This window comes from Streptomyces sp. NPDC087215, from assembly GCF_044744885.1.
Classification (GTDB): domain Bacteria; phylum Actinomycetota; class Actinomycetes; order Streptomycetales; family Streptomycetaceae; genus Streptomyces.
Genome location: NZ_JBIUZD010000006.1, coordinates 1 through 57671, shown reverse-complemented (window position 1 = coordinate 57671; position 57671 = coordinate 1). Strand labels below are relative to the sequence as shown.

The following is a 57671-nucleotide window of genomic DNA, read 5'->3' as shown; positions in this document are numbered from 1 at the left end:
TCAACGGCCTGCGGCTCACCCACTGGTTCTCCGTACCCTCGCTGATCTCCTTCGCCGAGCGGCTGCGGACCCTCGCGCCGGGAAGTATGCCCACCCTCAGGTGGAGCGTCTTCGGCGGCGAGGCCCTCACGCTCGCCGCCGCCCGCGCCTGGCGGACGGCGGCCCCGCACAGCGCGATCGAAGTGCTCTACGGGCCGACCGAACTCACCGTCTCCTGCACCGGCCACCGCCTCCCGGACGACCCCGCCGACTGGCCCGTCACGCCCAACGGCACCGTGCCGATCGGAGACGTCCACCCCGGCACCGACCATCTCGTCCTGGACGAGGACGGACTGCCGTCCGACACCGGCGAACTGCTGGTGCGCGGCCCCCAGCGCTTCCCCGGCTACCTCGACCCGGCACAGGACGGGGGCCGCTTCCACCCGCCCCTGGCGGACGGCGGGGACGGCGTCACCGACGAGCACTGGTACCGCACCGGGGACCGCGTCGGCCACCAGGACGGTCTCCTCGTGCACCTCGGCCGCACCGACCACCAGGTGAAGGTGCGCGGCCACCGCATCGAACTCGGCGAGGTGGCGGCCGTCCTGCGCGATCTCACCGGAGTGCGCGAGGCGTACGTCCTCGCCGTGCCGGACGCCCACGGTTCGCCGGAACTCCACGCGGCCGTCAGCGGCAGCGGCTGCGACCCCCAGAAGCTGTCCGCACAGCTCACCGATCGCCTCCCGTTGTACATGCGTCCACGACGTATATCCGTCTTCGACAGTTTGCCGCTGAACGCGAACGGAAAGATCGATCACGGAGCGCTGCTGGCGGAACTGTCCCGCTCGGCCTGACCGACCTCGTGCGGTCCGGCCGAACGGAGACGGATCTCCGTACGGACGCGGTCCACCCATCACCACACTCTCGACGAGGCAGTGCCCATGTTCGATGTCATCGTGGTCGGAGCCCGCGTCGCGGGCTCCGCGACAGCCCTGATGCTGGCCCGCGCGGGCCACCGGGTCCTGGTTCTCGACCGCGCGTCCTTCCCCTCCGACACCCTCTCCACCCATCTCATCCACCAGCCCGGGATCGCCGCCCTCGCCCGCTGGGGCCTCCTGGACGACCTGCGGCGCACCGGATGCCCTCCGCTGGAGCACGTGGCCTACGAGGTCGCCGGAATCCGCCTCGAAGGCTGCGGCCGGGGCGTGGACGGCCAGCGCGCCGCCTACGCGCCCCGCCGCCACATCCTCGACCACCTGATGCTGGAGGCCGCCGCACGGGCCGGGGCCGAAGTCCGCCAGGGCTGCCGCGTGACGGGACTCGCCCACGACCACACGGGCCGCGTCGTCGGTGTGGAGGGCATCCACGGCGGAACCCCCTTCCGCGCCCGCGCCCGCCTGGTCGTCGGCGCGGACGGGATGCGCTCGACCGTCGCCGGTCTCGTCGGCGCCCCCCTCACCGTCCACCACCCGCGCCTCACCTGCGCCTACTACTCCTACTGGCAGGGCCTCCCGGCCGGTCTCGAACTCCACGAGGCCCCCGGCCGCTGGGTCGCGGCCGTCGCCACCCACGACGCCACCCTCGTCCTCACCTACTTCCCGCAGTCCCGCTTCGAGGAGGTCAGGGCCGACGCGGAGCGCCACCACCTCCGCCAGGTCCGGGACACCGCACCCGATCTGTACGAACGCCTCGGCGCAGCCACCCGCGTCGAGCGGCTGCGCGGCACCGGCGACCAGCAGAACTACTTCCGGCGGGCGGCCGGACCGGGCTGGGCCCTGGTCGGCGACGCCGGACACCACAAGGACTCCATCACCGCCCGGGGCATCAGCGACGCCTTCTTCCAGGCGGAACTGCTCGCCCGGCACGTCACCACACGACTCGACGGAGACCCGGCCGCCCTCGACCGGGCCCTCGTCGCCTACGGGGAGGACCGGGACGCCGCCCTGCTGCCCGGCTACGAGGCGACCCTGGCCGTCGGACGCCTCGACGAACAGCATCCCCAGCGGCTGGCCCTGCTCCGCGCGATCAGACAGGACCCCGAACTCACCTCGATCTACTTCGACATGGTCGCGGGGGCCGCCACCATGACCGATCTCTACACCCCGAAACTCCTCACCCTGCTGTGACCGAATTCGACGGAACCGGTCATCAACTCACGTACCACCCGAACCTGTTGACGGGGTCCCAAGGCGGTCTCCGGGGCCGCCCCCCAAGGCGGACTCCTGATACGGTGCCGCTTGATCACCGGCATGGCGGCCCCACCACCAGGCGCCACGCCACAGGCCGGTCCGGGCCGCTGAACATCAACTTCACCGTCGTCAGCTCGCCACGAGGAATCATTTCAGATGTCAGGCACCAGCGACCCGAAGCCGCGCCACCGGCTCGCCCCGCGCAGGTCTCTCCGTACGCAGCTGATCACGCCGATCGTCGCCCCCGTCATCGCCCTCACCGGCCTGTGGGGCTACACCGCCGTCGACCTGACCGGTGAGCAGACCCAGCTCCGCAACGACGCGGAGAGAATCGGCACCACGGGCGGCCGGGCCCTGAACGTGGTGTCCCACCTCCAGAGCGAGCGCCGCCTCACCGCCCTGTGGCAGAGCACCCGGTCGGACGCGGCACGCGCCGCCCTGGACGGGGCCCGTACCAGGACGGACGCGGCCGTCGCGGAGTTCCGGGCCACCATGCCCTCCGTGGACGCCGCCCTCAGCGGCACCGCCCACACCTTCGAGGCGTCCCTGGACACCCTGGCCACCCGACGCCAGGCCGTCGACACCCGTACCGTCTCCCCCGACGAGGCCTTCGGCGACCTCACCGGTGTCATCGAGAGCGGCACCAACCTGATCTCCTCCGCCGTACGCAGCGAGGACGGGCCGCTCGCACGCGGCGGCAGCTCCACCGCGGCCCTGGTGAGGCTCGTCGAGATGCTGTCGCGAGAGGACGCCCTGCTGACCGCCGCCGTCCCCAAGGGCGGCCTCCCGACGGCTACCCACCACCGCTTCGTCCAGTACCTGAGCGTCCAGCGCGACCTGCGCGCCTCGCTCTCCGCCGAGGACCTGCCCGAAGGGGCCCGGGGCCGGTACGCCGCGCTCTCCGCCACCCCCCAGGCCTCCTCGGTCACCGCCGTCGAGGACGCCGTCGTCGTGGCCCCCGACACCCGGCTGCCCGCCGCCACGAAGGCCTGGAACGCCGACGCCGAAGTCCTCCTCACCGGCCTCCGGGAGCTCGCCGCGGGCTCCCTCGACGAACTGTCCGACACCGCCTCCGACCGGGCCACCGGCCTGCTCGTCGGACTGATCGCCGGGACCGTCCTCACCGGGGCGCTCCTCGCCGCGGGCGCCGTACTGGGACTGCGCACCCGCCGCTCGACCCTCAAGGGGCTCGCCGAACTCCAGAGCCGTACCGAAGAGATGGCCCGCCAGTGGCCGGAGGCGGTCGCCCGCTCGGAGAAGGGCGAGCCCTTCGTCCCCTTCCCGCCCTCGCACCACCTCAGGACCGCAGGGGAACTCGAACTCCTCGGCGCCGCCGTCGAACGTCTCCGGCTCACGGCCGCCGACACGGTGCTCAGCCAGTCCCGGGGCCACGCGGGTGTCGAGAAGGTCCTCGGCCAGCTCACCCGGCGCACGCAGACCCTGATCCACCGTCTCATCGCCCTCCTGGACGACCTGGAGCGCAAGCACGGCGACTCCGACCTCCTCAAGGACATCTTCAAGGTCGACCACCTCGCCACCCGGGTACGACGGCACGCCGAGAACCTGGTCATCCTCGGCGACACCCCGCCCAGCCGCCGTATGACCGAACCCGTGACCATCACGGACGTCATGCGCAGCGCCGTGGCCGAGACCGAGCACTACACCCGCGTCAAGGTGGAGAACCTCCCCCCGACCAAGCGCCTCGCCCTCGCCGGACGGGCCGTCGCCGACGTGACGCACCTGCTCGCCGAACTCGTCGAGAACGCCACCAACTTCTCCCCGCCGTACACCCAGGTCGTCGTCAGCGCGGTGCCGGTCGCCGAGGGCGTCGTCCTGCACGTCGAGGACCACGGCCTCGGCATCCCCGCCGAACAGCTCGTCCGGTCCAACCAGCTCCTCGCCCACCCGCAGAAGCCCGACATGGCGGCCCTCGGCGCCGACCCCAGGCTCGGACACTTCGTGGTCGCCAGGCTCGCCCAGCGCCACCAGATCCGGGTCGAACTGCGCCCCTCCGTCTACGGCGGCACCCTCGCCATCGTGTTCGTGCCGGCCCGGATGCTGGAGGAACTCGGCTCGCCCGTCATGGACCAGCTCCGGGCCGCCGCCGCCCAGGCGTCCGCGGGAACCCTCGCCGCCGACCCGACCCCGCAGCACCAGGTCACACCTTCCTACGAGTCCGTGACCTCCGAACTCTCCGACCCGGCACCCCACACCCGCCCTTCCGGCCACGGGTCGGACGCGCTGCCCGGCGCGGGGGGAGCACCCGGGAGCCACGCCGACCACGGGGCCGTCATCAGCGGCCAGGTCGTGGGCGGCCCCGGTGTCGGCGACCAGGTCGCCGGTGGCCGAACCGCCGGTGGCCAGGGTCTCGGTGGCCAGGGCGGTGAGGGCGTCCCCGCCCCCGAGCAGTGGGACACCCACAGCCGCGTCCCCGACCTCAGCGGCTTCCCCACCTACGGCGGCGCCGGACTCGTCTCACCGGAACCCGGGGCGCCCGCACCCCTCGACGGACAACCGCACCGGGCGGCGGCGGTCCACGAACCCCCGCACGCCGCCCCCGCGCCCCCGCGCGCTCCCGAACCACCCCGCGCGGCCCCCGCGACCACCCCCGCCCCCGCGCCCCGGCGCGCACCCGGAGCCCCGCACGCCCCGGCGCCCGCCGCGCCCGGCGGCGGCCAGGCGAAGGGTCCCGGCGAAACCCCCAGGCTGCGGCAGCCGGAGATGCTGCCGCAGCGCACCAGGGGGTCCAGCCTCGCCGTACAGCTCCGGCGGGAGAACGAGGAGGCGAGCAGCGGGATCGACGGCGTCGGCGGAGGGTCGCGGTCTCCCGAAGCCTCCGCCCGGATAGTCGCCGCGATCCGGCGGGGTATGGACCAGGCCACCGGAACCCATGCAGTGCCGGACACAGACGGTCGGCAATCAGAATGACCAGACGGGGGATCCGACGAACCGTGAAGGAACACAATGACTGACGTGCCCATCAGCAGGCAGCTGGACTGGGTCCTGGACGACCTCGTGGGACGCATTCCCGAGATCCGTTGCGCCATCGTGCTCTCAGGGGACGGCCTCCTGATCGGCAAGTCGCAGGGCCTGGTCCGTGACGACGCGGAACGCCTCTCGGCCGTCGCGTCCGGGATGCACAGCCTGGCCCGGGGCACCGCGCAGTACTTCAGGGGCGGGGCGGTCCAGCAGACCGTCATCCAGATGGAGCACGCCTTCCTGTTCATCACCGCGGCGGGGCAGGGGGCGCGCCTCGCGGCGCTCGCCTCCCAGGACGTGGATGCGGGGATGATGGCCTTCGAGATGGGGACGTTGGTGAAGCAGGTTGGAACGTACCTCAGTGCCGCACCGAGGATTAGCGACGGCCTCGCAGCACACCGCCAGGATGCCTGAGCCACAAGGGTTCGACGGACCGGCCACCGGACGCCATCTCCGGCCCTACACCATCACCGGTGGCCGGACCCGCCACAATCACTATCACTTCACGCTGATCACTCTGGTGGTGACGCGCTCACCCGACGTGGGCCTCACGCACGAGAGCCCGGAGGCCGCGCAGATCCTCGATCTGTGCCGCCACCGGGCCGTGGCGATCGCCGAGATCGCCGCTCATCTCGACCTGCCCGTGAGCGTCGTCAAGGTCCTCTGCGGCGATCTCCTCGTCGATGAGAAGATCATCGTGCAGGCACCTCCCTCACAGTCCGACAAACCGAGCGTGGACCTCATCGAAAGGGTCATCGATGGCATCCGCCAGCTCTGAACCGGTCACTCTCCCCACGGCGGTGAAGATCCTCGTCGCGGGGGGCTTCGGCGTCGGCAAGACCACCATGGTGGGCTCGGTCAGCGAGATCCCTCCGCTGGAGACGGAGGAACGGCTCACCCAGGTCGGGCAGAGCATCGACAGCCTCGCCGGTGTCGAGGGCAAGACCTCCACCACGGTCGCCATGGACTTCGGCCGCATCACCATCAGCCCCGAGCTCGTCCTGTACCTGTTCGGCACGCCGGGACAGGAACGTTTCTGGTTCATGTGGGACGAGATCGCCCACGGCACCCTGGGAGCGCTGGTGCTGGCCGACACCCGTCGGCTGGAGGCCTCCTTCGGTTCCATCGACTTCTTCGAGGAGCGGGGGATCCCCTTCGCCATCGGCGTCAACTGCTTCAACGGGGAACGCGCCTGGACCACGGTGCAGGTCCGCGACGCCCTCGATCTGGACCCCGCCGTCCCGATCGTGCTCTGCGACGTCCGCACCCGTGAGTCCAGCAAGGAACTCCTCCTCGCCGTCCTGGAGGCCGCCCACCGCAAGGTCTCCCGCCAGTTCGCCTGAGCCGACCGGACGGGAGGCCCCGGGCCACGGCTCCGGCGCGAGCCGCAGGGCGGCATCCGTCATGGCACACGGCGCGTCAGGCCTCCGCCGACGCCGTGGTGTCACAGGGATCCACGGTGACGACGAGGACCCCGGGCTCGGTCCCCTCCGGCGCCGAGGCGCGAACGACGAAGGACTCCCATTCCTCGGGCCGCCACGGACGCGGGGCGCGGAGGAAACGGCGAGGGCGACCCCGGAGAGGTCGGCCCGACGCGGATCCACTCCGCTGTCTCCCTTCCACCAGGACACGGTGTGCCCCGTCCCGCGGGCGCTGCGCAACCGTGCCCACGGGACGGTGAGTTGTGGCATGTCGCAGGTCAGATGGCAGGTGGTGGGGGAGCGTCGTGACTTCTCCGGTCCTTCCGGCAGATCAGGTGCGGGCCTCCGGTGCGTCCGGGGTGCCGGGCGGTGTCGATGCGGGCGCGTCCGGGGCTCCGGGCTGTGGTGGTACGGGGGCGAGGCGGAACTGGCGGGCCTGGAGTTCGTAGGCGTCGCGGAACGCGCCGGTTCCGGTGCCGGGGTCCATGAGCGCGGTGAAGGTGCCGCTCTCGACGACACGCCCCTCGTCGAGAACGTAGATCATGTCCGCGTGACGGGCGCTGGCGAGCCGGTGGGTGATGAGGACGGTCGTCTGTCCCTTGTCGGCCAGCCGGTGGATCTGGTCGAAGACCCGCTGCTCGGCGGCGGCGTCGAGCGCGCTGGTCGGCTCGTCGACGATCAGCAGATCACCGTGGCGGAACCGGGCACGGGCCAGCCCCAGCTTCTGCCACTGGCCGCCCGAGATCTCCTGCCCCCGCTTGTACCCCCGGGCCAGCAGGGAGTCCAGACCGTACGGCAGGCGGGCGATGACCTCGTCGGCGCCCGCGTACTCCGCCGCGTCCCGGACCCTCGGTTCGTCCCAGGGCCGCTCGCTGCGCCCGATGCCGATGTTGACCCGGGCGGTGAACGGCCACCGGTAGAAGTCCTGGGCGACCATCGCGACCCGCGCGAAGACCTGGGCCCGGTCCGCCTCGGTGGTGCTCACCCCGCCCCACAGGACCCGTCCCGAGCTCGGGAGCCGCACTCCGCTCAACAGGCTGACCAGGGTCGTCTTTCCGGAGCCGTTCTTCCCGACCAGGGCGACGGTCCTGCCGTGGGGGATGACCAGGTCCACGTTCCGCAGGGACGGCTCGTCCTTGCCCGGGTAGGTGTAGGTGACGTTCTCGAACCGGATCTCGTCCACCTTCCCGGGCAGGTCCGTCCCGCCCTCGGGGACGGCCCGGTCCACGGCCTCCTCGCACAGCCGCTCCAGATCGGCGAGGAACAGGGCCTCCCCCTGGACCTCGGTGATCCGCAGCACGAGATCGGTGATGCTCGACGAACTCGTACGGATCGCCAGCACCGCCGTACCTGCGATGGCGAGGTCCATCCGGCCGAACCACAGCAGGGCCCCGAGGACCCCGTACGTCGTGAGGGTCGCGAGGCCTCGCGCCGAGTCCGCGACGAGGTTCACCCGCGCCCCGGTCCAGGCCAGCCGGGTCTGCTCGACCTCGCTGGTCTCGGCCATCAGCCGGAAGTGCTTGAGCAGCAGGGGGGCCACCCCGTGGACACGGACCTCGGCGGCGGCCTTCTGGTCGATCAGGAGCTGGCTGAGCAGCTTGGACGCCCGTACGTGCTGCACGAACCGGTGCCAGCTCGTGTACTGGTGCCGGGTCATGGTCAGTGAACCCCAGGCGCTCGGCAGCGCCATGAGCATCAGGAGCGGCAGCAGCGCCGGGTGGAGCACGGTCAGCACACCGGCGGCGGCGATCAGCGAGATCATCGAGGTCACCACGGCCGTGCAGTGGCCGACCATCCGCCGGGCGGCGTCGGCGCCCCACTGCGCGGTGTCCATCAGGCGGTGGAACGCGTCGTCCTCGATCGCCTCCAGCTCCACCCGCGCCACCAGACCGAGATAGCGCTCGGTGGCGACCCGCTGGGCCTTCGGCTCCAGGACGCCCGTCGCGGCGGCGGAGGCCGAGCGGCAGACCGAGCCGATCACCGACAGGACCCCGACCAGGGCGACGGCGGGCAGCGCGGCGCGCAGCCTGCCGGGGATGTCGCCGGGGGCGAGCAGGGCGATCAGGAGGGAGTTGACCGCGACCAGGGACACGGCCTGGGTGAGGCCGCGCGCGATCTCACTGCCCGCGACCAGGGCGAAGGCGCGACCGTCGGCGTCCCGCGCCAGACGCACGGCGAGGCGGACCTGCCGGGGCAGTGAACGGCCCATCTCCCACAGCCCCAGGCCCGCCCAGGCACCGGAGTGCGCGGCGAACCCCTGGTCGTAGGTGAGCTTGCCGCCGAAGAGCAGCCGCTCGGACTCCGAGGCGTCCGCCTCGGCGGTGGGTGCGGTGCCCGGTGCGGTCGTCATGCGCCCCACCTCGTATCCGGACGTGCTGTGCGGGCCGAGGCGGAGGCGGGGCGCGGAAGGCGGGTGGTGGTGGGAGGCGCGGGAGGAAGGACGTTCCGGTACAGGGGCAGGGGACGCACGGGGAGCTCCGGGAGGTGTGAGTGGGGGTGTCGCCCGGCTCAACGAAAGACACCACCCGGTCGAACACACGTTTTTCGGCCTGTCGTGAGACCCGCAGCCGAGCGAAAGCGCGTTCGTGCCGGATACATCGACCCTTGCCCGGTCAGGGCGGTGCCAGGGGTGGTCCGTGGCCGAAACGCCGACGGACGGTCTCAGGGGGCGGCTTCCCGCGCCCGCCCCGGGCCTCTCCGCCGGGCAGGCTCGCGGCCTCTTCCCGCGCTCGCCTCGCGGGGCCGCCCCCGGATTCCCTCAGCCTCCGGTGAAGGACGCCGCCAGCGCCGCCGCGGCCGTCGCCGGGTCGCGGACCGGGACCCCGTCCATCCCCGGCACCGACGCGAGACGCGTGCTCGTCAGACAACTGTTCTCCGGCCGGGAGGCATAACGGCCCGACGCCCGCGGCACCGGCCGCACCAGCTCCTCCGGGGCCCCCAGCGCGCGGGCGATCTCCCGGGCCCACCCGGCGCGGGAGATCCGCTCGGGCCCCCCGAGGTGCAGCAGCTCCGGCACCCCGCCGCCGGGACGGAGCAGCAGCGCGGTCACCTCGGCCACGTCCTCCACCAGGACCGGTGTCGTCCACTGGTCGTCCGGCGCGTCCACCGGCTCCCCCCGGACCAGCCGGTGGGCACAGGACGCGAAGAAGTTCAGCCACTTCCCGCCGCCGGCCGGCTCGTGCCCGTACACCAGGCTCACCCGCAGCACCGTCGCCGGGGACACCGCCCGCGCGAGGAGCAGCTCCTCCGCCCGCAGCTTCGCCGTCCCGTACGCGTTGGCCGGGGCCGTCGGGCTCGTCTCGGTGTTCCGCGCCGAGCCGCCGTCGAACACATTGTCCGTGGAGATCATCACCAGCCTTTCCAGGCCCGGCAGTTCCGCGAACGAGGCCGTCGCCGCCGTGTGCGCCCCGGCCGCCTCAGCCGGGTGCGCCTCGCACCAGGTGACGTCCGAAGGGCCGTGGACCAGCACCACCGCGCGCGGCCGGACCTCCGCCACCACCCCGGCGCAGGCCACCGGGTCCGTGGCGTCCAGGGACGTCCAGCGTGCCCCGTACGCCTCGGGCGGCCGACCGGGCCGACCGCGCGAGGCGAGCGTCACCGCCCGGCCCCCGGCGGCCAGCCGCCGGGCGATCCCCGAACCGACGAAACCGCTCCCGACCACCAGGACGGGCCCACGGCCCGTCTCCTCCGCGCTCATCCGGCCGCCTCCCGCTCCGCCGCCGCACCGACGCGCCGGTCCATCAGGAGCCCCGCGCCGATCAGACCGTGGTCGTCGTCGTCCTCGCCGAGCACCACCATCGCCCCGGCCTGCCCGTCCGTCAGACCGAAGCAGCCCCGCCGGACCAGCTCCGCCACCAGCAGCTCGCGGTACCGCTCGCCGACGGCCAGGGCGAAACCGCCCACCAGGACGTACCGGCGGATCCCGATCGACGTGAACACCCCGTCGATCGCCGCCGCCAACGGCACCAGCGTGCCCCGCAGCACCTCCGTAGCGAAGGGGTCCCCGGCCCGGACGGCCGCCGCCACCGCCGGATTGTCCACCTCCGCAGGACCGGCGGCGGCCCGAGCGAGCGCCGAGCCCGCGTACCCGTCCGGATCGGCGAGGGCGGCCCGCCGCACGGCCGCCAGCACGCCCCGCCCCGACGCGAGCGCCCCGAGGTGCCCCCGGCCGCCGCAGTCGCACTCCGGCGCGTCCGGCGAACGGTCATAGGTCCAGTGCCCCAGCTCCCCGCCGTGCCCCTCGTCGTCGAGGAGCACCTCACCGCCCCGGAACACCTTGTTGCCGATGCCCGAACTCACCGTCAGCAGACAGAACGCCTCCGGGGAGTCCGCCCCGTACCGCCAGGCCGCCGCCGTCAGGTCGTTGACCACGAGGACCGGCACCGGCAGCCGGGCCTCCAGGAGTTCCCGGAGCGGCAGCGGACCGCCGCCCCCGCCCCACACCGTCGGCGCGCCCCGCACCGTCCCGTCCCGGCCCACCGGCCCGGCGAAGGCGACGCACAGACCGTCCGAGCCCCGGACACCGGCCCGCCGCTCCGCCTCGCGCGCGATCTGCTCCACCACCCGCTCCTGGAGCACCGGGACCGGCGCGCCGGGGAAGCGGGCCATGCCGTCCACGGGTGTCCGCCGCACGTCCGGCAGCAGCCCGCCCGCCCCGGCGTCGAAGGTACCGACGCGCAGCGTCGTCCCGCCGACGTCCATCACCGTGATCCGCCGCCCGGACGGCACCGCGACCCCCCGCGGGGAAGGAGCGGCCGTGCCCCCTCCGGACGGTCCGGACCCCGCCTCAGCCACCGGTGACGTCGTCATCGGGCACCTCCTCCTCGAACACCAGCAGCGTCAGGTCCGCCGCCGAGTCGTTGCTCAGCCCGTGCTCGCCGTACGGCTCGTTGACCACCACGTCCCCGGCCGACACCCGGAACTCGACCCCGTCCCGGAACATCACCCCGCTCCCGCTCAGCACCACGTACGTCTCACGGTCCCGGCCGTGCCGGTGCCGCCCGACGGACGTCCCCGGCGGCAGCACCGCCAGATCGATGAAGGCCGCCCCGGTGCTCCCCCCGCCCCGGGCCAGGATGCGGTGCGCCAGGATCGTGCCCCGCCCGCCGTGGTCGTGCGGCTTCCGCTCGTACAGCTCCGCGAGGTTCACCACCGGTCGCGCCCGCCCGCTCACGCCCGTACCTCCCCGGCCTCGAACCGGGCCGCGCGCGCGGCGAGTTCGCCGAGCGCCCACCGCAGCACCCCGGACGGCACGTCGGCCAGCTCGTCCACGAACACCGCCTTGCCCACTGCCGTCGGCACCACCAGGTGCAGTCGGCGGCCACGGCGCTCCCACGACTCCTCAAGAGCCCGGGTCATCAGCTCCGGCGTGCAGGTCTCCGCGTCGAAGACGGGCAGCCCGATCCGGGCGAGGAGCCCGATGATCCGGTCGCAGGACACCGAGTCGAGCAGTCCGAGCCGCAGCGCCAGACAGGCCGACAGGGCCATGTCCACCGCGACCGCCTCACCGTGTTCGAGCCGGTGGTCACCTGCCGTCTCCACGACGGGGCTGAACGTGTGCCCGAAGTCCACCAGCCGGGCCAGGTCCTTCTCCCGAAGGTTCGGGCAGAGCTCCTCCATCATCAGCCGCATGGACGTCCGCAGCACATACGTCTCCACCTCGGGAGGCGTCGGCGTCCCGGCGCCCCGGAAGGCGTCCGGATACCGCTCCAGGGCCGCGAACAGCTCCTCGTCCAGGATCACCGCCATCTTCACGACCTCCGCGAGACCGCAGCGGACCTCCCGCACCGGCAGCGTGGACAGGAACGCGGGATCGCTCAGCGAGGCGTGCGCCGGATGGTAGGCGCCGAACATGTTCTTCGTGCGCAGGGCGTTGACCCCCGTCTTCACCCCCACGCCCACGTCCACCTGCCCGACCAGCGAGGTGTTGATCCGCACGTGCCGGACACCCCGCGCGTACATCGACGCGGCGAAGCCGACCACGTCCGAGACGATCCCGCCGCCCAGGGCGAGCATCACCCCGTGCCGGTCCAGACCGTCGGCCTTGGCGAGCGCGCAGACCCGCTCCGCCGCGGCCAGCGTCTTGTTCCGCTCCCCGGTGGGCACCGTGTGCAGCGTCCAGGTCCCCGGGGCGAGGCGCGCCGCCAGATAGCGGCGCAGCGCCTCCCCGTACAGACCGCCGACGGTCGGCCCGGTGAAGGCCACCACCCGTCGGCCGCCGATCGCGCGTGCCAGCGCGGGGTTGTCCGGGGAGAGCACCCCGGAGATCAGCTCCGCCCGGTAGCCGGTGCCGTCCGGCGCGAGCAGGCTGAAACCGTCGGCGTCCTCCCGGACGCCCGGCAGGCGTTCGTCGTCAGCAAGAACCCGGCTGGGCATACCTCTCCTCGATGTCTCGGTGTGCTTCCGGCCGCCCGGCGAACGCCTCGGCCAGATGGTGGGCCAGCGGAGCCCCGGTCAGTTCCTCCAGGGCGACGGGCCGCCCCTCCCCGTCGGCGACCGGCAGGCACCAGTTGGGGTGGAGCCCCGCCGTGCCCGGCAGGTTCTGCGGACGCCGGTCGCCCGTCAGGTCCGGCAGCCAGACCCCGATCATGCGGGCCGGGGTCCGGCCCAGATACGTGTGGAGGGCCGCGACCTCGCCCGCCGGGTCCGGCAGCAGCCCCAGCCGCGCCAGTTCGGCCAGCCAGCCGTCCCGCTCGCGCGCCGCCTCCGCCCGCTCCCGCTCCACCGGGCGGGCCGACAGGCCCAGCCGGTGGCGCAGCTCCACGTGCTCCCCGCTGAGCCAGGCGGCCGTGCTCGGCAGGTCGTGGGTGGTCAGCGTGGCCAGACAGTGCTCCCGCCACTTCTCCGGCGGAAGCGGGCCGAGCCGGCCCTCGGACCCGCCCTCGTACTCGAAGCGCTGCACGGCCGTCCCGATCACGCCCCGGTCCGCGAGCGCCTCACGGACCCCCGCCCCGACCGTGCCCAGGTCCTCGCCGATCACCAGCGCCCCGGCGTCGGCCGCCTCCGCCGCGAGCACGGCCAGCATCGCCGCCCCGTCGTACCGCACATAGGTCCCCTCGCCCGGCGGACGGCCCTCGGGCACCCACCAGAGCCGGAAGAGCCCCATCACATGGTCGACGCGGAGCGCGCCCGCGTGCCGCAGCCCGGCCCGCAGCAGCGCGGCGAACGGCCGGTAGCCCTCGGCCGCCAGCGCGTCCGGGCGCCACGGCGGCTGGCCCCAGTCCTGCCCGGACGGGTTGAAGTCGTCCGGCGGAGCGCCCACCGACATGCCCTCGGCGAGACAGCGCCGCAGCGACCAGGCGTCCGCGCCCTCCGGCGCCACCCCGACCGCCAGATCGTGCACCAGGCCGATCCGCATACCCGCCGCGCGGGCCGCGCGCTGGGCGTCCGCCAGCTGCTCGTCGGTGACCCAGGCCAGCCACCGGTGGAAGCCGACCGAGGAGGCGAGGGCCCGCCGGGCCCCGGTCACCCCCGCCGACCTCGGGTCACGCAGCCCGACGGGCCAGGAACGCCACGCCGGTCCGTGCGCCTCGGCCAGCGCGCACCAGGTGGCGAAGTCGGTGAGGTCGTCGCCCTCCCGGACGGTGAACGCGGCGAACGCGGCCTCGCGCTCCGGGGTGCGCGGCACCTCGTACACCTCCCGCAGCGCCCGCAGCTTGAGCTCGCGCACCTCCTCCCGCCGGATCAGCGAACTGCCTTCCAGGACAGCTGAGTTGAGCGCGGCGGCCCGGCCGGTGAGCTGCCGGACCCGGTCCCGGGGCCCGGCCGTGAGACCCGTGAACTCCGGTACGTCCTCGACCCGGACGTGCATCGGATCGGGGAACCGTCTGCTGCTCGGCCGGTACGGCGACGGGTCGGGCAGCGGCCCCGGCTCCATCGCGTGCAGCGGCCCCAGCTGGACGAAGTCCGCGCCCAGCTCCCGACCGGCCCAGGAGACGAGTCCCTTCAGGTCACCGAGGTCCCCCATGCCCCAGGAGCGGCGGGACAGCAGGAAGTAGAGCTGGACGAGGAATCCCCAGGAGTACGGGGCGGGGGCGAGCCGGTCCGGGGCGACGAGCAGCACCGCCGTGTCGCGCCGCCCGTCCGCCTCCACCGTCAGCGTGTGCCGGCCGACCGGCAGCGGACCGTCCCCCGCCCCGCGCACCCGCCCGTCGGCGCACCGCACCTCGGCGCGGGCGCCCCGGGGCAGCCGGGGCAGCGGACCGCCGGGGCCGTCCACGACGACGCACGGCGGCACCAGCCGTGCGGCCCCGGCGGCGCGACGGGCCGCCAGGGCGGCACGGGCGGCACCGGACGTCGAGCCGTCCACCCCGCAGGCGGCGAGAACGGCGACCAGGGTGTCGCGGGACACCTCGACGTCCCGCCCCCGGTCGGTCCGGTACGCGGTCGCCACCCCGTACGCCTCCGCGAGCGCCGTCAACGGATCGCTCACCGGGCACCTCCGGCGGGGGAGACGGCCCCGGCCGGGGAACCGGGCCCGGTCGTGACGACCGGGGAGACCGGGGCGCCGGGTCCGGCCGGAACACCCGGCGGGGCGGGGGCGGCCGGATCGGCCCGAACCCGCGCGGTACGAGATCCCGGAGGGGCCGGGACACCCGGGGCGACCGGCACTCCCGGCGGAGCCGGGGCCTCCGGCCCGGCGGGACCGGGCGGTGCGGGTCGGACCGTCATGGACGCGCACCCCCGATCCGTGGTTGCCCCCTCCCGGCCCGTCGCCGCCGTGAAAGGCACCACCGGTGTGCCGAAGAGGCGTTCCAGGACCGCGGCGACCCCGTCCTCCTCGTGGCCGGGGGCGATCTCGTCCGCGACCGCCCGCAGCGACGGATGCGCGTTGGCGACGGCGACCCCGTGCCCGGCGAGCGCGAGGAGCGGCAGGTCGTTGGGCATGTCGCCGAACGCCACGGTCTCCGCGCCGGTCCGGCCGAGCAGTTCGAGCGCGCGGGCCGCCCCGGTGCCCTTGGTGACGCCCAGGGGCAGCACCTCCACCATGCCCCGCACCGAGTGCACCACCGTCACCTCGTCACCGCACAGCCGCAGCGCAACCTCCGTGAGCGCGTCGTCCCCGACCGTCCGGTGGTGCAGCACCAGCTTGTCGATCGGGCCGTCCCACAGCCCCGCCCGGTCGGCGGTCACGTCCCAGCCGTGCCGCACCCGCTCCCCGAAGCCGGGCGTCACCTTGAACCGGCTCTCCGGCGGCGAGGTCACCACCCCCAGCTCCAGCGGCCCGAGCAGCTCCTCCAGCCGCGCCACGACCGACCGGGCCAGCCCCGTGTCGAGCCGCTCGGCCGAGAGCAGCCGGTCCGCGCCCGCGTCGTACACCTGGGCGCCCTGACCGCACACCGCGAGACCGGTGTACTCCAGGGAGCCGAAGAGCTCGCGGCACGCCGCCGCCGGACGGCCCGTCACCACCAGATGCGCGGCGCCCGACGCGGCCACCAGGCCGAGGGCCCGCCGGGTCCGCGCGGAGACCGTCAGATCCGCGCGCAGCAGCGTGCCGTCGAGATCGGTGGCGACCACCCGGTACGGCGGCGCCCCCGGCACCGGCACGTGGTCCCAGGCGGTCCCGCCGTCGCCCAGGGTGAGCCGCAGCACCAGGCCGCCGCGCGACCCGTCCGACGGGACCGTGCCCCGGAACACCCCGTCGGCGTCCCGCCGCAGCGCGACGAGCCGGGTGGTGCCCGCCGAGGGCACCGGCTCGTCGGAGCGGGCCGCCTCGGCCGCCGACTCCAGCGGCTCGTCGGCCGGGTCCACCGGGCCCGGTACGGCCGGACCGGCGCCGTCGACGACCACGTCCACCGCGATCGGACCGGGATGCCGGTACTCCACCGCGCGGACCGCGTCCGGAGCCCCGGCGGCGATCCGGCACCGGTGCCGCACCGGCGCCAGCCAGTCGTCCCGCCCCGCGTCCCGGGCCAGCGCGGCGCAGCGCTCGAAGTCAGCCCGCCGGTACGCGGCGGCGAACAGGCGCCCGTACGCGTCCCCGTCCAGCTCCGCGCACCGCCCGTAGGCGTCGGCGTCACCCGTCTCCAGGGCCCGCCGCAGCACCGCCTCACGGTGCTCGGCCAGTTCCGCCGGGCCGAGCAGACCGAACCAGCCGTACCGCACCGCGTCCCGCGCGGGCAGCGCCCGGGGAGCGCCGTCCAGCAGCTCCCGGAAGGCGCCGAGCCGACGGCGGGCACTCTCCCCCCAGGTGAAGCCGCGTGCCGTGCGGACCGCGTTCCCCGAGAGCCGCCGGTACTCCCGAGGCGCCTCCCGGAACATCCGCTCCGCCTCCCGGAACCGGTCCGCGAGCAGCCCGGCCAGCTCCCGGTCGTCGTCGCGGAACGAACCCCGTACCGCGAAACCGGTCGCGTCCGGGTCGTCGTGCGGCAGCGCGTGCCCGAAGTGCGCGGTGGTCCGCTGCGCGGTGCCGATCGGCACCGCGCCGCACGCCATCGCCTCCGCCTGGGCGATCAGGAAACCGTCCAGCTCGAACTTGGACGGATACACGCAGAAGTCCGCGCACGCCGCCTCCGTGAACAGCTCCTCCTCGCCGACCAGCGACCAGTCGAGCCGCACCCGGTCCGGGTACGCGTCCGCGACCCGCTGGAAGTACGCGTTGGCGGGCGCCGCCGGAGCCGTACCGGCCGCACCCGTCGCGCAGCGCAGCACGAAGCTCACCTCGGCGCCGTCCGCGAGGACCTCCTCGACCGCCCGGACCAGCTCCAACTGCCCCTTGTGGTGCACGGCGTACCGGGCCGCGTGGTAGAAGACCGGGCGCGCCGGGTCCAGGCCCATGCCGCGCAGCACCGCGTCCCGGTCGACCGCCGCCGGGTCCCGCGCCAGCCACGAGCCGGAGACCCCGCAGCCGCCGTCGAAGAGCTTGCCCGCCCGCTCCCGCAGCAGCCGGGCGACCGGCAGCCCGGCCACGTACCGCTCCATCGGCGTGCCCTCGAAGGTGCTGTGGTGGTCGAGCTGCCCGGGGGACACGAAGTCCACCAGATCGGCGTGGGCCAGGAGCTGCGGGAACAGCGACACGTGGTCGGGGCCGAAATCGGTGTGCAGCCGGGTCGCGGCCAGCGCCCGGACCATCGCCGCCGTGGCGGAGCCCTCCGGCGGGGCCGGTTCCTCCCAGGCGTCCAGCGCGAACGGTTCCCCGCTCCCGGCGCCGATCCGCAGCGGATCGACCCCGAACAGCCGCAGCACCGCCTCGGTCTGCGGCCGGTACACCTTGTGCGTCACGGGCGCGTTGGCCGCGACCGTGCTGACGCACCGCCAGCGCGGGTCGTCCCGCAGCACCAGCGGCACCAGATGGTGGTACGCGGGCTCGAAGCCGTGCACGATCGCGGGCTCCGCGCCCTCGCCGTGCCCGGCGCCGAGCACGTCCCGCAGGAAACGCAGCCCGGCGACCTGGAAGACCAGCGGCTTGAAGAAGGACAGCTCCCGGCCCTCGGAGTCCGGCGGCGGGTACAGCCGGTCCGGCAGCAGATCCAGATGGGTGTCGGAGAGGAAGTACACGTCGACCCCGTCCAGCCGCAGCAGATGCGCCCGGGTGGACAGGGACAGGGACAGCTCGGCGGGACGGTCCGGCCAGGTCTTCGGGTCGAGGACCAGCGGCACCGTGTGGTCGATCCGGTGGTCGAGCTCCTCGATCCGGTGGACGGCACGCAGCCGCTCCAGATGCCCGTGCGCGGGGGTCACGACCGACACCCGGTGGCCGAGGGCCGCGTACTCCCGTGACAGGTTCCACACCAGCGGCGAGAGACCGCCGCGCATCAGCCGGGGATCGAACCCCCCGCATTCGTAGGCGAAGTTGACGATGTGCACGAGATCCCCTCAGCGTGCCGCGGACGGCATCGGTTCGACGTACTGGACGAAGCCGTCCTCCAGGACGACCGCGGAGTCGATGTCGGCCCCGGCGGGCACCGCGGCACCGGGCAGCACCACGCTCCGCCGCACCCGGGCCCCCGCCCCGATCCGCGCACCGGGGAAGACCACGCTGTCCTCGACCAGGCCCCGGTTGGCCAGGCCCAGCGGCACCACCGAGCGGCGCACCCCCGGCGCCCGGTCGACCAGACCGCGTGAGACCCCGGGCGCCAGGGTCCGCGGCAGGGCGGTCACCGGCAGCGTCGCGTCCGGGCGGGTCATCGCCAGGTGCGCGCGGTGGTAGCGCTCCACCGTGCCGATGTCCTCCCAGTGCCCCGCCACCCGGTGCCCGACGATCCGCTCCCCGGCGGCGAGCATCGCGGGGATGACGTCCCGGCTCACGTCGTGCTGCCAGTCCGTCCCGTCCAGCTCCTCCAGGTAGCGCCGCAGCACAGCCGCGTCGAAGACGCAGAAAGCCGCGAACACCAGGTCCGACGTGGGGTGTTCGGGCTTCTCCACGAAGGCCGTCAGCCGCCCCTCCCGGTCCAGGTCGACCATGCCGAAGAGGTGTACGTACCGGGGGTCGATCCGCTGGTACGCCAGGGTGAGCGCGGCCCGCTCCGCCAGGTGCCGCCGGATCAGCGGCCCGTAGTCGAAGCGGTACACATGGTCGGAGTGGAGCACCAGCACATGCCGTGTCTCCGGGCCGAAGACATGGTCGGCCTTGCGGATCAGGGCGTCGGCCGTGCCCCGCTCCAGGGGCCAGGTCCGCTCCGGGAGCCGCTCGGGCAGCCCCCGGCCCGCCGCCCGGTAGGCCGCGTCGTACGGGCCGAAGTGGACACGGAAACCGGACGGGGACCCGTTCCACCCGGTGTGCAGGTCGTCCATCAGGAGCCGCTCCTCGTACTGCGAGAGCAGCAGCACCTCGCCGAACCCCGAGTCGCGGGCGTTGGCCAGGCTGAAGTCGACGAGCCTGCACGCACCGCCGTACGGCACCAGCGGCTTCAGCCGTCCGGCGCCGAGCCGGCCCATCCGCTCGCCCCGCCCGCCGGCGAGCAGCACGGCACGGACCCCGGCGGAGTCGGCCGGGGAAGCCGGACGGTCAGCCATGTCGTACCTCGTCCCAGGCGATCCGCCCGTTCGACAGCGTCAGGAGCAGCCGCGCGGCGGGCCCGCCCGCCGGAGCCGCGCCGGTGAACTCGCCCGGGGCGGTGCGGGCCCACTCGGTGACCCGCGCCTCGCCCCTGCCCCCTTCCGCCCTGGGCCCCGGGACGACCAGCTCGACCCGCTCGGCGTGCGCCAGGCGGTAGACGAGCCCCTCGCCGCCCGGCAGACAGCGCTCCCGCAGGGCGGCGGTCCGCTCCCCGGGCACCGCGTCCGGACGACGCGCCACGACCTCGGCGCAGGTCACGAAGTCGGCCCGGTCCCAGGCCGCGTCGAAGAGCCGCAGCGCCAGCGGGTCCGTGAGCGGCCCGAGCCGCTCCACGGCGTCGAGGTCCCCGCTCGCGACGGCCGCCGCGAGAACCTCGTCCGGCCGTTCCTGCCACACCGCGTCCGGCAGCAGCCCGAACCAGCCGTGCCGCAGGGCCGCTTCCACGGCGGGGGCCGGTTCCGTCCCCCGCCACAGCTCCCGGAAGACCTCCAGGTGCAGCTCGGCGCAGTGGTCCCAGGTGAACGTACGGGCCACCGCGCGGGCCCGCTCCGAGAGGGCCCGGTACTCCTCGGGCCGCTCCCGGTACAGGCGGGCGGCGCGGCGCAGCCGGTCGGCGAGCGCGTCGACGAGCAGGGCGTCGTCCTCCGCGAAGGACCGGTTGACGGCGAAACCGGTGCGCCCCTCGCCCTCGTCCGCGTGCCGGAAGTGCGCCATGCCCCACTGGGCGGTGGCCACCGGCACCGCCCCGCAGGCCATCGCCTCGCCCTGCGCGATGAGGAAGGTGTCCATCTCGAACTTGGACGGGAAGACACAGAAGTCGGCGGCCGAAGCGAGTGCGAACACCCGCTCCTCGTCGACCCGTTCCCACTCCAGATGCACCCGGCCCCGGTGCCGGGCGACGACCTCGCGCACATACGGGTCGTCGATGCCGGTGCCGGAGATGCAGCGCAGCACGAAGTTCGCGGCCAGCCCCTCCGACAGCACCCGGTCCACCGCCCGGAACAGCTCGACCTGGCCCTTGTGGTGCACCGCGTACCGGGCGTTGTGGAAGAAGGTCGGCAGCGCCGGGTCGAGCCCGAGACCGGAGAGCACCGCCGTACGGTCCACCGCCCCCGGGTCGCCCGCCAGCCAGGCGTCGGAGATCGCGCAGCCGCCGACGAACTGCTTGTGCGCGTTGCGCCGGACCGTGTCCGCGACCGGCAGCGCCGCGAACAGCTCCTCGAAGGGGGTGTCCCGGAAGCCGTTGAGGAAGTCCCGCTGCCCCGGGCAGAGGAAGTCGATCCGGTCGGAGTGGTCCGCGACCAGCCCGTACACCGTGAGGTGGTCCGCCGGGTACTCGTAGTGCAGATGCGTCCTGCTCTGGTACTGGCGCTGGGCCTCCCGCACCCCGGCCGCGGGCGCGGGCGGCTCCTGCGGCGGCGGCGCGCCCAGGAGGCCGAGCAGCCGTCTGACCTCGGGGCCGTACACCTTCTTGGTGATCGGCATGTTGCTCTGCACCGTCGTCACCACGCTCTTGAGCGGGTCACCGGCGAGCGCGGGCGGCAGCAGGTAGTGGTAGTACGGCTCATGGGCGTGGACGACCGCCCGCTCGTCGGCGAACCAGCCGCGCAGGAAGCGGACGCTGTCCACCTGGAAGACCAGCGGCTTGAAGAAGGTCAGGTCGGAGCCCTTCGCCGCGTACGGCGGATAGAACGTGTCCGGCAGCCGGTCGAGGTGGTCGTTGGACAGGAAGTAGAGGTCCACCCCCTCCAGCCGGATGCGGTGCGCGGTGGTCCGAAGCTCCACCGGCACCTCTGCCGGGAAGCCCCGCCACACCTCGGGGTCGAGGACGAGGGGCAGGGTGTAGGCGTCCTCGTACGGAAGGTCCTCCACGGTGTGTCTGCGGCGCAGGTCGTCGAGGCGGCCGTGCGCCGGGGTCACGACGGACACCCGGTGGCCCTTGCGGGCGAAGGCACGCGAGAGGTTCCAGAGGTACACCGAGGTGCCGCCCTGGAGGAAGGTGTGGTCGAATCCGCAGCACTCGAAGTACGTCTCGATGATGTGCAGCGGTCCGTCGGTCGCGTCGCTCACGTCAGTTCCTCGTGGTGAGAGTGCGGGCGAGGGGGGAGGGCCGGCCGAGCGCCAGGGCGTGGCGCAGGTCGATGGCCGCGTGGTACGGCCGGGCGTGGGCGAAGTTGTAGTCCAGCTCGTGCAGCAGCCTGCGCAGGTGCAGCAGCCGTCGCAGCTCCTCGCCGCCACCGGCCGCCGTCGCCGCCCCGGCGGGGCCGAGGAGCAGCGCGGCGACCTGCCGCCGCCACACGTCCGCCGCCTCGAACACGAGGAGCAGCCTGGCCCGTCCGGCGGGCGGGAGGCCCGCGCCGCCGTCGAGCGAGGCGAGCATGGTCCGGGTGGAGTCCACACCGAGCAGCCGGGCCGCGTGGTCGGCCGCCTCGTCGGCGGAGAAGTACTCCAGGGCCCGGCCCAGCGCCACCAGGTCCTCCAGGGGCGACTGCTCGTCCCAGCCCGGCTCGCCGGGGCCGGTGCTGGGCGTGGAGATGTCGATCACCCGGGGCGGGTCGACCAGCAGGTGCGACAGGTGCAGGTCGCCGTGGCAGGGCCCGGCGGAACCGGGCACCACGCCCGTGGCGAAGGCGGCCCGCAGCAGCGCGGTCTCCTCGGCCAGCGCGCGGAACGCGGCGGCGAGGACCGGCCGGGGCAGCGCCGCCTCGGTCCGGCCGCGCGCGGCCAGGGCGGTGATCCGCTCCTCGGCGGCGTCCAGCGCCCGGTCCACCGGGTACGCGGGCGGCGGGACGTCCCCGCCGAGCCGGACCCGCAGCTCCGTGTGGAAGGAGCCGAGGAACGCGCGGGCGGCGCCGAGCGTCCCGGCGAGCGGCGCGAGGTGCGCCCGCACCAGCGCGTCGAGCCCGTCCGGGGTCCCGCCGCCGTCCGGCACCGGGCCGTGGTCCCCGGCTGCCAGCCTCGGCCAGAGGGCGCGCAGGTTCTCCCGCAGCGGGGTGTCGACGCCGGTGCCGGGGGTGTAGGCGTACACCACCCCGAGCGGCAGGGGAGCGCCGCCGCCGGGCGGGACGTACGTGTAGTCCCCGAACCAGCGGGGGGTGTGGCCGCCGCCGTCCAGCAGCCGGAGCAGTTCGGGTTCCCGCACTTCGGGACCGGGGCTCCGGTACGTCTTGTGGAGGTGGGGGCGGCCGTCGAGGTCCAGCAGGGACAGCGAGTTCGAGGACCAGCCCCGGTCGAAGGACCGGGCCCGCACGGTCCTGGGGGCCGGGCCGGAACCCCGGAAGACGACGTGTCCGCCGCGTGCGGTGGGGACCCTGGCCCCGGCCGCGAGGAGCCGGACGCAGGCCCGGTCGAACTCCTCGGTGCCCGGCGCCTCCGAGGAGCGCCCCGCGGTGTCGGCGCGGACGGGGAGGAGGAACCTCCGGCCGTGCGCGGGGCCGCCGACGGCGCTGGTGAGGACGAGCCGGAGCCCGTCGCCGAGGTCCGCCTCGTCGGCCACCTCGTGGCGGTCGGCCCGGCGGCCGTCCTCCGGCAGCCAGGCGGCGGCGCGCAGCAGTTCGTGGAGCTGGGTGTCGCTGGTCACGCGGTTCGTCAACTCCCGGTCATCTCGTATCGGGACAGGCCGCGGCGCCACAGCGCCAGCGCGGCGAGGAGGGAAAGGCCGGTCACGACCGGCAGCCACCGGAGGAGTCCGGTGTCGCCGTGCAGCAGATAGACGGCGGGGGCGTACGACGTGAACGCGAACGGCAGCACCCAGGTCAGGAGCGTCCGCAGCGAGGCGTGGTACAGGTCCAGCGGGTAGCCCGCGAACTCGGAGACCTGGGTGACCGTCTGGAGCGCGGGCATACTCGTCACCGTCCAGAACGACAGCGACGCGAAGAACAGTTTCACGGAGGCGTGGATCAGCGCCCCGGCCACCACGAGCAGCGGGGCGAGGGCCCACTGGAGGGCCGTCGGGTCGAGCCCCAGCTCGGCCCCGCTCCACAGCACCAGGAAGAGTCCGACGGCCAGTTCACCGATGCCGTCGGGGTGGAAGAAGCGCTCCGAGAGCAGGGCGAAGAGCGGGTTCACCGGGCGGATCAGATAGCGGTAGAACTCGCCGCGCTGGATCAGCTTGCGGCTCAGCTCCCACAGCTGGTCGGTGAAGAGGTGGTCGAGCCCCCGCGAGAGCAGCGCGCAGCCGAGCAGGAAGAGCACCTGGTGGTAGGACCAGCCCGCGACGGCCGGGACATGGCTGAAGACCACGCCCACCGCCACCGTCTGGAGCCCGACCCGGATCAGGAAGGCCCCGGAGCCGAGGAGGAAGTCGAGCCGGTAGGCGGCGAGCCGGTGCAGTCCGACCCCGCCGAGGAAGAACGCCAGCCGGAGCCGGCCGCCGAGCGTGCGCCTCATCCGCCGAGCACCTCCAGGCGGGAGACGGCCGTCCGCCACAGCACGGCGCACAGCAGGACCAGACCGGCGGTCCAGGCGAGCTGGTGGCCCAGGACCGCCGCCGCGCCCGCGATCCCGTCGTACCGGCCGAGCAGCAGGGTCAGCGGGCCGTCGGCCATGGCCCGGAACGGCAGCACCATCGCGAGGGTGTGCAGCGGCTCGGGGAGCAGTGCCAGCGGCACCATCTGCCCGGCGAAGAAGGCGACGACGCCCTGCTTGGCCATCCGGACGCCCCAGGTGTTGGTGGTGACGAACCCGGCCATGCCGGTGAGCAGGTTCACGCAGAAGGCGATGACCGCCGACAGGACGGCGGAGCACAGGAACAGGACGGCGTCCGCCGGTGTCGGCACGGTCAGCGGGACGAGGGCGGCGAAGAGGAGGAGGAGCGGCACCCCGACCAGCACGGCGTTGGTGGCGACCACCGGCAGACAGGCCGCGAACCGGACCAGCGGGTAGCTCACCGGACGTACCAGCGTCACGGCGATGTCGCCCCGGTAGACCTCGGCGGCGACCTCGTCGTCCACCCGGTTGGTGTGCACCACGGCCAGGACCTGGGCCACCACCAGATAGGTGGTGATGCTCGCCGGGGTGAAGCCGCCGGGTCCGGGGCCGGAGGCGTCCGCGTACACGGCCCGCCACAGGAAGACGGTGACGGCCGCTCCGGCCGCCGCCGTGATCCCGGTGATGAGGAAGGTCGACCGGTACTGGAGCAGCGACTGGAGTCCGCTGGTGGCGAAGGGCACGTAACGTCCGGGCCGGAGCGAGGTCCTCACGCTCCACCGCCGTCCCGCGCGGCGGGCACGCGCTCCCCGGCCGGGGCGCTGTCACCGCCCGGTGTGCCGTCCGGTGCGCTGTCCGTGACCGGTGCGCCGGGCCCGTCGCCCGTGTCCGGTACGTCGGGGAGGGCGTCCCCGGCCCGTGCGGCGGGCGTCCCGCCCCGGTAGACCTGGCGGAGCACCGTTTCGAGGTCGGGCTCGGGGGCGTAGCAGTCGGCCAGTTCGAAACGGTCCAGGAGGAAGCCGAGGACCTGCCGGGAGGTGAAGGCGTCCGCCGGGTAGTCGACGCGGACGCGTCCTTCCGGGGTGACGGACGCGAGGGCGCCCGGCAGCCCGTGCTCGATCGCGCGGACCGTGTCGTGCGTCCCGGGGCCGCCCCGGTGGTCGAAGACGACCGAGCGTCGGTCGGCCCGGCCGAGCAGTCCGTGCAGGGTCCCCTCGTGGACGACCCGGCCGCCGTCGACGACGAGGGCGTCGTCGCAGATGGCGGCGATGTCGGAGAGGTCGTGGCTGGTGAGCAGGACGGTGGTGCCGAGTTCGGCGTTGGCCCGGTTCACCAGGGCCCGGACCGCCTCCTTGAGGACCATGTCGAGGCCGATCGTCGGCTCGTCCCAGAAGACCACCCGGGGGTCGTGCAGCAGGCTCGCGGCGATCTCGGCCCGCATCCGCTGCCCCAGGCTCAGCTGGCGGACGGGCGTGGTGCCGAGGGCGTCGATGTCGAGCAGTTCGCGGTAGAGGCGGAGGTTCCGCGCGTACACGGCGTCGGGTATCTCGTAGATCCGGCGCAGGATCTGGAAGGAGTCCGGCACGGACAGGTCCCACCAGAGCTGGCTGCGCTGCCCGAAGACCACGCCGATCGCGCGGGCGTTCTCCCGGCGGCGCCGGTAGGGCTCGACGCCGTTCACCAGGCAGCGGCCGGAGGTGGGCGTCATGATGCCGGTGAGCATCTTGATCGTGGTGGACTTCCCGGCCCCGTTGGCGCCGATGTACGCGGTCTTCGAACCGGCCCGCAGCGCGAAGGAGATGCCGTCGACGGCGCGCACGGTCCGGTACTCGCGGGTGAGGAGGGTGGCGAGGCTGCCGAGGAGTCCGGGCCGTCGCTCGGCGATCCGGAAGTCCTTGGTGAGCCCTTCGGCGACGATCACCCGGTCACCCGCCCGATGGCCTCTCCGAGGATGCGGGCGCCCTCGTCGAGCAGGTGGTCGTCCAGGGTGAACGGGGGCGCGAGCCGGATGACGTGCCCGCCGACGGCGGTGCGCAGCCCGAGGTCGAGGGCGGTGGTGTAGACGGCCCGCGCGATCTCCGGGGCGGGTGTACGGCTCTCCCGGTCGCGGACGAACTCCAGGCCGTGCAGCAGACCGAGGCCGCGCACCTCGCCGAGCACCTCGAAGCGGTCGTGGAGGGCGGCGAGGTGCGCGCCGAGCCGGTCGCCGAGCACCCGCACCCGGTCGATGAGCCGGTCGCGCTCGACGACCTCCAGGGTGGCGCGGGCGGCGGCGATGCCCAGCGGGTTGGCCGCGTAGGTGGAGGCGTACGCGCCCGCGGGGGAGGCCTCGGGCCGGTGCAGCAGCTCGTGGCGGCCGGCGAGGACGGCGAAGGGGAATCCGTTGGCCATGCCTTTGGACAGGGCCACCAGGTCCGGTTCCACCCCGATGAGTTCGCAGGCCAGGAACGCGCCGGTCCGGCCGCCGCCGGTGGCCACCTCGTCGGCGACGAGGAGCACGTCGTTCTCCCGGCAGGCGGCCGAGATCCGTTCCCAGTAGCCGGGCGGCGGGACGATCACCCCGGCGGCGCCGAGGACCGGTTCGAAGACGAGGGCGGAGACGTTCGGTTTGGCCGCGATGTGCCGGGTGACGAGATCGGCGCAGCGGACGCCGCAGGTGGGGCGCTCCAGCTCCAGCGGGCAGCGGTAGCAGTAAGGGGCGTATCCCAGGACGCTGTTGCCCGCGAAGGACTGGTGGCCGACGTCCCAGTGGACGAGCATCCGGGCGCCCATGGTCTTGCCGTGGAAGCCGTGGCGCAGCGCCCCGATCCGGTTGCGGCCCGGCGGGGCGGTGGACTGCACGACCCGCAGCGCGGCCTCCACCACCTCGGCGCCGGTGGAGAACAGGGCGTAGGTGTCGAGGTGCGCGGGGAGCAGCCGGGCCAGGAGCTCGAAGAAGTCGGCCCGTTCGGGAGTGGCGGTGTCGTGGACGTTCCACAGCCGCCGCGCCTGCCGGGTCAGGGCCTCGACGACCTCGGGGTGGGAGTGGCCCAGCGACTGGGTGAGCGTCCCGGCGGCGAAGTCCAGGTACTGGTTGCCGTCGAGGTCGGTGAGGACGGCGCCGCGGCCCTCGGCGAAGACCCGCCGGGCGAGGGCGGCTTCCTCGGACTGGCCGGGTGCCCGGTGCCGCGCCTCCCTGACCAGCACTTCCCGCTGGTGACCTGTCACCGGATCTCCCCTGGATCGCTGATGAACTGGCGCGGGTTTTCAGCCAGTTGATTCGAGCGTTTGATCGTTTCGAGGTGAGAGTGAAGCACTTGGGGCCAATATTGAGCAAGAGGTTTCAGAAAGTTTCAGACATTGCTTGCAGTTGATGCGGGAGCTCTGCTTGAGTCGCCGGTGCGACCGCCGACATACCTCGAGACACGAGGAGGGACCGTGCACGGACATCCGCAGGCCGCACCCCACCGAAGGCAGCCGATGTGAAGGCCCTGGTCCTGGCCGGTGGGACCGGCAGCCGACTGCGCCCCTTCACCCACACCGGGACCAAGCAGCTCCTGCCGATCGCCAACAAACCGGTGCTCTTCTACGCCCTGGAGTCCCTCGCCGCCGCGGGAGTCCACGAGGTGGGGCTCGTCGTGGGCCCCTACGCCGACGACGTCCGCCGTGCCGTCGGCGACGGACGCTCCTTCGGACTCGGCGTCACCTACGTCCGCCAGGACCGCCCGCTCGGCCTCGCCCACGCGGTCGCCGTCGCCCGCGGCTTCCTCGCCGACGACGACTTCCTGCTGTACCTCGGCGACAACTACCTCGAGGACGGCGTCACCGAGTTCACCGCCCGCGCCCGCGCCGAACCCGCCGCCGCCCGGCTGCTCGTCACCGCCGTACCCGACCCCGCCGCCTTCGGCGTCGCCGAGGTCGGCCCGGGGGGCCGGGTGCTCCGGGTCGAGGAGAAGCCCGACCGGCCGCGCAGCGACCTCGCCCTCATCGGCGTGTACGCCTTCGGGCCCGCCGTCCACGAGGCGGTCGCCGCGATCGGCCCCTCCGCCCGCGGCGAACTGGAACTCACCCACGCCATCCAGTGGCTCGTCGACACCGGGCACGACGTCCGCGCCGACGCCACCACCTCCGTGTGGCGCGACACCGGCAGCGTCGACGACATGCTGGAGGCCAACCGGCACGTCCTGGACGGCCTCACCGGCCGCCTCGACGGCAAGGTGGACCCCGGCAGCGCCGTCGTCGGCCGGGTCCTCCTCGCCGAGGGCGCCGTCGTCCGCGGCTCCCGCATCACCGGCCCCGTCGTCATCGGACCCGGAACGGTCATCAGCGACGCCGTCATCGGCCCGTACACCTCCATCGGCGCCAACTGCCGCGTCCACGACAGCTCCATCGAGAGCTCCGTCCTCCTCGACGGCGCCGACGTCGACCGCGCCGGACGCATCGAGCGCTCCTTCATCGGCCGCGACACCGTCGTGGCGGCCCCCCGACACCCGTACGCCCACCGCCTCGTCCTCGGCGACCACAGCAAGGTGCACCTCCACCCATGACCCGACGCGTCCTCGTCACCGGCGGCGCCGGATTCATCGGCTCGGCCCACGTCCTGCGCCTCCTCGGCCCCGACGGCCCGCCCGACGTCTCCGTGACCGTCCTCGACCACCTCACCTACGCGGGCAGCCGGGCCCACCTCGCCCCCGTCCTCGCCGACCCCCGCCTCCGCTTCGTCCACGGCGACATCACCGACACGGCCCTCGTCGACCGGCTCGTACCCGGCCACGACGACCTCGTCCACTTCGCCGCCGAATCCCACGTCGACCGGTCGATCACGGACGGCTCGCCCTTCGTCCGCACCAACGTCCTCGGCACCCAGACCCTCCTGGACGCCGCCGTCCGGCACGGTGTCCGCACCTTCGTCCAGATCTCCACCGACGAGGTGTACGGCTCCCTCGCCACCGGCGCCGCCCGCGAGGACGACCCGCCGCGCCCCAGCTCCCCGTACGCCGCCTCCAAGGCCGCCGCCGACCTGATGGCACTCGCCCACCACACCACCCACGGCCTGGACGTCCGCGTCACCCGCTGCTCCAACAACTTCGGCCCCCGCCAGCACCCCGAGAAGCTCGTCCCGCGCTTCGTCACCGCCCTCCTGGGCGGGCAGGACGTCCCCCTGTACGGCGACGGCTCGCAGATCCGCGACTGGCTGTACGTCGAGGACCACGTCACCGCCGTCGAACTGGTCCGCACCGGGGGCCGCCCCGGCCGGATCTACAACATCGGCGGCGGCACCTCCCTGACCAACCTGGAACTCACCCACCGCCTCCTCGCCCTCTGCGGCGGGGGCCCCGAACGGATCGCCCGGGTCGCCGACCGCAAGGGCCACGACCAGCGGTACGCGGTCGACGACACCCGCATCCGCCGCGAACTCGGCTACCGCCCCCGCGCCGACTTCCCCACCGCCCTCGCGGACACGGTCGGCTGGTACGCACTGCGGCAGACACCGGCACCGGCCGCCCCCGCGCACACCTGACCGCGGGCGGGGGCGGGGGACGGTGCCGGGGGTGCGGCTCAGGGCAGCGCCGTGCCCCGCGCGGCCGTCCACAGCTCGTACCACTCCTCGTGGCCGAGGCCCGGAGCCCGTCGCACCGCGTCGCGGCAGGCGCGGATCCGCTCCGGCCGCGAGGTGCCGATCACCGGCACGATCGCGGCCGGGTGACGCTGGAGCCACCACAGGACCACGGCCTCCGGGGTGGTGCCGTGGGTCTCGGCGAGCCGCCCGACGAGCGCGGCGGCCGGGCCGGACGCCGGGTCGGAGTACCGGCCGCCCGCGAGGGCGCCCCACGCCTGGAGCTCGATGCCGCGCTCCACGCAGTACTCCACCGTCCCCGAGGGGAAGCCGACCTCCGCCTCCGCCGGGGTGTTGACCAGGACGCCCTTCTCCACCCAGGCGCGCCGGTACAGGCTCATCTCCAACTGGTCCACGGTGAGGGGTACTTCGAGGAAGGACTGGAGGCGGGCGATCTGGGCGGCGTCCATGTTGGAGACGCCGAAGCGCCCGACGAGGCCCTGCCGGTGCAGGGAGGTGAGCGCGGCGGCGAGCTCCCCGGGGTCGGCCAGCGGGTCGGGCCGGTGGAGCAGCAGTACGTCGAGGCGGTCGGTCCGCAGCCGGGACAGGGACTCCTCGACGCGGCGCAGGACGCTCGGGCCGCGCAGGTCGTAGAAGCCGGGGCGCCCGTTCTCCGGGAGCCGGATGCCGCACTTGGACTGGAGCGTGATCCGTCGGCGCAGACCGGGTGCGCGGGCCAGGACCTCGCCGAAGACGGCCTCGGACTTGCCGTACCGGTAGATGTCGGCGTGGTCGAAGGCGGTGACGCCGATGTCGAGGGCCGCTTCCACGGCCGCCTCGGCGCGGTCGATGTCGTCGGGGCCGTACGGGCGGGTGTCCCAGTCGCCGCCGAGGCCCATGCAGCCGAAGACCAGCCGCCCGCCCGGGGAGGGCCGGGCGGACGCGGGGGACGCCGTCGTGGCGTCGGGGCCGCCGGTCACGCGCCGGGCCCGGAAACGAGGGCGTCGGCGAGGAGTTCGGCGGCGGCGAGCACCGGGAACTGGGTGTTGGCGGCGGGCACGGTCGGCAGGACCGAGGCGTCGGCGACGGTGAGGTTCGTCAGGCCGTGGACCCGGCCGAGACCGTCGACCACGGCCGCGGGGTCGTCGCCTGGGCCCATCGCGCAGGTCCCGACGGGATGCCAGTAGGCACCGGTGCGGGCGCGCAGCGCGTCGTCGTCGAGCAGGTGCGGGGGCGTGCCCTCGGGGAGGGCGGCGAGCCCCTTGAGGGCGGCGGTCCCGGCGAGCCGGAGCACGGTCTCCAGACCGGAGCGGAGGACCGCCAGGTCGCGGCCCTCGGGATCGCTGAGGAAGCCGGGTTCGACGGCGGGCGGGGCGAGCGGATCGGTCGAGGCCAGCCGTACGGTGCCCCGGGAGGCGGGGTTCATGAGGAAGGCGGAGACGCCCGCCTCGTACCGGCCGGGAGGCAGTCCGCCGAACAGCGGCGGACCGGCCGAGGGCAGGATGTGCAGGTTCCAGCCGTCCTCGGGGGCGTACGGACCGGCGGTCCGCAGGAGGACGCGGCTGACGTACAGTTCGCCGTCGCGTTCCTTCGCGGCGAGCGCCGCCTCTAGTTCGGGGGTCGGTGCGAGCGGGACGAACACCCCCGGCTGGTCACTGAGGTTGCCCCCCACTCCGGGCAGGTCCACGACGGGGTCGACGCCCAGCGCGCGCAGTTCCCCGGCGGGTCCGATGCCGCTGCGGAGCAGCAGGGCGGGTGAGCCGACCGCGCCGGCGGCGACCACGTACCGGTCGGCCCGCAGGGTGCGCGGCACCCCGTCGACGAGGACGACGACGCCCTCGACCCGGCCGCCGCGCACGAGCAGCCGGTCGGCGACGGCGCGGGCCAGGACCGAGAGGCGGGGGCGGGCGCGGGTCGCCGCGCCGAGATAGGCGAGGGCGGCGTTGTGACGTCTGCCGTCGTGCGCGTTCAGCAGCGGGTAGCCGTAGCCGGGGGCGCCGGGACGGCCCATGTCCACCTCGGGCAGGCCCAGTTCGCGGGCCGCGGCGACGGCCGCCCGGCTCCACGGGGAGAGTTCGCGGTCCGGTACGGTGCGCAGCCCCATGGTGCGGGCGGCCGCGGCCCGGTACGGCTCCATCGCGGCGGCGCTCCAGCGCGGCCCGCCCGCGCGGACCCATGCGCGGTGGTCGGCCTCCGAACCCCAGGTGTTCCAGCAGCCGTTGACGCAGGACGAGCCGCCGACGACCCGGGCCCGGAAGCGGTGCACCGGTACCTCGCGCTCCCACAGGTCCTCGCGCGGCAGGGCCCGTGCGTCGAGCAGCCGGACGGGCCAGTCGGCCGGGTCGGGGCCGTGGTCGGGCCCGGCCTCGACGAGGCACACCGAGCGCCCCGGGTCCTCGCTGAGCCGGGCGGCGAGCACGCATCCGGCGACCCCGCCGCCGAGGACGAGGACGTCGTACGCCCCGGGGCTCACGCCCCGGCCCCCGCCCCCGTCAGGGCGGTGACCTCGGCGAGGAGCGCGGCCCGGGTGACGGCGTCGCCGCCGGTCGCGGGCACGGTGCAGGCATGGGCACCGGCGACGGCCCCGTACAGGGCGCACCGTTCGAAGGGCTCGCCGGACAGCCTGCCGAAGAGGAATCCGGCGGCGTACGCGTCGCCCGCTCCGTTGGAGTCGACGACCGGGCCGCGCGGGGCGACGGCCGGGATGTGGACCGGGGCGCCGCCGTCCCGGGTGAGGAGGTAGGAGCCCTCGGCTCCGGCGGTGGCGACGACGGCCTCGGCCCGCCCGCGCTCCAGGACGCGCCGCATGGTCGCCTCCGGGTCGGGCAGGGCGGTGGTGGAGACGAAGACGAGGTCGGAGCCGTACGCGAAGTCCTCGTGGTAGGGGTTCTCACCGTCCCAGTTGTGCAGGTCGGTGGAGACGGTCAGCCCGGCTCCGTGGAGCAGCGGCAGCGCGTGGGCGCACGGGTAGGTGATGGAGACGTGCGCGTGGCGGCTGGCGGCGGCCAGTTCGCGGACGGTGTCCTCGGGGAGCCGGTCGGACGCGTGGGAGCGGCTGTCGTCGTAGAGGGAGAGGCGGCGGCCGTCCGGCCCGACGAGGTTGACGGCGCGCTTGGTGCCGCCGGGCAGGTGCACCTCGGTGAAGTCGATGGAGCGGTCGCGGTGGAAGGCGCGGACGAGCTCCCCTGAGGGGTCGTCGCCGATCATGTCGATGTGATGGGTCCGCAGGCCGAGCGAGCTGAGGCCGAGGGCGACGAAGTCGCCGGTCTGTCCCGCGCGGGTCTCGATGCCGGGCTGGATCATGTAGCTGTCGGCGTACGGGAGCGGCAGCTCGGGGACGTACACGATGGTGTCGACGCCCGAGCCTCCCAGGACGAGGACGTCGTACGCGCTGTTCATGGCTGTTCCTCTCGAAAACAGGGCCGCAACTGCCCGCGGATCGCCTCGGAGTTAAGCAGCCTGCCGATCAAGTCGGCAAGATCTTGCAGGGCATTTCAGAAAACTCTTGCGGGCGGTGGCCGGGGGCGGTTCGGGCGGTGGCGCGGCGGGGACGGGCGGAAGGGGCCGACCGTGGGAGGTCGGCCCCTTCCGTGACGGCCTGGCGGCGGCCCCGCACCGGCCTTTCGGCGGCCCGCGCCGGACCTGGGTCGACCTGGGTCGGACCTGCGTCGGCCTTGCGGCGGGTTCGCGGGGGCGCCCGTTCGCCGTTCCCCGCACCGGCCGGGTGTCGCTCAGAGCCAGCCGGGCACCACGAAGATCGCCCAGGTGACGGGTGGGGCGATCACCGCCATGCTCATCCCCCAGGCCATCAACTTTCGGAAGACGGCCTCGCGTTGGTCCTCGGGGGCGTTGGCCGTGACCAGCGCGCCGCTGGTGGAGATGGGCGAGGAGTCGACCACCGACGAGGAGATGGCCAGCGCCGTCACCATCCCCACGGCGCCGACCTCACCGGCGAGCAGGAACGGCACGGCCAGCGGGATGAGCGCCCCGAGGATGCCGGTGGTCGAGGCGAAGGCGGAGACCACCGCGCCGATGGCGCAGATCAGCAGCGCCCCGAGCAGCGGCGCCCCGATCCCGGCGACGCTGGTGCCGAGCCAGTCGATGGTGCCGATGCGTTCCATCATGCTGACGAAGGTGACGATCCCGCAGACGAGCAGGACGGTCGACCAGGCGCAGCGGTCCACGGCGCCCTTCGCGGACTCGGGGGACAGCAGCGACAGGACGACCGTCACGGTCAGCGCGAGCAGGCCCACGTTCAGATCGAAGAAGAGCGCCCCGACGACCAGGCTGAGCAGGCCCACGAGGGTGAGGGCGCGGACCCGGTCCAGGCGCAGCGCCGTGGGGCCGGTGCCGGGAACGGCGGTCGGGCCCGCCTCGGGGGGAGCGGTCCGTACGGCGGTGGCGCCGCCGACGGAATCCGCCGGGCCGCCCCGGGGGCGTGGTACGGGCGTACCGCCCGCACCCCCGGCGGGAGCCTCCGGGGAGTCCTCGGCCCGCCGCCCGAGCAGTTTCCTCCCGCCGAAGAGGAAGAAGACGAGCACGCACAGCAGCACGTTGAACGCGAACGAACTGGCGAACAGCAGGGTCGGGCTGCCCGGCAGCCCGTTCCGTTCCACCACCCCGTTGGTGATGGAGCCGAAGATGCTGATGGGGGAGAATCCGCCGGCGCTCGCGCCGTTGATGATGAAGAGGCCGAGCAGCACCGGGTTGATGCGGTAGCGGGCCGCGAACCCCATGCCGATCGGGGCGATGATCGCCACGGCGGCGGGCACGACCGCGCCCACCGCCGTGAGCGTCGCGGTGACCAGGAACATCACCCAGGGGATCAGGGCGATCCGGCCGCGTACCGCGCGTGTCGAGGCGTGGACCAGCCAGTCGACGGTGCCGTTGTTCTTGGCGATGGCGAACAGGAAGGTGACACCCACGAGGACGACGAAGAGATCTCCGGGGAATCCGCCGAAGATCTCGTCCGTGGTCTCGTGGACGAACAGGGTGCCGACGATGAACGCGGCGACGATGGCCAGCGCTCCCATGTGCACCGAGGTGAAGGTGGCGATGGTGAACACCAAGGCCAATGCGACGATGGAAATGACATGATCTGACACGAGGCTTCCCCGCCTTCGGTCGAGGGCATGATGCGGGCGCACCGGCTCAGCCCTTCAGGCGGAAGGGCGGGGCGGAGTGGTGTGTGCCGTGGCCCGGCAGAGCTGCCGGTGACCTGTTTCCGATGCATTGAATTCCGTCATGCGGAAAGCGTGTTCCGCAGTGAGGAGTATGGAAGCCTCGTCGAACTGGGTGCGTCAAGGGGGCGCGGCAGAACTTCCCCCGGGATCATCAGAGTCCGGCCGCCCTCCTGAGGAGCTTCCCGACCCGGTCCGCCGCCTCGCGCACCGCCGCCCCGAGGGTCGCCCGTGAGGTGTCGGTCATCCGGCTGCTCGGCACGTTCACGCTGATGCTGGCCACCGGAGTCGTACCGTCCGCTCCGATCACCGCCGCGGCCACCGCCGACACGTCGTCCCGCCACTCCCCGGAGTTGGTCGCGTATCCCCGCGCCCGGATCTCCGTCAACTCGGCCCGCAGTCGCCCGGGATCGGTGATCGAGGCGTCGGTGAACCGGGCGAGCCCGTCCGCGATGTACCGCTCCACGGCCTCGGCGGAACTCGCCGCGAGCACCGCCTTGCCGTTCGCCGAGGCGTGCGCCGACAGGTTCTGTCCGAGCGGAAGCACGATCCGGACCGGCCGACTGGTCTCCAGGCGCTCGATCAGCACGATCCGGCCGCCCTCCGGCACCGCCAGATGCACCGTCTCGTCGGTCTCCCTGCGCAGTTCCTCCATCACCGGCACCGCGATGTCCCGCAGTCCCAGCTCACCGGTGGCACTGCGTCCGACGTGGAGCGCCTTCGTGGTCACCGCCCAGCGGGTGGGCGTCCCGGCGGTCTGCCGGATCCAGCCGGCCGTGTGCAGGGTGACCAGGGCGCGCTGCACCGAACTCTTCGGCAGTTCCAGGGCGCGCGCCAGGTCGGCGACGCCGATCGGCTGTCGCGCCGCGACCTCCTCAAGGGTGCGCAGCGCGTTGAGGACGTTCTGCATCCATTGACTCCCTCGCTCGGGGAAACCTATGCTCCGCCATGCCACATCACGGTACGACGTGCCGTCTCACGGCACAAGGCTTTTCGGAGGGGTTTTCCCATGACGCTTCGCACCGGCCGCCACTTCCTCCAGATCCCCGGCCCCACCAACGTCCCCGACCAGGTCCTCCGCGCCATGGCGGCGCCGACCATCGACCACCGGGGCCCCGAATTCGCGGAACTCGGCCTCCGGGTCCTCCAGCGGATCAAGCCGGTGTTCGGCACCACGAACCCCGTCGTGATCTATCCCGCCTCCGGCACCGGCGCCTGGGAGGCCGCCCTCGTCAACACGCTCAGCCCCGGCGACCGCGTCCTGTGCTTCGAGACCGGACACTTCGCCACGCTCTGGCAGGAGATGGCCGGTTCCCTCGGTCTGGAGGTGGACTTCGTGCCGGGGGACTGGCGCCACGGCGCCGACCCCGCCGAGCTGACCCGGCGCCTCGAAGCCGACATCAGCCACTCCCTCAAGGCGGTCTGTGTCGTCCACAACGAGACCTCGACCGGTGTCACCAGCCGGATCGCCGAGATCCGCCGGGCCCTCGACGACGCCGGGCACCCCGCCCTGCTGCTCGTCGACACCATCTCCTCGCTCGGCTCCATCGACTACCGGCACGACGAGTGGGGTGTCGACGTCACGGTCGCGGGCTCCCAGAAGGGACTCATGCTCCCGCCGGGCCTGAGCTTCAACGCCGTCAGCGACAAGGCCCTCGCCGCCTCCAGGACGGCCCGGCTGCCCAGGTCGTTCTGGGACTGGGAGCCGATCATCGAATCCAACCGGCGCGGCTACTTCCCCTACACCCCCGCCACCAACCTCCTCTACGGACTCGCCGAGGCCCTGGACATGCTCGACGCCGAAGGGCTCCCCGAGGTGTACGCCCGGCACGCCCGGCACGCGGCGGCGACCCGGGCGGCCGTGCGCGGCTGGGGCCTGGAGGTGTTGTGCGCCGACGAGCGCGAGCACTCCGGCTCCCTCACGGCCGTGCTGATGCCCGAGGACCACGACGCGGACAAGGTCCGCAAGGTGATCCTGGAGCGGTTCGACATGTCGCTGGGCGCGGGCCTCGGCAAGCTCTCCGGGCGGGTCTTCCGCATCGGTCACCTCGGCCACTTCAACGACCTGACCCTCGCCGGAACCCTCGCCGGGGTCCAGATGGGCCTGGAACTGTCCGGTGTGCCGACCGACCCCGCCGGTCTGGGCGCCGCCCTGGACGTCCTGCGCAACCCCTGACGGCCCCGGACCGTCCGGAAACCACGGCGATACGACGTCCGCGCGGCCTGCCCGCACTGTCTGAGCGGGTCCGGACCGTCTGAGCCGTCTGAGCCGTCAGGGTTCGCCGGACCCGCCGGACCCGCCGGACCCGCCGGACCTTCAAGGCCGCGCTGTGCCCCGGCCCCCTCCCGTACCTCCTCCACCTCTGGAGCCGCACCCATGACCCCGCCCCACGGAGAGACCCGGACGACCCCGCCCCCGACCTCCCCTGCCTCCTCCGCCTCTCCTGCCTCCTCCGCCTCCCCCGACGACCGTGAACTCCAGCGACGGCTGAGCCACGACCTCGACGGCGAGGTCGCCTTCGACGACTACACCCGCCACCTCTTCTCCCGCGACGCGAGCATGTACGCGATCACCCCGCGCGGCGTCGTCTTCCCCCGCCACACCGGAGACGTCCAGGCCACCGTGGCGGCGGCGATCGAGCACGGCGTCCCCGTCCTGGCCCGCGGCGCCGGGACCAGCCTCGCAGGACAGACCGTCGGCCCCGGTCTCGTCCTGGACTTCTCCCGCCACATGAACCGCATCCTCGACCTGGACCCCGAGGCGGGTACGGCCCTGGTCGAACCCGGAGTCGTCCAGGACCAGCTGAACCGCGCCGCCGCCCCGTACGGCCTGATGTTCGGCCCCGACACCTCCACCAGCAACCGCGCGACCATCGGCGGGATGATCGGCAACAACTCGGCCGGCAGCGGCTCGCTGCGCTACGGCATGACCATCGACCACGTCCGCGCCCTCGACGTCGTCCTCTCCGACGGAACCACGGCCCGCCTCGAACCCGTGGACGAGGCCGAGCGCGAACGGCGGGCCGCCCTGCCCACCCTGGAGGGCCGTCTCTACCGCGAGCTCCCGGCGCTGGTGAAGGCGAACGCCGACGCCATCGCCGAGGGCTTCCCCGAGTTCTGGCGCCGCGCCTGCGGCTACCGCCTCGACCGCCTCGCCCGTACCGACCTGCCGTTCGACCTGGCGAAGTTCGTCGTCGGCTCCGAAGGCACCCTCGCCCTCGCGACCCGGGCGCTGGTGGATCTGGTGCCCAAGCCCAGCCGCACGGTCATCGGGGTGGGTCACTTCACCTCGGTGGTGGCGGCCATCGAGGCGACGGAATCAGCCCTGGCCTGCCATCCCTCCGCCGTGGAGCTGATGGACCGCACGATCCTGGACCTGTCCCGCCGGAAGATCGAGTACGCGTCCCTCGGCACCCTCCTCGAAGGCGACCCGGAAGCCCTCCTCTTCGTCAGTTTCACCGGCGACGACGAGACCGAACTCATCGACCAGCTCCGTCAGCTCACGACCTCGTGGAAGAGGTACGGGCACGGCTACCACACCCTCCAGGCCGTCACCCCGCAGCAGCAGTCGGCGCTGCTGAAGGTGCGCAAATCCAGCCTGGGCCTGCTGATGGCCGCGGGCGAGGGCACCAGGAGACCCCTGGCCTTCGTGGAGGACACGGCGGTCGACCCGGTGCACCTCGCCGAGTACACCCGCCGCTTCAAGACGATCCTCGACGAGCACGGACTGTCGGCGGGCTTCTACGGCCACTGCTCCGTGGGCTGTCTCCACATCCGCCCGTTCGTGGACCTCACCGACCCCCAGCAGGTCGCCACGATGCGCAGGGTCGCCGAACGGGTCAAGGACCTCGTCACCGAGTACGGGGGCGTCAACTCCAGCGAACACGGCGATGGTCTGGCCCGCAGCGAGTTCAACCGGGAGATCTTCGGGGAGGACCTCTACGAGGCGATGCGCGGAGTGAAGGGCCTCTTCGACCCGGACGACCGGCTCAACCCCGGCAAGATCGTGGACGCCCCGGCGATGACCGAGAACCTCCGCGACCCGGCGCTGCCCCCCGCCGCCGAACTGCGCACCCGTCTCACCTTCGACGTGGTGGGAGGAATGCGGGGCGCGGCCGACCGCTGCATGAACATCGGACTGTGCCGCAAGAGCGACACGGGCGCGATGTGCCCCTCGTACATGGCCACCCGCAACGAACAGGACTCCACCCGAGGCCGGGCCAACGCCCTGGTCAAGGCACTGTCGGAGCCGGACCCGAAGAAGGCCCTCGGGGACGAACGCCTCCACGAGGTCCTGGACCTGTGCCTGATGTGCAAGGCGTGCAAGAGCGAGTGCCCGCTGGGCGTGGACATGGCGTCGCTGAAGGCCGAGGCGCTCGCCCACCACCACGACGCGCACGGCATCCCCCCGCGCTCCCGCGTCTTCGGCTCGATCCGCTTCCTCAACCGGCTGGGCTCCGCCACCGCGCCCCTCTCCAACCTGCCCGGCCGCATCGGTCTCCTGCGCCGACTGATGGAACGGACCCTGGGCATCACGGCCGCCCGCCCGCTGCCCCGGTTCGAACGCCGCAACCTGGTCCGCTGGTTCGGCGGAAGGCCGAGGGCCACCGGGACGGCGGCACCACGGGGTACGGTCACCTATCTGGCCGACTCCTTCACCACGTACACCGAACCGAGCATCGGCCAGGCGGCCGTGGAACTCCTGGAGCGGGCGGGCTGGGACGTCCGCCTGGAGAGCGGCGGCTGCTGCGGCCGCTCCAGCCTCTCCAAGGGCCTCCTGGACGACGCCAACGACAAGGCGTTCAAACTCGCCCACCTGCTGGCGGAGACGACCCCGCCGGGCTCCCCGATCGTCGGCTGCGAGCCCTCCTGCCTGATGACCCTGCGCGACGAACACCGTGCGCTGCTCCCCGGCGACAAGGCCGTGGCGGACGTCTCCGGCCGGGTCCGGCAGGTGGAGGAACTCCTCCTCGAAGCCATCGACGAGGGCAGCGTCACCCTCAGCGCCACCTCGTGGCCGGCGGGCCGCCGTCTCCTCTACCACGGTCACTGCCACCAGAAGGCGGAGGTGGGCACGGCGGCGACGGTCGCCCTCCTGAACCGGATTCCGGGGGTGGAGGTCGTCGAACTGGACGCGGGCTGCTGCGGAATGGCGGGCTCGTTCGGCTTCGAGGCGGAACACTACGACGTGTCGATGACCGTGGGCGGGGACCGGCTGTTCCCGGCGGTCCTGGCGGAGCCGCCGGAGACGGTGATCGTGGCGACGGGAGTCTCCTGCCGCCAGCAGATCTTCCACGGCACGGAACGCGACGCCTGGCACCCGGTCCAGCTGATCAGGGAGGCACTGTCGGCGCCCGAGGAGTGACGGGGGAAGCAGGTGCCGTACGGCGGGCGATCCCTCGGCGATCCCTCGGCGACACCCGGCGACACTCGGGACGGGTCGGGCCGGTTCCCGCCCGTGTGACCGGTTCTGACGTTTACCGCAGGACACCGCCCGTGCTGTGCTGCCCGCATGGACCAGACCAATGAACCGCAGGACGCGCAGGGACCGAGGGACCCGCAGGGGTCGAACGGGACGTCGGGCGGCAGCCTGGCGTACGCCACTGTTCCGCACCGGCCGATGACCGTACCGGCCGGGGAGGCCGAGGAACGGGCCCGAACGTTCCACGAGGTGATGACCCGTCGCCGTACCGTGCGCGACTTCTGCGACCGTCCCCTGCCCGAGGGCGTGGTGGAACTCGCGGTCCGCACCGCCGCCACCGCGCCCAGCGGGGCGAACGTCCAGCCGTGGCGCTTCGTCGTCCTGACCGACCCGGAGCGCAAACGGCGGCTGCGCGAGGCGGCCGAGGAGGAGGAGCGGGAGTTCTACGCCCGCCGGGCCTCCGACGAGTGGCTGGAGGCACTGGCACCGCTGGGCACGGACTGGAGCAAGCCGTTCCTCGAGATCGCCCCCGCGGTGATCGTCGTCTTCGAGGTCCACAAGGGGCCCGGCACACCGCGCCCCTACTACACCAAGGAATCGGTCGGCATCGCCGTGGGCCTGCTCCTGGCCACGCTCCACCAGGCGGGTCTGGCGACGCTCACCCACACCCCGAGCCCGATGCGTTTCCTGAACGAGGTCTGCGGCCGTCCTCCGGAGGAGCGGGCGGCCTATGTGATCCCGGTCGGCTATCCGGCCCACGACGCGCAGGTGCCCGACATCCACCGCAAACCCCTGGAAGAGGTGATGGTACGGCTGTGACCTGACGGCGGAAAGGCCGCTCCGTGCGGGGAGACACGGGGCGGCCTTTCCGCCTCCGCTCGGTGCTCTTCGGACAATCCCCCGGCGGCTTCTCCTCTTTCCCCCGCGACGCGAAGCCGGTCTCCATTCGGCGTCCCGTTCGAATGGAGGGCGGGCGCGCTGTCCTGAACCGCCCCCTGGTTTCGACCGCGCAGAGAAGAAAGGGGCGGACACTCCAGTGACTTCGGCTCGGGTCCCGGCTCGAATGATTCGCGCGGGTGTGCGGTTTTGGTTCCTCGAAGGAAGCGGAGTGGTCGTGGCCGGTTAGGGTCGGCCGAACCAGCGGGCTTGCATACCCCTGGGGGGTACAGGGAAGGTGACGTGCATGAACACAGGAAACTGGCACATCAAGGGCGAGTGGTTCGACGTGTGCAGCTGCTCCCTGCCATGCCCGTGCACTTTCGCCCAGGCGCCCACCCACGGCTCATGCCTTTTCACCCTCGTCTGGCACATCGAGGAAGGCCACTTCGAGGACGAACGCCTGGACGGTCTGGCGGTCGTGGCCCTGGGAGAGTTCTCCGGAAACATGTGGGAGGAGAACACGCAATCCTCGATGAGCGTGATGTTCTACATCGACGCGAAGGGCACGCCTTCCCAACGGGACGCCCTTGAGGAGATCTTCCGGGGGAACGTCGGCGGATGGCCGGGCACGTTCGGCTCCCTGATCGGCGAGGTGCGCGAGGTCAAGTACGCCCCCATCGTCTTCGAGGCGGCACCCGACCTGGAGTACTGGCGCGCCAGCGTGCCGGACGTGGTGGAGGTGGGCGCCAAGGCGCTGACGGGCCCCACGGCCGATCCGTCCCGGCGCGTGCAGCTGATCAACGCCCCCGGCGCGGAGGTCGGTCCGGGCCAGGTCGCCACATGGGGCGTCGTCACGGCGGACCAGGTCGAGGGCTTCGACTTCTCACGGCAGTACCGGGGCGGATCGAGCAAGCACTTCCCGTTCGACTGGCGCCCGACCACCTGAACCGCCCGTGCGGCGCGCCGCACGGGCACGGGGGGCCCCCGTGGCCGGGTTCCGCCGCGTCGATCACGGAAGCCGGCGCACCCACGGGTGCACCGGCTTCTTTGGGCAGGGGTGACAGGAGTCGAACCTGCGGCATCCGGTTTTGGAGACCGGCGCTCTGACCGGCTGAGCTACACCCCTTCGGCACGCCCTCAGTCTCCCGCCGTCGCGCCCCACGGCGCCAGCGAATTCTTCGCGCCCCACGGGATCGCCGCCGGTCAGACGGGACACGCCCCGGCGCATTCGGAGATGCGGCTGTCGGTCCGGCGTGATAGTCACTACACCCACGGGGTGGAACGATCATCAGCCATCCCGTCCGAAACACGGCAAGGGGTGGGGACATGGCGTTGCTCCGGGACATGGGGCTCACGCTGGGGAGATGGACGGGACTGTCCGTCGCACGGCTCGACAGGAATTCCGGGGATCCGGAGGCGGAACGCGTCCGGGGGGCCGCGGACGCCGGGGACTGGACCACCGTGCGGGAGATCCTCGAAGCGCGGCCCGAGAGCGAGGACCGTACGGGTCTGCTGTGGGCCGTCGGGGACGCCGTCGGCGCGGAGCGGTGGATAGCCGATGTCCGGGCGGCCGACCCGGACGCGGTCCTGCCGGTCCTCGTGGCCGCCATTCGCCACATCAGCTGGGGCTGGGAGGCCCGCACGGGCGCCCGCGCCCAGCACGTCTCCCGTGAACAGTTCAAGGTCTTCCACGAGCGTCTCGCCCAGGCCGAGGAATGGCTGTACGAGGTGGCCGAGCGTGAACCGGGCTGGATCTCGCCCTGGTACGGCCTCCAGGTCACCGGCCGTGGCCTCCAGGTCGGCCAGGAGGTCGCCCGCCGCCGCTTCGAGGCCGCCGTGCGCCGGGCCCCGTACCACCTGCGCGCGCACCAGCAGCAGCTCCAGCAGGTCTGCGACAAGTGGGGCGGCTCGCACGCGGAGATGCACGCCTTCGCCCGCGAGTCCGCTTTCGGGGCCCCCGGAGGCACCTCGCTCGGGCAGCTCGTCGCCGTCGCCCACCTGGAGCACTGGCTCGCCCTCGACGCGGGCGACGACGCCCGCTACATCCGTGACCCCGAGGTCCTCCTCTCCCTGCGGGAGGCCGCCGAACACTCCTACCGGCACCCGGACTTCGTCGAAGGACCCGGCCGGCTCCAGGTCCACAACACCTTCGCCATGGCCTTCTCCCTCGCCGGGGACGCCGTCTCCGCGCGGGAGTGCTTCCGGGCCACTCGGGGCGCCGTCACCGAGTTCCCCTGGTACTACATCGACGGTTCCGACCCGGTGAAGGCCTACCGCCGCCACCAGAACCACACCGGACGCTGAGGAGAGGGCGGGGCCGTCACCGGTCCCGCAGCCCGCGCCCGGCCGACGGCCGCCCCGGCCCCGGCAGGCCCCACCGGCCGCCGCACCGACGCGTACGGCACCGGGTCCCGTACGGCGCCTGATCCCGTAAGGCACTCGATCCCGTACGGCATCCGATCCCGTACGGCACTCGCGTCCAGGAGGCCCCGGGGGCCGCCCGTCCGGCACTCGAACCCGTACGGCGTCCAGGTCCGCGCGCATCCGGTGACCGCGACCGCAAGGCCCCCAGCTCCCTCCCTCCTTCCCTCCCACTCACCCGCCCATCCGTCCGCGCCGACCAGCGCGCGGACGCGCATCGAAGGACCGCTCCAGGTGTCCCCTTCCGAGACCGCACACACCTTCCAGGTCGATCTGCGCGGCCTGGTCGACCTGCTCTCCCACCACCTCTACTCCAGCCCCCGCGTCTACCTGCGCGAACTGCTCCAGAACGCCGTCGACGCCATCACCGCCCGGCAGGCCCTCGACCCCGACGCGCCCGGCACGATCACCGTCCGCACCGGGGACACCCTCACCGTCACCGACACCGGCATCGGGCTGACCGAGGCCGATGTCCACCGGTTCCTCGCCACCATCGGCCGCAGCTCCAAGCGGACCGCCGGGGGCGGCCTCGACGGCGCCGGACTCGACGCGGCCCGGGGCGAGTTCATCGGCCAGTTCGGCATCGGCCTGCTCGCCTGCTTCGTCGTCGCCGACGACATCACCGTCCTCAGCCGGTCCGCCGCCGACCCGGCCGCGCCCACCGTCGAATGGCGCGGCCACTCCGACGGCCGCTACACCATCCGCACACTGCCCTCGGACACCCTGCCCGAGCCCGGCACCACGGTGAAGCTCGTCCCCCGCGCCGACAACGCCGAGTGGACGGCCCCGGACCGGGTCGTCTCCCTAGCCCGCCACTACGGCGGTCTGCTCCGCCACGAGGTCACCGTCGTCGGCCCGCGAGGCGAGGGCCACCGCGTCAACGAGGCGCCGCCCTGGGAGCGGAACCACCGCTCGCCGCTCGGCCGACGCGAGGCCTTCACCGCCTACTGCCGCACCCTCTTCGACTTCACCCCGCTCGACACCATCGAACTGGACCTCCCGGCGGCAGGTCTGCGCGGCGTCGCCTACGTCCTGCCCACCGCCGTCAGTCCCGCCCAGCGCGCAGGCCACCGCGTCCACCTCAAGGGGATGCTCCTCACCGACCAGGCACCCGAACTCCTCCCCGAGTGGGCGTTCTTCGTGCGCTGCGTCGTCGACACCACCAGCCTGCGGCCGACCGCCTCCCGCGAATCGCTCTACGAGGACGGCACGCTGTCCGCCGTACGGGACGCCCTCGGCGACCGCATCCGCGACTGGCTCACCGGCCTCGCCGCGAGCGACCCGGCCCTCCTGCACCGCTTCGTCGACACCCACCACCTCGCGGTGAAGGCACTCGCCCGCCACGACGACGAACTCCTGCGGATCGTGCTGCCCTGGCTGCCCTTCGAGACCACCGACGGAAACGTCACCCTGGAGGAGTTCGCCCGCACCCACCCCACCCTCCTCGTCACCCGGAGCGTCGAGGAGTTCCGGCAGGTCGCGCCCATCGCCTCGGCCGCCGGACTCGGCGTCGTCAACGGCGGCTACACCTACGACCGCGACCTCGTCCACCGGCTGCCCGAGATCCGCCCCGGCACCTCCGTCGCCGACCTCGACCCGGCCACCGTCACCGCCCATCTCGACGCCGTCGCCCCCGCCGCCGAACTCCGCGCCGCAGCCTTCCTCGCCGTCGCCCGCGAAACCATCGGCGTCCACGACTGCGACGTCGTCCTGCGCGACTTCCAGCCCGTCAGCGCGCCCGCGCTGCTCCTCGACAACCGCGACGCCCGCCACGAGCGCACCCGCTCCGGTCTCGCGGCCGAGAGCGACGGACTGTGGGCCGACATCCTCGGCTCCCTGCGCGACGACACCCCGCGCGCCCAGCTCGTCCTCAACCACCTCAACCCGCTGGTCCGCCAGGCCCTCACGATCGGTGAACGCGGCCTCGCCGTCACCACCGCCGAGGCCCTCTACGGACAGGCCCTGCTCCTCAGCCGGCGCCCGCTGCGCGCCAGCGAGAGCGCCCTGCTCAACCGGGCCTTCATCGGCCTGCTCACCCACGCCATGCACCACACCGGCACGACGGACCCCGGCGGGACGACCCCCGGCACCACGGGCACCGACACCGAGCCGCGGAAGGAATCGTAGATGCTGGACACCCCCGAGGCCGTCGTCGAGGCGCTCCGCGAGAACCACGACCGCCCCCACGGACTGCCGCGCACCGTCACCGCCGAAGAACTCGTCGAGGCCGCCGAGGCGTTCGAGAAGCAGGACGTCCTCGTCACCGCCCTCCTCGAACTCATGACGGCGTACGAGTTCACCGGCGAACACCGCAAGTCCCCCGTCACCTTCGCCCGCCTCCTGAAACTCTGGGACACCGACCCCGAGCTGTTCAGCGAATGGGAGGGCCACCAGGTCTTCTGGCGCTTCAAATGGGTCACGACCTCCCTCCTCCAGGTGCCCGAGATGCCGTTGGCCACCGTGCACGGCTGGATCGACCGGATGCGCGAGCGGTACGAGGAGGCGGACCACGGCATCCAGCCGGTGGCCGCGATGCGCTACCGCGTCGCCGAGCACACCGGCACCGGCGCCACCGACGCGTACGACCTCTGGGCCACCCGGCCCCGCACCGGCCTCAGCGACTGCGAGGCGTGCGAGATCCGCCAGCACGCCCGGCACCGGGCCGACCAGGGCGACGACACCGCCGCCCTGGAAACCTGGCGGCCGGTCCTCGAAGGACTCCAGAGCTGCGAGGAGGAACCGCAGGCGAGCCAGGCCCGCGCCCTTCTCCCGCTGCTGCGGTCCGGCCGCACCGACGAGGCCCGGTCCCACCACCTCACCGGCTACCGCAAGGTCCGCGGCGGCACCGGCACACAGGAAGAGGTCGGGCTCCACCTGGAGTTCTGCGCCCTCTCCCGCAACGAGGGCCGGGGCCTGGAGATCCTCGCGGAGAACCGTTCCCTCTTCGAGGCGACCGCGGCACCCCACTCCCACCTCGGTTTCCTCACCGGCGTCGAGGTCCTCCTCGCCCGCCTCACCGCGGCGGGCCACGACGACACCGCCGTCGCGGGCCCGCCCGGCCGCACCTGGACCGCCGCCGGACTCCTCGCCCACGTACGGACCGAGGCCGAAGCCCTGGCCGCCGCCTTCGACGCCCGCAACGGCACGAGCGCGGTCGGCGACGCCCGCCGCGCCCGGCTCGACCGGCGCCCCCTGCTCGACGAGCCGCTGCCGCTCGGCCTGCGCGCCGCCACGAGCGGCCTCGCCCCGGTCGCCGCGCCCGCCGCCGCCCCCGCCGAGCTGCCCGGGAACTTCGGCACGCTCGTCCGGGAGGCCCGCCGCCTGGCGCGCGAAGGGAACCCCGGCGCCGCCCGCCTCTGGAAGCGGATCGACGAACGCCTCGCCGAGGACCCCGCCGTCGCCGGGGACGAGACCGGTCCGGTGGAACTGCTCCACGCCGAGACAGCCGAGCAGCGCGCCCACGACCTCTGGAGGGAGGGGCAGAGGGACGAGCGGGCCGCCGCGCTCGCGGACACGATCGAACGGTTCGAGCGCCTCCGGATGCCCTGGCACGCGCTTTCCGGACGGGCCCTCCTCCTCGTCGGCACGACGCTCCGGAGCACCGCCGACCCCGAGGACGACTCCGCGACCGACTCCGGGGCCGACTCCGCCGTCGGCGGGGGCCCCGCCGACTGGACCGAGGTCCGGGAGGCCCTCGCCGACCTGCTGAGCGGGACGGAGAAGCTGCTCGTCGACGTTCCCCTCGACGGCGAGGCGCTCGGCGAGGGGGAGGCGGCGTACGGGGCCGACCTGCGCGTCGAACGCGCCCTCGGCTACCTCGCCGTGCGCTACTGCGCCACCTCCGTCGCCTGCCGGGAACTCCTCGACGCGCAGGGGCGGGCCGGACACGGCGGCGAGGAGGCCCCCGAGGGGGCGGCCGGGTCCACGGCGTCCGGCACCGAGGACCTCCGGCGCCGCTTCGAGGAGTACGCGACGCTCCTCCACACCGAGGCGGAGCGGCTCGGACATCCGCACCAGGCCGCCAACGTCCACCAGCTCCGCGCGGAGCTCGCCTGGCGGAGCGGTGACCCGACCGGCGCCGAGCGGGAACTCCGTGCCGCGCTGGAGAAGATCGAAGCCGCCGGACGCCCCTGGCGCAGGCCCCGCCCGAGTGCCCTCCTCGCCCAGGTGCTGCTCGGCCTGGAACGGCCGCAGGAGGCCGTGGAACTCCTCCACGGAGCCCTCGCAGACGCCGTCGCCCACGACGACACGACCTTCGCGTACGCCTCGACGTACATGCTGCTCGGCCATGCCTCCACGCACCTCGGAGATCCCTCCGGCGCGGTCCGGCACCTCTCGGAGGCCGCGGCCCGCTTCGACCAGGAAGAGGATGCCCGGGGCGCCACGGAGGCCCGTCTCCAGCTGGCGGGCGTCCTCTCCCGCTCCGGACAGCGGGCCGACGCCGTGGCCGTCCTCGAATCCGTGCTCGCCGACGAGGAGACCGCCGGACTGGACGAGCGCGCCCTCGCCCAGGCCCGTCTGGACTTCGGCAGGGGACTGCGCGACCTGGAGGAGTACCTCCCGGCGGCCGAGCAGCTGCTGGTGCTCGCCGACACCGTCGCCGACTGGCCGGAGCAGGACCGGCCGATCCTCACCCTGGTCGCGGCCGAGGCGGCCACGGCCCTGGCCCTGGCCGACCGCTGGGACGCCGCCACCATCGTGTACGAGCGGGCCGTCGCCGCACACGCCGAGGCCCCGAACCCGCCGCAGATCGCCCTGATGATGCGCGAGTTCGCCCGGCTGGCGGTGCTGGCCCGCGAGACCGAGGGCGTGGACACGGCCCTTGAACACCTGGCGCGGGCCGACGCGGTGCTCGCGGCCGTGCCCGACGACGACGGCTTCGCCGCCTGGTTCGAGCGCGGCGAGGTCCACTACCGGCGCGCCCGCGTCCTGTCGGTGGCCGAGCGTTTCGAGGAGGCCCTGCCCGAGGCGGAGGCGGCCGTCGCCGCCCACGAGGAGGGCGGCGGAGACGGTGAACTGCCCCGCGCCGAGGCGGTCCGCCTGGCCGCCCTGATCGAGGGCAACGGTCTGGAACGCGTCGACGCGGCCGTCGCCCGCCTCACCGAGGCGGCGGCCCGCTGCCGGATGACGGGCCACGAGGAGGCGGCCGACGTCCTGGACGCCCTGTCGCGGCAGTTCCGCTCGCGCTGAGAAGGCCCCGGACGACGGGTGGCCCGGGGGACCGGCACCACAGGGCCCCCGCCGTCCGGCCCGGCCCGCCCCACCGCTTCTTCGGGGCGGAGGGGAATGGATCGGTGCGGGCCGGGCAGGCGGAGCCCGGGGCGGAACGCGTTCCGCCCCGTACGAGGAACGGAAAGGGAGGACGGCGGCAGCACGGGCCGTCCTTCGACCACCGGAGGAGTTGTTTCGTGTGACTGAGCACCTGTGGAACTACCAGCCGACCGCGGGCCATCTGGCCGGTACCGACCTGAGCGGCTACAAGGTCGAGGCGCTCGACGGTGGCATCGGGAAGGTGGACAAGCACTCCGAGGAGGTGGACGACGCGTATCTCGTCGTGGACACCGGCCCCTGGATCTTCGGCAGGGAGGTCCTTCTTCCGGCGAGCACCGTGGTGCGGATCGACCTGGACGACCGGAAGGTCTTCGTCGACCGGACCAAGGCGCAGATCAAGGACGCTCCCGAGTTCCACCGAGAGAAGCACCTCGGTGAGCCCGGCTACCGCGACGAGCTGACCGCGTACTACGGCCTGGGCGGCCCCTTCGGCGGTCGCCTCCTCTGAGTGAGGATCCCCGCGCCCCTTCTGAGGCCCCGTGCCACCCGTGAGGCCCCGGACCTGTCGGGTCCGGGGCCTCACGCCCGTGCCGACTCCGCCTTCGTGCCGATCCGGCCCGCGCCGACCCGCCCGCCGGTCGTCCGCCGCCCGCCGGTCGTCCGCCGCCCGACCGGCGGACGCCGTCACTGGGGAGGCGGAACCCTCGCCGGACCGCCGATCCGGCTCTCCGGCTCGGCGGCGGGCTTCTTCGTGACCACTCCGCTCCTGGCGGCAGCCGCGTGCAGGGCCCGGAGGGCGACCAGGAGCACACCGATGTCGTCCAGGTAGACCGGGTCGGGAATCAGGTCGACCGGCGAGATCGTGTAGACGACCGCCGCGTAGAACAGCGCCTTGTTCCGCAGCGGGACACCGGCGGCCAGCAGCAGCTTGCGGGCCCGGAAGACCCGTACCAGCAGAACGGCCGCCACCCCCGCCCCGACGAGCACGAGAACCAGCCCCACGACGAGCCAGAGATCCTTCTCCATGCCGCTCTCCTGCCCATGACGTTCCGGTGCCGACCGAGCCCCGCGGCCGGTGGCTTCGCCCGGCCTCCCGGCCTTCGGAGGGTACGGCCCCGAGGGCGTGACCGCGAAGTCCGGCGGCCCGGCGGGCAGGGGTCCACCCCGTCCCACCGATCTCGTGGGCATGTTCCGGGGACGCGGGGGTAGGCGGAGGCCTCAACGGGACAACGCCTGCCACAGACGAGAGAAGGTCATCAAAGTGCCGACCGCGGTGACGACGGACACGAGGACCGGAACCGAGACGGGTACGGAGGACCTCCCCGTACTCGACTCTCCCCGCAAGGTCGCTCCCAAGGACGCGCGCGAACTGTCGAAGCTGTTCTTCGACAGACTGACCGTCCTGGAGGAGGGGACACCCGAGTACCAGTACGCGCGCAACACGCTGATCGAGATGAACACCTCGCTCGTCCGCTACGCGGCGGGCCGCTTCCGGGGTGCCCGCGGCGACGAGATGGAGGACATCGTCCAGGTCGGCACCATCGGTCTGATCAAGGCGATCGACCGCTTCGACCTCGCCCGGGGGGTCGAGTTCACCAGTTTCGCCATCCCCTACATCGTCGGTGAGATCAAACGGTTCTTCCGCGACACGTCCTGGGCCGTCCACGTACCGCGCCGACTCCAGGAGGCCCGGGTGGAGCTGGCCAAGGCGACCGAGGAGCTGAGCTCCCGACTCGGGCGCGCGCCGACGGTGGCGGAGCTGGCGGCCCTGATGGACCTCTCCGAGGGCGAGGTGATCGAGGCGCGGATCGCCGCCAACGGGTACAACTCCACCTCGCTGGACGCCTCCCTCGGCGCCGAGGGCGAGGACGACACCGCTCCGCTCGCCGAGTTCATCGGGGTGGAGGACCCGGCACTCGAACTCTTCGAGGACTTCCACACGCTGGCGCCGCTCCTCGACCGGCTCGACGAGCGCAGCCGCCGGATCCTGCACCTTCGCTTCGTCGAGGAACTGACGCAGTCACGGATCGGCGAGGAACTCGGCATCTCCCAGATGCACGTGTCCCGCCTGCTCTCCCGCGCCCTGGAGCGCCTGCGCGGCGGGATGCTCGACGAGTCGTAGGCCCCCCGGCCGGACCACACGGAGCCACACGGAGCCCTACGGAGCCCTACGGGCAGGATGCCTTCGACCGAGCGGCCCCACCGGTGACGTACCGGTGGGGCCGCTCCGCGTGCGGTGGGATCCGTGCGGGAGCGATCCGCGCGGGGCGGTGCGGCCGCGGGTCCGGCCTCGGCGGGGCGGCTCAGGCCCGGAGCGCCAGGACCCCGTCGAGTTCGGCCGCGTAGAGCAGGGCGGGGTCGATGCCCATGCCGGTGAAGTGCCCGGCGAGTTCCAGGGACAGGACGCCGTGCAGACGGGTCCAGAGGATCAGGAAGCGGTGGAGCGCACCGGGCGGGGCGGGGTGCCCGGCCGTCCACTCGCGGTGCTCCTCCAGATGGGCCCGGAGGGCCTCGGCGGCGGGGCCGTCGCCCGGAGTCCCGTCCTGGGGGAGTGCGGCGCACGCGTCGAGGAGGGTCGTCATGATCTCGGCCGAGACCGCGGTGATGTCCGGGGGCGCGTGGTAGCCGGGGACGGGGGTGCCGTAGACGAGGAAGTACCGCTGGGGGTCCTTCAGCGCCCAGTCGCGCAGGGCGTGCGCGAGACCGGAGAGACCGGCGTCGTCCCCGGCGGCGCGGTCGAGGGTGTCGGCGAGGCTCCGGTAGCCCTCGCGGACGAGTTCGGTGATCAGGTCGTCGCGGCTGGCGAAGTAGCGGTAGAGCGCGGGTCCGCTCATGCCCATCCGCTTGGCGATGGCGTTGAGGGAGAGGGCCGACGCGCCCGCGACGGCGATCTGTTCCCAGGCGTGCCGGGTGATCTCCGCCCGCACCTGGGCCCGGTACCGCTCCCTCGGCGTGTTCGTGTCCGTCGTCGCCATCGTCGTCCTCCACCCCTCCACATTCGGCTACACCCTCATGTGCGAGTGAGAAGTTATCACGGACCTGTTGACCCTTCATCCGGGCGTGCGTTACAACTTCTAACGAACGCATGAGCTTCTATCTACCTCGGAGGAGAACCCCATGTCCCCCCTTCGCGCCGCCTTCGTGACCGTTCCGGTCGTCCTCGGCCTCCTCGGCACCGCCGCCCCCGCCGGGGCCACCGGCTCCGCCGCCCCGCGCCCGGACCGCCCCCTCACCTGCCGGGGCCAGGGCGTCGACCCCGGGGCCCTGGTCCGGCACCGGGCCGAGACCGTCATCGACGCCCCGCTGTCCGTCATCTGGAAACTGCAGACGGACGTGGAGCGCTGGCCGGCCTGGCAGCGGCCCGTCACCTCCGTGGAGCGCCTCGGCCACGGCCCCCTCCGCCCCGGTGCGGCCTTCCGGTGGACGACGCCGATCCCCCCGAACCCGGCGACCCCCGCCACGCGTCTGGACATCACCTCGACCGTCCGGCAGATCGAGCGCCGTTCCTGCGTCCGCTGGACCGGACCCGCGACCGGCGAGGGGCTCCTCATCCACGGGGTCCACGTGTGGACCTTCACCCCGGTCGGGGGAGGCGTCCGGGTGAGCACCGAGGAGACCCACACCGGAGCCGAGGTCGAGGCGAACGTCCCCTTCGCGACGGCGCTGCTGCGCGAGGGCCTCGAAGCCTGGCTGCGCGACCTGAAGACCGCCGCCGAAGCCCGCGCGCCCCACCACGACACGCGCTGAGGCGCCCCGCGGTTCGCCGCTCAGAGGGTCTCGGCCGTGGCGGGTCCTGTGGTCGCCGCGGGTGTGGCAGTGCGTCAGCGGGATTCGTCCCGGGGCCCGACGGTCTCGGCGTGCCACCTGGCGACGTCAGCCGTGAGGTCATCGATCGAAGGACCGATCTTCGTACGGATGCCCTCCGGACCGAGGAACAGGGCCTTGAACGGCCAGGGTCCCTCCAGGTGGCCCACGTGTTCCTCGGTGTCGTCGGTCAGAACGGCCGTGTGCCCGCCGCCCAGGGTGACGACCCAGTAGACGCCGCCGCCCTCGGGATCGTGGAACACCTCGGTCCGGGCCGGATCGACGCCCGCCCCCAGCAGAGCGCCGATGACGCCGTACCGATGGGCGACGCCGGAAGATTCCGCCGTCTCCGTCCACGCCACCCTGGTCGCGGAAGGCGGTACGGGCCGCCGGTTCCCCGAGCGCCGGGGAGGCGGCACGGGGCCGGTCAGCGTGGGGCTCCGTCGATCAGGCGCTCCATCGCCGGAGCCGTCTTCAGGGCCGAGCCGGTGAGGATGACGACCGTGTCCTGGCCCGGTGCGATCACGCCCCGCCGGGCGAAGCCGGTGACGGCGGCGGCTGCCGTGGCGCTGGTGGGTTCCGCGTACAGGCCCTTGTGGGCCAGTCCCAGGACGGCCTTCTCGATGGACCGCTCCGGGACCGCGAGCATGTCGCCGCCCGAGGCGCGGATCGCGCGCAGCACTTCCGGGAGGCGTACGGGACGACGGATCGCGGTGCCCTCGGCGATCGTCGGGGCCGTGTCGACGGGGACCTCCGTCTCGGCTCCGGCGCGGAAGGACGCGTACAGCGGGGCGCAGTGGGCCGGTTGGGCCACCAGCAGGCGCGGCAGCCGGTCGATGCGGCCCGCCGCCAGCAGTTCCCCGAAGCCGATCGCGCAGCCGAGGACGGTGCTGCCCGCGCCGGCGACGGTGACCACGTTGTCGGGGGCGCGGAAGCCGAGGTCCTCCCAGATCTCGTAGGCGAGGGTCTTGGTGCCCTGGAGGAAGTACGGGTGCCAGTTGTGGCCCGCGTAGACCGCACCGGCCTCGGCTCGGCGTACGGCCTCGGCCGCGGTGGCGTCGCGGTCACCGGGGACGCACTCGATCTCCGCGCCGTACGCCCGGGTCTGGACGATCTTGGCGGGTGAGGTGTGCTCGGGGACGAGGACCCGGGCACGGATGCCCGCGGCGGCGCAGTACGCGGCGATCGACGAGCCGCCGTTGCCCGAGCTGTCCTCGATGATCTCGGTGACGCCGTGATGGGCGAGGTAGGAGACCAGCAGGCTGGCACCGCGGTCCTTGAAGCTCCCGGTCGGGTTGGCCCACTCCGTCTTGTACGAGACGGGCACGCCGTCCCATTCGCCCCCCAGGAGCGGGGTGTGGCCCTCTCCCAGGGTGACGGGGGCCAGGAGCGGGGGGAAGGCGGCCCGGTAACGCCAGAGCGAGCGGCGGGAGGTGTCCACGTCGGCGGGGGCGAGCCCGGTGAGTGGGGTGACGGTCAGGGGTGTCCCGTCGTCGCCGCGCCAGCGGTGCGGGTCGGTGAGGGGGTAGGTGCGGCCGGAGCGCTCGTCGAGATAGGCGGGGGCGGCAGGGCGGACGGTCGTCATGGGCGACAGGTTTCCAGAGGGGCGGAAGCTGTCAAGGTGACATACGTGCTCCACCCTTCCCGACCCGATGAGCGGGAACAAAGGACCTTGGTCCCTCTCACGCTCCTTGTACGGCGGAACACGGTCACTTCAGCGTCTGCCGACGGCTGTCCTGACGGGCTTCCCGACCCTGAGCGCCCGTGCTCCCGGAGCGGACGAGATCACCGGGAGGAGCGTGAACGCGACGGTCGGCCGGTCCCGGCGACGGACCGGGCTGGCTTGCCGTGGCGGGACCTGCGGCGGTCAGGGGGCCGTCTGTCGGGTGAGGCCGTCGAGGAGCAGGTTCAGGCCGAAGACGAACTCGTCGTCGGTGGCGACCGAGGTCAGGCTGTGGGCGGTGCCGGAGATGGCCGGGTGGGTGGACGGGTCGAGCCGACGGTAGAAGTCGGCGAGTGGCGGCCCGTCGGGTTCGCGCTGCTGGACGGCGAAGCCGATGACGTAGTGGCCGACGGCGGTGAAGGCGCGGGCCGCGAGTTCCGGGGGCAGTCCCGCGTCAAGGAGCGCGGCGAGGACGCGTTCGCGCTGGGCGAGCGCGTTGGGGCCCAAGGGGACGTGCGCGATGAGTGCGGGCAGCAGGTCCGGGTGTCGCAGCAGAGCGGCGCGCAGGCCGTGCCCCATGGCGGCGAGCACATCCTGCCAGCCGCCCGACGACGCGGGAGAGGCGGTGTCGACCTCGCCCAGGGCGAGGTCGACGACGAGGGTGATGATCTCGTCCTTGTTCGCGAAGTGCCGATAGAGGGTGGCGGTGCTGGAGCCGAGGGTGTCGGCGAGCATACGCAGCGAGAAGGCGTCCACACCGTGCTCGTCGATCAGCCGCAGTGCCGTGGCGACGATGCGGGCGGCATCGAGGGCGGGGCGTCCCCTGCCCCGGCGGGCCGTGTCGGGGGCGGCGGGCCGGGCGAGCCACCAGGCGGGACTTCCGGGCGCGGGGGAGGGACCGCCGCTGTGTGCGGAGGTGGTCGTCATGCGGTGTTCCTTGCCTCGCGGAGCCTGGGCCCGTGAGCGTTCGACGGGCGGGCCCCACGGTAGTGGGCCGCCCGGCGCCGGGAACGCGCGGTGTGCTGTTCCCGGCGGTGTCGTTCAGACGGTGTGGCGGGGCGGGGCGAGCCGTTGGAGGGCGTCGAGGAGGTCGTGGCCGGGGGCCGGGGCGGCGTCCGGCCGAAGGACGTGGCCGATGTAGCCGTCGGGACGGACCAGGACGAGGGTGTCGGTGGTGATGCCGTAGGCGCTCAGGAGGGCTTCTTCGTCCGGGGTGCGGGCCGTGACGGTCTTCAGGAGGGTGTGCCGGTGGAGCGCCGCGCCCGTGGTGGGCCACGGGAGGGCGGCGAGCGTCTCGGCGGCGTGGTGGCCGAAGGCGAGAGCGGTGAACTGGGGGCCGCGGTAGAGGTCGAAGAGCCGGGCGCCGTCCGGGGCGGGGGCGTCCGGGGCGCGGTCGCCGGGGCGCAGGGCGTCGGTGACCTGGCCTGCTAGGGGAGCGAGGGGGCCGCCGAAGTAGGACAGGCCGAGCTGACGCTCGTCGTCGCCCCGCGACAGGGCGCGGACGGCGGGCCGCTTGAGCCCGGCGTACAGCTCGGTGGAGCGGCCGAGGACCTTCGCCGCGACCGGGCGACGCTCCCCCTCGTAGCTGTCGAGCAGGGTGTCGGGGGCGCCTGCCAGTACCTGGTGGAGCTTCCAGCCGAGGTTGTAGGCGTCCTGGACGCCGGTGTTGAGGCCTTGGGCTCCGGCGGGAGTGTGCACGTGCGCGGCGTCGCCGCAGATGAGCAGCCGTCCGCGCCGGTAGCGGGTGGCCAGGCGGATGTTGGGGCGGAAGACGGACGCCCAGGTCAGGCCGTGCAGTCGCAGCGAGCGCCCGGCCCGGCGTCGCAGCAGGGCGGCCAGGGCTTCCTCGGAGAGGTCCGCGGGGTCGTCCGGCCGGATGGGGATCATCAGCTGGAACAGGTCGCCGGACGGCAGCGGGCAGGCGGCCGTGGAGCGTCCACCGGTGCGCGGCCAGACGTGCCAGCGGTCGCGGGAGAGCCCGTCGATCCGTGCGTCGGCGATGATCATCCGATCGGCTTCGTCGGTGTTCCCCTCGAAGGCGGCGCCGATCGACTTGCGGACCAGGCTGGACCCGCCGTCCGCGCCGACGACGTAGCGGGCGCGCAGCAGTCGGCCGTCAGTGGTCCCGACGGTGGCGGCGTCGGCGTCCTGGACGCACTGCTCGACCGGGGTGCCGAATTCGATCGCGGCGCCGTGCACCACCGCCGCCGCGTACAGCAGGGCGGTCGTCGCGTACTGGGGGAGAAGCAGGATTCCGGGGTAGGGGGTGGCGGCGGCGGGGGCGGGGCGCTGCATCTGCCAGGACTTGGTGAACGGGCCGACGTGCAGGCCCATCGGCGGGTAGGGGCCGCCGGCGGCGCGGGCCGCGTCGATCACGCCGAGGTCGTCGAAGACTTCCAGGGTGCGTGGCTGCACGCCCTTGGCCCGCGAGCCTTCGAACGTTCCGCGGTCGCGCTCCAGTACCCGGACGGCCATGCCCCGCCGGGCAAGGTCCAGGGCGAGGGTGAGGCCGACGGGCCCGGCTCCGACGACGATCACGTCCGCGTCGTACGACGTGTGGCGGTGCTGCTTCTCGGTCACGCTGAATCCCCGTGTCTCCGTTGGCGATGGATCCGGTGCATTGTTACGGCTACACCGTAGCCGAAAATAGATGGTGCCCGGGTCCGTCCTGGCGACGGGCGTTGCGGAACCCCTCACCCGGCACGGGGGCGCCCGAAGGGGCGGTGGCCGAGCGGAAGGGGAGCGGTGCGGCGGCCTGTTCGATCCGGACACGCTGTTCGACTTCGACCCCGACCCCGACCCCGACCCCGACCCCGACTTCGACCTCGACAGCGCCGAGCGCCCGGAGGCGGCCATTGGCGACGCCTCGTACTCGGGCATGTCCTTCGGCCTCCGCGAGACGCGCGGCTTCCGCTTCGTCCGCACCTCCGGGACCAGGCCGACCAGCGGTTCTGTCACGAGGATGCGCCCGTGCTCGACGGCGAGGAACCGGGCGGCGCCCACGGGCCGCCGGACGCCATCGCCCCCCACGGGGCGAACTCGGGCAGGACGAAGGCGCGTCGGCCGGACATCGTGCGAGGGGTCGGCGAGCGGTACGACAATGCGCTCCACCGCACCGCCGCCTACCGGCCCCGCTGCCGAGCGGACCGTGACGCGCGGATGGCGGCGGGGCGGGTTCGAGTCGCATCCGGGCGCGGTCGGGGTCCTGTCGGCCTACTGCGGTGAGCCGGGACCGGTGTTCCACGCCCTGGGCCGTGCTCAGGAGTCCACGGTCCACGGACTCCGCCGGGTGGCGGAGGGGGCCGCTGGCTCTCCGTGCGATCGGTGGGCCTGCGAGAACCCGGGCACACGATCCACGTGTGCGGAACAAAGCACATCGCGGGGCTCCACAAGCGAGGCCGGGCGGTCGAGTGTTCGCGGGGCAGTAGTGGTGACTGGTTCCGGAGGCGGGTCAGGAGACTTCGTGGACCCGTTGGCTGGTCAGTTCGTACCGGGCGCCGAT

Annotated in this window: 43 protein-coding genes and 1 tRNA gene (1 of these 44 running past the window's edge); 18 read left to right on the top strand and 26 right to left on the bottom strand. The window is 73.4% G+C overall.

Annotated elements, in window-relative coordinates; all coding sequences use genetic code 11:
* The 6 genes from ACIO92_RS17865 to ACIO92_RS17840 all read left to right on the top strand — a co-directional run.
* A protein-coding gene (locus ACIO92_RS17865) for an amino acid adenylation domain-containing protein (protein WP_402282160.1) crosses the window boundary here: on the top strand, window positions 1–833 show its 3' portion. Its footprint begins 727 nt before the window's first position; only the last 833 of its 1560 coding nucleotides appear in the window; the start codon falls outside the window, past its left edge; it ends in the stop codon at window positions 831–833.
* Between the two features lie 87 nt (window positions 834–920).
* Window positions 921–2105 (top strand): NAD(P)/FAD-dependent oxidoreductase, encoded by a 1185-nt coding sequence (locus ACIO92_RS17860; protein ID WP_366441721.1) that lies wholly within the window; start codon window positions 921–923, stop codon window positions 2103–2105.
* 219 nt (window positions 2106–2324) lie between these two features.
* Complete coding sequence (locus ACIO92_RS17855; protein WP_402282162.1) at window positions 2325–5096, top strand: nitrate- and nitrite sensing domain-containing protein; 2772 nt, start codon at window positions 2325–2327, stop codon at window positions 5094–5096.
* 36 nt (window positions 5097–5132) lie between these two features.
* Complete coding sequence (locus ACIO92_RS17850) at window positions 5133–5561, top strand: roadblock/LC7 domain-containing protein (RefSeq protein WP_351784845.1); 429 nt, start codon at window positions 5133–5135, stop codon at window positions 5559–5561.
* Window positions 5554–5925 (top strand): DUF742 domain-containing protein, encoded by a 372-nt coding sequence (locus tag ACIO92_RS17845; RefSeq protein ID WP_351784843.1) that lies wholly within the window; start codon window positions 5554–5556, stop codon window positions 5923–5925. The genes ACIO92_RS17850 and ACIO92_RS17845 overlap by 8 nt, the downstream gene beginning before the upstream one ends.
* Window positions 5906–6490 carry an ATP/GTP-binding protein gene (locus ACIO92_RS17840; RefSeq protein WP_366441719.1) on the top strand — a complete coding sequence of 195 codons (585 nt, stop codon included), beginning with the start codon at window positions 5906–5908 and terminating at the stop codon, window positions 6488–6490. Before ACIO92_RS17845 ends, ACIO92_RS17840 begins: the two co-directional genes overlap by 20 nt.
* Window positions 6491–6899: 409 nt before the next feature.
* Here the strand turns inward: ACIO92_RS17840 and ACIO92_RS17835 are convergent, their stop codons facing one another.
* The 14 genes from ACIO92_RS17835 to ACIO92_RS17770 all read right to left on the bottom strand — a co-directional run bounded on the left by ACIO92_RS17835 (window position 6900) and on the right by ACIO92_RS17770 (window position 27200).
* Window positions 6900–8918, bottom strand: coding sequence for an ABC transporter ATP-binding protein (locus tag ACIO92_RS17835; RefSeq protein WP_402282165.1), 2019 nt, complete (start codon window positions 8916–8918; stop codon window positions 6900–6902).
* A gap of 408 nt (window positions 8919–9326) precedes the next feature.
* Window positions 9327–10265, bottom strand: coding sequence for a sugar nucleotide-binding protein (locus tag ACIO92_RS17830; RefSeq protein ID WP_366441717.1), 939 nt, complete (start codon window positions 10263–10265; stop codon window positions 9327–9329).
* Window positions 10262–11269 (bottom strand): ROK family protein, encoded by a 1008-nt coding sequence (locus ACIO92_RS17825; RefSeq protein WP_401242558.1) that lies wholly within the window; start codon window positions 11267–11269, stop codon window positions 10262–10264. Before ACIO92_RS17825 ends, ACIO92_RS17830 begins: the two co-directional genes overlap by 4 nt.
* An 85-nt stretch (window positions 11270–11354) precedes the next feature.
* Complete coding sequence (locus ACIO92_RS17820; RefSeq protein WP_366441715.1) at window positions 11355–11741, bottom strand: cupin domain-containing protein; 387 nt, start codon at window positions 11739–11741, stop codon at window positions 11355–11357.
* The gene (locus tag ACIO92_RS17815; RefSeq protein WP_366441714.1) at window positions 11738–12943 is read right to left on the bottom strand and encodes a sedoheptulose 7-phosphate cyclase; all 1206 of its coding nucleotides are present in this window, start codon (window positions 12941–12943) and stop codon (window positions 11738–11740) included. Before ACIO92_RS17815 ends, ACIO92_RS17820 begins: the two co-directional genes overlap by 4 nt.
* Window positions 12921–14999 carry a 4-alpha-glucanotransferase gene (gene malQ / locus ACIO92_RS17810; protein ID WP_402282169.1) on the bottom strand — a complete coding sequence of 693 codons (2079 nt, stop codon included), beginning with the start codon at window positions 14997–14999 and terminating at the stop codon, window positions 12921–12923. The genes ACIO92_RS17815 and malQ overlap by 23 nt, the downstream gene beginning before the upstream one ends.
* Window positions 14996–18373, bottom strand: a complete 3378-nt coding sequence (locus ACIO92_RS17805; RefSeq protein ID WP_402282171.1) for an HAD-IIB family hydrolase — start codon at window positions 18371–18373, stop codon at window positions 14996–14998. The genes malQ and ACIO92_RS17805 overlap by 4 nt, the downstream gene beginning before the upstream one ends.
* Before the next feature lie 9 nt (window positions 18374–18382).
* Entirely contained in the window at window positions 18383–19522 is a 1140-nt protein-coding gene (locus ACIO92_RS17800; RefSeq protein WP_366441711.1) for a sugar phosphate nucleotidyltransferase, read from the bottom strand.
* On the bottom strand, window positions 19515–21635 hold the full coding sequence (locus ACIO92_RS17795; RefSeq protein WP_366441710.1) for a glycosyltransferase: 2121 nt from the start codon (window positions 21633–21635) through the stop codon (window positions 19515–19517). The genes ACIO92_RS17800 and ACIO92_RS17795 overlap by 8 nt, the downstream gene beginning before the upstream one ends.
* Window position 21636: 1 nt before the next feature.
* Window positions 21637–23145: a phosphotransferase gene (locus ACIO92_RS17790; protein ID WP_401242547.1), complete on the bottom strand. Its 1509-nt coding sequence runs from the start codon at window positions 23143–23145 to the stop codon at window positions 21637–21639.
* A gap of 8 nt (window positions 23146–23153) precedes the next feature.
* The gene (locus ACIO92_RS17785) at window positions 23154–23954 is read right to left on the bottom strand and encodes an ABC-2 family transporter protein (protein WP_366441708.1); all 801 of its coding nucleotides are present in this window, start codon (window positions 23952–23954) and stop codon (window positions 23154–23156) included.
* The gene (locus ACIO92_RS17780) at window positions 23951–24766 is read right to left on the bottom strand and encodes an ABC-2 family transporter protein (RefSeq protein ID WP_366441707.1); all 816 of its coding nucleotides are present in this window, start codon (window positions 24764–24766) and stop codon (window positions 23951–23953) included. Before ACIO92_RS17780 ends, ACIO92_RS17785 begins: the two co-directional genes overlap by 4 nt.
* Window positions 24763–25914, bottom strand: coding sequence for an ATP-binding cassette domain-containing protein (locus ACIO92_RS17775; RefSeq protein ID WP_366441706.1), 1152 nt, complete (start codon window positions 25912–25914; stop codon window positions 24763–24765). Before ACIO92_RS17775 ends, ACIO92_RS17780 begins: the two co-directional genes overlap by 4 nt.
* Complete coding sequence (locus ACIO92_RS17770) at window positions 25911–27200, bottom strand: aminotransferase class III-fold pyridoxal phosphate-dependent enzyme (protein WP_366441705.1); 1290 nt, start codon at window positions 27198–27200, stop codon at window positions 25911–25913. The genes ACIO92_RS17775 and ACIO92_RS17770 overlap by 4 nt, the downstream gene beginning before the upstream one ends.
* Before the next feature lie 254 nt (window positions 27201–27454).
* On the opposite strand from ACIO92_RS17770, the gene ACIO92_RS17765 reads away from it, so the two are divergent.
* Entirely contained in the window at window positions 27455–28519 is a 1065-nt protein-coding gene (locus ACIO92_RS17765; protein WP_401242542.1) for a glucose-1-phosphate thymidylyltransferase, read from the top strand.
* On the top strand, window positions 28516–29493 hold the full coding sequence (gene rfbB / locus ACIO92_RS17760) for a dTDP-glucose 4,6-dehydratase (protein WP_366441703.1): 978 nt from the start codon (window positions 28516–28518) through the stop codon (window positions 29491–29493). Before ACIO92_RS17765 ends, rfbB begins: the two co-directional genes overlap by 4 nt.
* Window positions 29494–29531: 38 nt before the next feature.
* On the opposite strand, the gene ACIO92_RS17755 is transcribed toward rfbB, so the two are convergent.
* From ACIO92_RS17755 to ACIO92_RS17735, 5 genes are all read right to left on the bottom strand, one after another.
* Window positions 29532–30509 carry an aldo/keto reductase gene (locus ACIO92_RS17755; RefSeq protein WP_366441702.1) on the bottom strand — a complete coding sequence of 326 codons (978 nt, stop codon included), beginning with the start codon at window positions 30507–30509 and terminating at the stop codon, window positions 29532–29534.
* Entirely contained in the window at window positions 30506–32002 is a 1497-nt protein-coding gene (locus tag ACIO92_RS17750; protein WP_366441701.1) for a GMC oxidoreductase, read from the bottom strand. The genes ACIO92_RS17755 and ACIO92_RS17750 overlap by 4 nt, the downstream gene beginning before the upstream one ends.
* Window positions 31999–32928 (bottom strand): adenosine kinase, encoded by a 930-nt coding sequence (locus ACIO92_RS17745; protein WP_366441700.1) that lies wholly within the window; start codon window positions 32926–32928, stop codon window positions 31999–32001. Before ACIO92_RS17745 ends, ACIO92_RS17750 begins: the two co-directional genes overlap by 4 nt.
* Before the next feature lie 332 nt (window positions 32929–33260).
* Window positions 33261–34634, bottom strand: coding sequence for an SLC13 family permease (locus ACIO92_RS17740; protein ID WP_402282176.1), 1374 nt, complete (start codon window positions 34632–34634; stop codon window positions 33261–33263).
* Between the two features lie 229 nt (window positions 34635–34863).
* The gene (locus ACIO92_RS17735; protein WP_402282178.1) at window positions 34864–35619 is read right to left on the bottom strand and encodes an IclR family transcriptional regulator; all 756 of its coding nucleotides are present in this window, start codon (window positions 35617–35619) and stop codon (window positions 34864–34866) included.
* Window positions 35620–35718: 99 nt separating this feature from the next.
* On the opposite strand from ACIO92_RS17735, the gene ACIO92_RS17730 reads away from it, so the two are divergent.
* The 4 genes from ACIO92_RS17730 to ACIO92_RS17715 all read left to right on the top strand — a co-directional run bounded on the left by ACIO92_RS17730 (window position 35719) and on the right by ACIO92_RS17715 (window position 41956).
* Complete coding sequence (locus tag ACIO92_RS17730; protein WP_401242527.1) at window positions 35719–36885, top strand: pyridoxal-phosphate-dependent aminotransferase family protein; 1167 nt, start codon at window positions 35719–35721, stop codon at window positions 36883–36885.
* 201 nt (window positions 36886–37086) lie between these two features.
* Window positions 37087–40074, top strand: a complete 2988-nt coding sequence (locus tag ACIO92_RS17725; RefSeq protein WP_401242524.1) for an FAD-binding and (Fe-S)-binding domain-containing protein — start codon at window positions 37087–37089, stop codon at window positions 40072–40074.
* Between the two features lie 255 nt (window positions 40075–40329).
* Complete coding sequence (locus ACIO92_RS17720; RefSeq protein ID WP_366441890.1) at window positions 40330–40950, top strand: nitroreductase family protein; 621 nt, start codon at window positions 40330–40332, stop codon at window positions 40948–40950.
* A 364-nt stretch (window positions 40951–41314) separates the two neighbouring features.
* Window positions 41315–41956, top strand: coding sequence for a DUF1326 domain-containing protein (locus ACIO92_RS17715; RefSeq protein ID WP_366441695.1), 642 nt, complete (start codon window positions 41315–41317; stop codon window positions 41954–41956).
* A 106-nt stretch (window positions 41957–42062) separates the two neighbouring features.
* On the opposite strand, the gene ACIO92_RS17710 is transcribed toward ACIO92_RS17715, so the two are convergent.
* Window positions 42063–42136 (bottom strand) — tRNA-Trp (locus ACIO92_RS17710).
* 200 nt (window positions 42137–42336) lie between these two features.
* On the opposite strand from ACIO92_RS17710, the gene ACIO92_RS17705 reads away from it, so the two are divergent.
* The 4 genes from ACIO92_RS17705 (at window position 42337) to ACIO92_RS17690 (ending at window position 49210) form a co-directional block, all read left to right on the top strand.
* Window positions 42337–43314, top strand: a complete 978-nt coding sequence (locus tag ACIO92_RS17705; RefSeq protein ID WP_401242520.1) for a hypothetical protein — start codon at window positions 42337–42339, stop codon at window positions 43312–43314.
* A 351-nt stretch (window positions 43315–43665) separates the two neighbouring features.
* Window positions 43666–45558, top strand: coding sequence for an HSP90 family protein (locus ACIO92_RS17700; protein ID WP_366441693.1), 1893 nt, complete (start codon window positions 43666–43668; stop codon window positions 45556–45558).
* On the top strand, window positions 45559–48621 hold the full coding sequence (locus ACIO92_RS17695) for a hypothetical protein (protein WP_402282181.1): 3063 nt from the start codon (window positions 45559–45561) through the stop codon (window positions 48619–48621).
* A gap of 220 nt (window positions 48622–48841) precedes the next feature.
* Window positions 48842–49210 carry a PRC-barrel domain-containing protein gene (locus ACIO92_RS17690; RefSeq protein WP_401242512.1) on the top strand — a complete coding sequence of 123 codons (369 nt, stop codon included), beginning with the start codon at window positions 48842–48844 and terminating at the stop codon, window positions 49208–49210.
* Window positions 49211–49386: 176 nt separating this feature from the next.
* On the opposite strand, the gene ACIO92_RS17685 is transcribed toward ACIO92_RS17690, so the two are convergent.
* Window positions 49387–49728 (bottom strand): YkvA family protein, encoded by a 342-nt coding sequence (locus ACIO92_RS17685; protein WP_366441690.1) that lies wholly within the window; start codon window positions 49726–49728, stop codon window positions 49387–49389.
* Window positions 49729–49975: 247 nt separating this feature from the next.
* On the opposite strand from ACIO92_RS17685, the gene ACIO92_RS17680 reads away from it, so the two are divergent.
* Window positions 49976–50824: an RNA polymerase sigma factor SigF gene (locus tag ACIO92_RS17680; RefSeq protein WP_366441689.1), complete on the top strand. Its 849-nt coding sequence runs from the start codon at window positions 49976–49978 to the stop codon at window positions 50822–50824.
* A gap of 181 nt (window positions 50825–51005) precedes the next feature.
* On the opposite strand, the gene ACIO92_RS17675 is transcribed toward ACIO92_RS17680, so the two are convergent.
* A complete protein-coding gene (locus tag ACIO92_RS17675; protein WP_402057508.1) occupies window positions 51006–51677 on the bottom strand; it encodes a TetR/AcrR family transcriptional regulator in 672 nt (223 codons plus the stop codon).
* Window positions 51678–51819: 142 nt separating this feature from the next.
* On the opposite strand from ACIO92_RS17675, the gene ACIO92_RS17670 reads away from it, so the two are divergent.
* The gene (locus ACIO92_RS17670) at window positions 51820–52449 is read left to right on the top strand and encodes an SRPBCC family protein (protein ID WP_401242508.1); all 630 of its coding nucleotides are present in this window, start codon (window positions 51820–51822) and stop codon (window positions 52447–52449) included.
* A gap of 74 nt (window positions 52450–52523) precedes the next feature.
* Here the strand turns inward: ACIO92_RS17670 and ACIO92_RS17665 are convergent, their stop codons facing one another.
* From ACIO92_RS17665 to ACIO92_RS17650, 4 genes are all read right to left on the bottom strand, one after another.
* Window positions 52524–52868, bottom strand: a complete 345-nt coding sequence (locus ACIO92_RS17665) for a hypothetical protein (protein ID WP_402057511.1) — start codon at window positions 52866–52868, stop codon at window positions 52524–52526.
* 65 nt (window positions 52869–52933) lie between these two features.
* On the bottom strand, window positions 52934–54091 hold the full coding sequence (locus ACIO92_RS17660) for a pyridoxal-phosphate dependent enzyme (protein WP_402282184.1): 1158 nt from the start codon (window positions 54089–54091) through the stop codon (window positions 52934–52936).
* Between the two features lie 282 nt (window positions 54092–54373).
* A complete protein-coding gene (locus ACIO92_RS17655; RefSeq protein WP_366441684.1) occupies window positions 54374–55096 on the bottom strand; it encodes a TetR/AcrR family transcriptional regulator in 723 nt (240 codons plus the stop codon).
* Window positions 55097–55210: 114 nt separating this feature from the next.
* The gene (locus ACIO92_RS17650; RefSeq protein WP_402282186.1) at window positions 55211–56749 is read right to left on the bottom strand and encodes an FAD-dependent oxidoreductase; all 1539 of its coding nucleotides are present in this window, start codon (window positions 56747–56749) and stop codon (window positions 55211–55213) included.
* Between the last annotated feature and the right edge of the window lie 922 nt (window positions 56750–57671).

Coding starts and splice junctions, on each gene's coding strand:
- ACIO92_RS17745 (WP_366441700.1), bottom strand. CDS start 32,928: ATGAACAGCGCGTACGACGTCCTCGTCCTGGGAGGCTCGGGCGTCGAC.
- ACIO92_RS17725 (WP_401242524.1), top strand. CDS start 37,087: ATGACCCCGCCCCACGGAGAGACCCGGACGACCCCGCCCCCGACCTCC.
- ACIO92_RS17730 (WP_401242527.1), top strand. CDS start 35,719: ATGACGCTTCGCACCGGCCGCCACTTCCTCCAGATCCCCGGCCCCACC.
- ACIO92_RS17670 (WP_401242508.1), top strand. CDS start 51,820: ATGTCCCCCCTTCGCGCCGCCTTCGTGACCGTTCCGGTCGTCCTCGGC.
- ACIO92_RS17685 (WP_366441690.1), bottom strand. CDS start 49,728: ATGGAGAAGGATCTCTGGCTCGTCGTGGGGCTGGTTCTCGTGCTCGTC.
- ACIO92_RS17845 (WP_351784843.1), top strand. CDS start 5,554: ATGCCTGAGCCACAAGGGTTCGACGGACCGGCCACCGGACGCCATCTC.
- ACIO92_RS17785 (WP_366441708.1), bottom strand. CDS start 23,954: ATGAGGCGCACGCTCGGCGGCCGGCTCCGGCTGGCGTTCTTCCTCGGC.
- ACIO92_RS17655 (WP_366441684.1), bottom strand. CDS start 55,096: ATGACGACCACCTCCGCACACAGCGGCGGTCCCTCCCCCGCGCCCGGA.
- ACIO92_RS17800 (WP_366441711.1), bottom strand. CDS start 19,522: ATGGCTGACCGTCCGGCTTCCCCGGCCGACTCCGCCGGGGTCCGTGCC.
- ACIO92_RS17855 (WP_402282162.1), top strand. CDS start 2,325: ATGTCAGGCACCAGCGACCCGAAGCCGCGCCACCGGCTCGCCCCGCGC.
- ACIO92_RS17815 (WP_366441714.1), bottom strand. CDS start 12,943: ATGCCCAGCCGGGTTCTTGCTGACGACGAACGCCTGCCGGGCGTCCGG.
- ACIO92_RS17695 (WP_402282181.1), top strand. CDS start 45,559: ATGCTGGACACCCCCGAGGCCGTCGTCGAGGCGCTCCGCGAGAACCAC.
- ACIO92_RS17860 (WP_366441721.1), top strand. CDS start 921: ATGTTCGATGTCATCGTGGTCGGAGCCCGCGTCGCGGGCTCCGCGACA.
- ACIO92_RS17850 (WP_351784845.1), top strand. CDS start 5,133: ATGACTGACGTGCCCATCAGCAGGCAGCTGGACTGGGTCCTGGACGAC.
- ACIO92_RS17825 (WP_401242558.1), bottom strand. CDS start 11,269: ATGGACGTCGGCGGGACGACGCTGCGCGTCGGTACCTTCGACGCCGGG.
- ACIO92_RS17830 (WP_366441717.1), bottom strand. CDS start 10,265: ATGAGCGCGGAGGAGACGGGCCGTGGGCCCGTCCTGGTGGTCGGGAGC.
- ACIO92_RS17720 (WP_366441890.1), top strand. CDS start 40,330: ATGACCGTACCGGCCGGGGAGGCCGAGGAACGGGCCCGAACGTTCCAC.
- ACIO92_RS17835 (WP_402282165.1), bottom strand. CDS start 8,918: ATGACGACCGCACCGGGCACCGCACCCACCGCCGAGGCGGACGCCTCG.
- ACIO92_RS17735 (WP_402282178.1), bottom strand. CDS start 35,619: ATGCAGAACGTCCTCAACGCGCTGCGCACCCTTGAGGAGGTCGCGGCG.
- ACIO92_RS17715 (WP_366441695.1), top strand. CDS start 41,315: ATGAACACAGGAAACTGGCACATCAAGGGCGAGTGGTTCGACGTGTGC.
- ACIO92_RS17840 (WP_366441719.1), top strand. CDS start 5,906: ATGGCATCCGCCAGCTCTGAACCGGTCACTCTCCCCACGGCGGTGAAG.
- ACIO92_RS17660 (WP_402282184.1), bottom strand. CDS start 54,091: ATGACGACCGTCCGCCCTGCCGCCCCCGCCTATCTCGACGAGCGCTCC.
- ACIO92_RS17705 (WP_401242520.1), top strand. CDS start 42,337: ATGGCGTTGCTCCGGGACATGGGGCTCACGCTGGGGAGATGGACGGGA.
- rfbB (WP_366441703.1), top strand. CDS start 28,516: ATGACCCGACGCGTCCTCGTCACCGGCGGCGCCGGATTCATCGGCTCG.
- ACIO92_RS17675 (WP_402057508.1), bottom strand. CDS start 51,677: ATGGCGACGACGGACACGAACACGCCGAGGGAGCGGTACCGGGCCCAG.